Origin of the sequence: Chryseobacterium sp. FH2, from assembly GCF_001045455.1 — a bacterium.
Classification (GTDB): Bacteria; Bacteroidota; Bacteroidia; order Flavobacteriales; family Weeksellaceae; genus Chryseobacterium.
In genome coordinates this window covers 346,029-403,699 of sequence record NZ_LFNE01000002.1, presented here as the reverse complement: position 1 = coordinate 403,699, position 57,671 = coordinate 346,029, and the positions used below count along the sequence as shown (strand labels likewise).

The 57,671-nt window shown below is 34.5% G+C and carries 48 protein-coding genes (2 of these 48 cut by a window edge); 28 read left to right on the top strand and 20 right to left on the bottom strand.

The genetic code is table 11. From position 1 onward, the window contains the following. From ACM39_RS04700 to dnaE, 3 genes are all read right to left on the bottom strand, one after another. Positions 1 to 471, bottom strand: the start of a protein-coding gene (locus ACM39_RS04700; protein WP_082140522.1) for a T9SS type A sorting domain-containing protein. The gene continues 2,226 nt to the left of window position 1, outside the view; 471 of the gene's 2,697 nt are visible here — the first part of the coding sequence; its start codon is at positions 469 to 471; its stop codon lies beyond the left edge, outside the window. A gap of 321 nt (positions 472 to 792) precedes the next feature. Continuing rightward, positions 793 to 2,718, bottom strand: coding sequence for a T9SS type A sorting domain-containing protein (locus ACM39_RS04695; protein ID WP_082140521.1), 1,926 nt, complete (start codon positions 2,716 to 2,718; stop codon positions 793 to 795). Between the two features lie 171 nt (positions 2,719 to 2,889). Then, entirely contained in the window at positions 2,890 to 7,557 is a 4,668-nt protein-coding gene (dnaE, locus tag ACM39_RS04690; protein WP_048509855.1) for a DNA polymerase III subunit alpha, read from the bottom strand. Between the two features lie 224 nt (positions 7,558 to 7,781). Here dnaE and ACM39_RS04685 point away from each other — a divergent pair, with 224 nt between their 5' ends. Both ACM39_RS04685 and ACM39_RS04680 read left to right on the top strand, forming a co-directional pair. After that, the gene (locus tag ACM39_RS04685) at positions 7,782 to 9,854 is read left to right on the top strand and encodes a thiamine pyrophosphate-dependent enzyme (RefSeq protein WP_048509854.1); all 2,073 of its coding nucleotides are present in this window, start codon (positions 7,782 to 7,784) and stop codon (positions 9,852 to 9,854) included. A gap of 222 nt (positions 9,855 to 10,076) precedes the next feature. Further along, positions 10,077 to 11,102, top strand: a complete 1,026-nt coding sequence (locus ACM39_RS04680) for a bestrophin family protein (protein WP_048509853.1) — start codon at positions 10,077 to 10,079, stop codon at positions 11,100 to 11,102. Between the two features lie 3 nt (positions 11,103 to 11,105). Here the strand turns inward: ACM39_RS04680 and ACM39_RS04675 are convergent, their stop codons facing one another. Further along, a complete protein-coding gene (locus ACM39_RS04675) occupies positions 11,106 to 11,564 on the bottom strand; it encodes an Lrp/AsnC family transcriptional regulator (RefSeq protein WP_048509852.1) in 459 nt (152 codons plus the stop codon). A 145-nt stretch (positions 11,565 to 11,709) separates the two neighbouring features. Between ACM39_RS04675 and ACM39_RS04670 the strand changes: the two genes are divergently transcribed. Next, entirely contained in the window at positions 11,710 to 12,936 is a 1,227-nt protein-coding gene (locus tag ACM39_RS04670; RefSeq protein ID WP_048509851.1) for an aminotransferase class I/II-fold pyridoxal phosphate-dependent enzyme, read from the top strand. A gap of 44 nt (positions 12,937 to 12,980) precedes the next feature. On the opposite strand, the gene ACM39_RS04665 is transcribed toward ACM39_RS04670, so the two are convergent. Continuing rightward, positions 12,981 to 13,985: a glycosyltransferase gene (locus ACM39_RS04665; protein ID WP_048509850.1), complete on the bottom strand. Its 1,005-nt coding sequence runs from the start codon at positions 13,983 to 13,985 to the stop codon at positions 12,981 to 12,983. A gap of 203 nt (positions 13,986 to 14,188) precedes the next feature. Between ACM39_RS04665 and ACM39_RS04660 the strand changes: the two genes are divergently transcribed. Next, positions 14,189 to 15,196 carry an SDR family NAD(P)-dependent oxidoreductase gene (locus tag ACM39_RS04660; protein WP_048509849.1) on the top strand — a complete coding sequence of 336 codons (1,008 nt, stop codon included), beginning with the start codon at positions 14,189 to 14,191 and terminating at the stop codon, positions 15,194 to 15,196. Between the two features lie 41 nt (positions 15,197 to 15,237). Beyond that, a complete protein-coding gene (locus ACM39_RS04655) occupies positions 15,238 to 16,053 on the top strand; it encodes a helix-turn-helix domain-containing protein (RefSeq protein ID WP_048509848.1) in 816 nt (271 codons plus the stop codon). 31 nt (positions 16,054 to 16,084) lie between these two features. Here the strand turns inward: ACM39_RS04655 and ACM39_RS04650 are convergent, their stop codons facing one another. Further along, entirely contained in the window at positions 16,085 to 17,248 is a 1,164-nt protein-coding gene (locus tag ACM39_RS04650; protein WP_048509847.1) for a class I SAM-dependent RNA methyltransferase, read from the bottom strand. 135 nt (positions 17,249 to 17,383) lie between these two features. Between ACM39_RS04650 and ACM39_RS04645 the strand changes: the two genes are divergently transcribed. Both ACM39_RS04645 and ACM39_RS04640 read left to right on the top strand, forming a co-directional pair. Beyond that, the gene (locus ACM39_RS04645) at positions 17,384 to 18,109 is read left to right on the top strand and encodes an SAM-dependent methyltransferase (RefSeq protein ID WP_048509846.1); all 726 of its coding nucleotides are present in this window, start codon (positions 17,384 to 17,386) and stop codon (positions 18,107 to 18,109) included. After that, on the top strand, positions 18,109 to 18,834 hold the full coding sequence (locus tag ACM39_RS04640; RefSeq protein ID WP_048509950.1) for a ZIP family metal transporter: 726 nt from the start codon (positions 18,109 to 18,111) through the stop codon (positions 18,832 to 18,834). The genes ACM39_RS04645 and ACM39_RS04640 overlap by 1 nt, the downstream gene beginning before the upstream one ends. A gap of 78 nt (positions 18,835 to 18,912) precedes the next feature. On the opposite strand, the gene ACM39_RS04635 is transcribed toward ACM39_RS04640, so the two are convergent. Next, positions 18,913 to 20,286: an OmpP1/FadL family transporter gene (locus ACM39_RS04635; protein ID WP_082140528.1), complete on the bottom strand. Its 1,374-nt coding sequence runs from the start codon at positions 20,284 to 20,286 to the stop codon at positions 18,913 to 18,915. A gap of 59 nt (positions 20,287 to 20,345) precedes the next feature. Then, complete coding sequence (locus tag ACM39_RS04630) at positions 20,346 to 21,374, bottom strand: prolyl-tRNA synthetase (RefSeq protein WP_082140520.1); 1,029 nt, start codon at positions 21,372 to 21,374, stop codon at positions 20,346 to 20,348. A 144-nt stretch (positions 21,375 to 21,518) separates the two neighbouring features. On the opposite strand from ACM39_RS04630, the gene proS reads away from it, so the two are divergent. From proS to dnaJ, 5 genes are all read left to right on the top strand, one after another. Then, entirely contained in the window at positions 21,519 to 22,994 is a 1,476-nt protein-coding gene (gene proS, locus ACM39_RS04625; RefSeq protein WP_048509948.1) for a proline--tRNA ligase, read from the top strand. A 128-nt stretch (positions 22,995 to 23,122) separates the two neighbouring features. Next, positions 23,123 to 24,421, top strand: a complete 1,299-nt coding sequence (locus tag ACM39_RS04620; RefSeq protein ID WP_048509844.1) for an OmpA family protein — start codon at positions 23,123 to 23,125, stop codon at positions 24,419 to 24,421. A gap of 113 nt (positions 24,422 to 24,534) precedes the next feature. After that, positions 24,535 to 25,869 (top strand): Nramp family divalent metal transporter, encoded by a 1,335-nt coding sequence (locus tag ACM39_RS04615; protein ID WP_048509843.1) that lies wholly within the window; start codon positions 24,535 to 24,537, stop codon positions 25,867 to 25,869. Positions 25,870 to 26,169: 300 nt separating this feature from the next. Then, positions 26,170 to 26,709 carry a nucleotide exchange factor GrpE gene (locus ACM39_RS04610; RefSeq protein ID WP_410470239.1) on the top strand — a complete coding sequence of 180 codons (540 nt, stop codon included), beginning with the start codon at positions 26,170 to 26,172 and terminating at the stop codon, positions 26,707 to 26,709. A gap of 78 nt (positions 26,710 to 26,787) precedes the next feature. Beyond that, positions 26,788 to 27,903: a molecular chaperone DnaJ gene (dnaJ, locus tag ACM39_RS04605; RefSeq protein ID WP_048509841.1), complete on the top strand. Its 1,116-nt coding sequence runs from the start codon at positions 26,788 to 26,790 to the stop codon at positions 27,901 to 27,903. A 128-nt stretch (positions 27,904 to 28,031) separates the two neighbouring features. Here dnaJ and ACM39_RS04600 read toward each other — a convergent pair whose 3' ends face one another. Further along, positions 28,032 to 28,949 carry an acyltransferase family protein gene (locus ACM39_RS04600; RefSeq protein ID WP_082140519.1) on the bottom strand — a complete coding sequence of 306 codons (918 nt, stop codon included), beginning with the start codon at positions 28,947 to 28,949 and terminating at the stop codon, positions 28,032 to 28,034. A gap of 78 nt (positions 28,950 to 29,027) precedes the next feature. Continuing rightward, positions 29,028 to 29,927: a DUF808 domain-containing protein gene (locus ACM39_RS04595; protein ID WP_048509839.1), complete on the bottom strand. Its 900-nt coding sequence runs from the start codon at positions 29,925 to 29,927 to the stop codon at positions 29,028 to 29,030. 168 nt (positions 29,928 to 30,095) lie between these two features. Here ACM39_RS04595 and ACM39_RS04590 point away from each other — a divergent pair, with 168 nt between their 5' ends. Continuing rightward, positions 30,096 to 30,965 carry an alpha/beta hydrolase gene (locus tag ACM39_RS04590; protein ID WP_048509838.1) on the top strand — a complete coding sequence of 290 codons (870 nt, stop codon included), beginning with the start codon at positions 30,096 to 30,098 and terminating at the stop codon, positions 30,963 to 30,965. Positions 30,966 to 31,038: 73 nt separating this feature from the next. Here the strand turns inward: ACM39_RS04590 and ACM39_RS04585 are convergent, their stop codons facing one another. From ACM39_RS04585 to ACM39_RS04575, 3 genes are all read right to left on the bottom strand, one after another. Further along, a complete protein-coding gene (locus ACM39_RS04585) occupies positions 31,039 to 31,749 on the bottom strand; it encodes a DedA family protein (protein ID WP_048509837.1) in 711 nt (236 codons plus the stop codon). Positions 31,750 to 31,834: 85 nt separating this feature from the next. Beyond that, complete coding sequence (prfB, locus tag ACM39_RS04580) at positions 31,835 to 32,947, bottom strand: peptide chain release factor 2 (protein ID WP_048509836.1); 1,113 nt, start codon at positions 32,945 to 32,947, stop codon at positions 31,835 to 31,837. A gap of 126 nt (positions 32,948 to 33,073) precedes the next feature. Next, positions 33,074 to 34,435, bottom strand: coding sequence for an ATP-binding protein (locus ACM39_RS04575; protein WP_048509835.1), 1,362 nt, complete (start codon positions 34,433 to 34,435; stop codon positions 33,074 to 33,076). Between the two features lie 115 nt (positions 34,436 to 34,550). On the opposite strand from ACM39_RS04575, the gene ACM39_RS04570 reads away from it, so the two are divergent. The 3 genes from ACM39_RS04570 to ACM39_RS04560 all read left to right on the top strand — a co-directional run bounded on the left by ACM39_RS04570 (position 34,551) and on the right by ACM39_RS04560 (position 37,061). Beyond that, complete coding sequence (locus tag ACM39_RS04570) at positions 34,551 to 35,453, top strand: ABC transporter ATP-binding protein (RefSeq protein WP_048509834.1); 903 nt, start codon at positions 34,551 to 34,553, stop codon at positions 35,451 to 35,453. Positions 35,454 to 35,455: 2 nt separating this feature from the next. Beyond that, entirely contained in the window at positions 35,456 to 36,301 is an 846-nt protein-coding gene (locus ACM39_RS04565; RefSeq protein ID WP_048509833.1) for an ABC transporter permease, read from the top strand. A 211-nt stretch (positions 36,302 to 36,512) separates the two neighbouring features. After that, positions 36,513 to 37,061: a murein L,D-transpeptidase catalytic domain-containing protein gene (locus ACM39_RS04560; RefSeq protein WP_048509832.1), complete on the top strand. Its 549-nt coding sequence runs from the start codon at positions 36,513 to 36,515 to the stop codon at positions 37,059 to 37,061. A gap of 31 nt (positions 37,062 to 37,092) precedes the next feature. Here ACM39_RS04560 and msrB read toward each other — a convergent pair whose 3' ends face one another. The 4 genes from msrB to ACM39_RS04540 form a co-directional block, all read right to left on the bottom strand. Beyond that, positions 37,093 to 38,184, bottom strand: a complete 1,092-nt coding sequence (msrB, locus tag ACM39_RS04555; protein ID WP_048509947.1) for a peptide-methionine (R)-S-oxide reductase MsrB — start codon at positions 38,182 to 38,184, stop codon at positions 37,093 to 37,095. 10 nt (positions 38,185 to 38,194) lie between these two features. Continuing rightward, on the bottom strand, positions 38,195 to 38,653 hold the full coding sequence (locus ACM39_RS04550; RefSeq protein WP_048509831.1) for a DUF417 family protein: 459 nt from the start codon (positions 38,651 to 38,653) through the stop codon (positions 38,195 to 38,197). 80 nt (positions 38,654 to 38,733) lie between these two features. Then, on the bottom strand, positions 38,734 to 39,006 hold the full coding sequence (locus ACM39_RS04545) for a hypothetical protein (RefSeq protein ID WP_048509830.1): 273 nt from the start codon (positions 39,004 to 39,006) through the stop codon (positions 38,734 to 38,736). Positions 39,007 to 39,015: 9 nt separating this feature from the next. Beyond that, positions 39,016 to 39,570 carry a sigma-70 family RNA polymerase sigma factor gene (locus tag ACM39_RS04540; RefSeq protein ID WP_048509829.1) on the bottom strand — a complete coding sequence of 185 codons (555 nt, stop codon included), beginning with the start codon at positions 39,568 to 39,570 and terminating at the stop codon, positions 39,016 to 39,018. Positions 39,571 to 39,940: 370 nt separating this feature from the next. On the opposite strand from ACM39_RS04540, the gene alaS reads away from it, so the two are divergent. From alaS to ACM39_RS04515, 5 genes are all read left to right on the top strand, one after another. Further along, the gene (alaS, locus tag ACM39_RS04535) at positions 39,941 to 42,544 is read left to right on the top strand and encodes an alanine--tRNA ligase (RefSeq protein ID WP_048509828.1); all 2,604 of its coding nucleotides are present in this window, start codon (positions 39,941 to 39,943) and stop codon (positions 42,542 to 42,544) included. 153 nt (positions 42,545 to 42,697) lie between these two features. Next, the gene (locus ACM39_RS04530; protein ID WP_048509827.1) at positions 42,698 to 44,893 is read left to right on the top strand and encodes a hypothetical protein; all 2,196 of its coding nucleotides are present in this window, start codon (positions 42,698 to 42,700) and stop codon (positions 44,891 to 44,893) included. Positions 44,894 to 44,895: 2 nt separating this feature from the next. Next, the gene (locus ACM39_RS04525) at positions 44,896 to 45,132 is read left to right on the top strand and encodes a hypothetical protein (RefSeq protein WP_048509826.1); all 237 of its coding nucleotides are present in this window, start codon (positions 44,896 to 44,898) and stop codon (positions 45,130 to 45,132) included. A 310-nt stretch (positions 45,133 to 45,442) separates the two neighbouring features. After that, entirely contained in the window at positions 45,443 to 45,625 is a 183-nt protein-coding gene (locus ACM39_RS04520) for a hypothetical protein (protein ID WP_131701408.1), read from the top strand. 47 nt (positions 45,626 to 45,672) lie between these two features. Further along, positions 45,673 to 46,431, top strand: coding sequence for a GLPGLI family protein (locus ACM39_RS04515; protein WP_048509824.1), 759 nt, complete (start codon positions 45,673 to 45,675; stop codon positions 46,429 to 46,431). Positions 46,432 to 46,784: 353 nt separating this feature from the next. Here ACM39_RS04515 and folP read toward each other — a convergent pair whose 3' ends face one another. After that, positions 46,785 to 47,663 (bottom strand): dihydropteroate synthase, encoded by an 879-nt coding sequence (gene folP, locus ACM39_RS04510; RefSeq protein ID WP_048509823.1) that lies wholly within the window; start codon positions 47,661 to 47,663, stop codon positions 46,785 to 46,787. A 141-nt stretch (positions 47,664 to 47,804) separates the two neighbouring features. On the opposite strand from folP, the gene ACM39_RS04505 reads away from it, so the two are divergent. The 5 genes from ACM39_RS04505 to tpiA all read left to right on the top strand — a co-directional run bounded on the left by ACM39_RS04505 (position 47,805) and on the right by tpiA (position 52,861). Beyond that, the gene (locus ACM39_RS04505; protein WP_048509822.1) at positions 47,805 to 48,371 is read left to right on the top strand and encodes a DUF1599 domain-containing protein; all 567 of its coding nucleotides are present in this window, start codon (positions 47,805 to 47,807) and stop codon (positions 48,369 to 48,371) included. 1 nt (position 48,372) lies between these two features. Further along, complete coding sequence (locus ACM39_RS04500; protein WP_048509821.1) at positions 48,373 to 49,485, top strand: BT_3928 family protein; 1,113 nt, start codon at positions 48,373 to 48,375, stop codon at positions 49,483 to 49,485. Between the two features lie 50 nt (positions 49,486 to 49,535). Continuing rightward, complete coding sequence (locus ACM39_RS04495) at positions 49,536 to 49,886, top strand: TerB family tellurite resistance protein (RefSeq protein ID WP_048509820.1); 351 nt, start codon at positions 49,536 to 49,538, stop codon at positions 49,884 to 49,886. A gap of 18 nt (positions 49,887 to 49,904) precedes the next feature. Beyond that, the gene (locus ACM39_RS04490) at positions 49,905 to 52,031 is read left to right on the top strand and encodes a S9 family peptidase (RefSeq protein ID WP_048509819.1); all 2,127 of its coding nucleotides are present in this window, start codon (positions 49,905 to 49,907) and stop codon (positions 52,029 to 52,031) included. Between the two features lie 71 nt (positions 52,032 to 52,102). Further along, complete coding sequence (gene tpiA / locus ACM39_RS04485) at positions 52,103 to 52,861, top strand: triose-phosphate isomerase (protein WP_048509818.1); 759 nt, start codon at positions 52,103 to 52,105, stop codon at positions 52,859 to 52,861. Positions 52,862 to 53,228: 367 nt separating this feature from the next. Here tpiA and clpP read toward each other — a convergent pair whose 3' ends face one another. Together clpP and dnaG are read right to left on the bottom strand one after the other, a co-directional pair. Next, complete coding sequence (gene clpP / locus ACM39_RS04480) at positions 53,229 to 53,915, bottom strand: ATP-dependent Clp endopeptidase proteolytic subunit ClpP (protein WP_048509817.1); 687 nt, start codon at positions 53,913 to 53,915, stop codon at positions 53,229 to 53,231. Positions 53,916 to 54,031: 116 nt separating this feature from the next. After that, positions 54,032 to 56,014, bottom strand: a complete 1,983-nt coding sequence (gene dnaG, locus ACM39_RS04475) for a DNA primase (RefSeq protein ID WP_048509816.1) — start codon at positions 56,012 to 56,014, stop codon at positions 54,032 to 54,034. 124 nt (positions 56,015 to 56,138) lie between these two features. Between dnaG and tsaE the strand changes: the two genes are divergently transcribed. Further along, on the top strand, positions 56,139 to 56,546 hold the full coding sequence (tsaE, locus tag ACM39_RS04470) for a tRNA (adenosine(37)-N6)-threonylcarbamoyltransferase complex ATPase subunit type 1 TsaE (protein ID WP_048509815.1): 408 nt from the start codon (positions 56,139 to 56,141) through the stop codon (positions 56,544 to 56,546). A 68-nt stretch (positions 56,547 to 56,614) separates the two neighbouring features. Then, positions 56,615 to 57,671, top strand: the 5' portion of a protein-coding gene (locus ACM39_RS04465) for an alanine dehydrogenase (RefSeq protein ID WP_048509814.1). The gene runs 137 nt beyond the window's last position; 1,057 of the gene's 1,194 nt are visible here — the first part of the coding sequence; the start codon lies at positions 56,615 to 56,617; its stop codon lies beyond the right edge, outside the window.

The window sequence follows — 57,671 nt, the reverse complement described above, 5'->3', positions numbered from 1 at the left end:
ATATTCGATTCCGTCCGGATCTACCGTATCATAACCATCTTTATTTTCATCAATAGCTACGACTAAATTATCAACATTATTGTAGGCAAATGGTGTGGTAAATACAACCTCTACAACACCATTGTTATTTGTAACCGCTCCAGAAAACACCTGAGTCATCGAAGAGGCAGGTACCCAAGAGGTCGTTGTTGCAAAAGAATCTGTAGATACATGGCCTAAATAAACCACAATTTCATTTGAGTTTAATAAAGTTCTATTACTTCCTAAATAAAATTTTAATCCCGTAATATTACCGGCATTGGTATTCAGCTCGGATTTTTTAATAATCTGCTGAGTATAAGAAAATTTGTAATAGTCACTCCAAGGTGCGGGTACAGTAGTTGGGGAAGTAGAAGTTCCACTTCCTAATTGCAATTGTGCGGAGGCTCCTATACCAAGAGCCAGCATGCACGCCAGTAGAAATTTTTTCATAAAATAACAAAATTTAAAATTCAGGAGATAAAAGTAATAATTTATTACATATAATTTATATTTTTTTTATTTTTTTTATAAATAAAATAACAATTTAACTATTTTTCTAAAATAATCTTTAATATTTAAGTTCTTTATACCAATATTATTTCTTGCTTTCAGGCATTAAACAGATAAAATTCATTCAAAAGCTCTATTCAGCATTAAATAAACCCTGCAAAAGATTAAATTTCAAAAAAACCATTTAATTATAGCCTTAATCACAACACATAAAAAAAAGCGACCATAACGGTCGCTTCATTTTAAAATTTCACTTAAATATTATTTCTTAATTGCTTTAATAACTTGTTTAGAACCATCTTTCATTTCTAAGGAAACTAAATACATTCCCTGTTTCAAATCTCCTAAATGAAGAGTTGAAGAAGGTTTGTCAATAGTTCTCACCACTCTTCCTGAAATATCAAGTACAGAAATAGACTTCACATTAGAAATATCTGAAATATTTAAATCATCAGCAAATGGGTTTGGATAAGCTTTAAGATTATCTTTTTTAACAGAAGCTGTTTCAGAAGTTGCTAAAGCACTTTCAGTAATATTAATATCATCAATGCTTAGATAAAACCTGTTTACTGCAGAATAACAATTGAATCCAAAATAATAAACACCACTGGTTGGAGGAGTAAAATTAATTGACTCTGTAATTGGTGTACTATTAGTAACGTTCGGATAATCTGCTAAAATAGTAGTCATGGCAGAAGATGAAGCTGATGTACCGTAACCAACTTTTAATTTTTCAACAAATGTAGTTCCTGTTCCTCCGTATTTATAAGTAATGGTATACTGGGTACCTGCTACAAGATTAATACCTTGGGTATAGAACCATGCATTTGCCGCATTTGTTGAATTCCATTTATAGGTTAGTGCCTTAGTAGTAAATCCATATCCATTATTATTTGTTGTCACCCAATCATTACCTGTTCCTGCATTTTCATTACTTGTACAAGAAGGTAAACCCGGAACTATAGCACTCTCAAAATCTTGGCTATATGGCACATTGGCAACTGTTGTACAAATTGTAGAAAAATTCCTTTCACTACATGATGATGAAGCTGTTGTGCTATTATATGAATTTAAAGTATAATAATAAACTGTTGATGCACTTAATGGAGTGGTTAAAGTATAACTTGTAACGTTTCCTAAATCCTGATTATTTAATACGTCCGTACCACCTGCAGTAGTACCTATTGAAAGTTTATATCCTGTTGCATCTGGTACTGCCGCCCATTGGAAAGTCGGAGTTAAAGAAACTCCCGCTTGCCCTTGCGAAGGTGTACTAACTGAAGGACAAGGAATATTCAATGTAGTGAAAGAACGTTCTGAACATCCTGATGAGCTTCCCGAAGTATTATAGGCAGTCAATTTATAATAATATTGAGTTCCGTACTGCAAGTTTGGAGTAATTGAATATGTAGTTACATTTCCCAAATCAACATTATTCATAATATCTGTACCTCCTGACGTAGTACCTACAGAAAGTCTGTAACCAGTAGCACCAGATACTGCTGACCAAGTTATACTAGGAGCTATAGCTACTCCAGTGGCATTAGTAGCCGGCGCAGACACATTCGGGCAGGCAGGTAAAGTACTAGGAGTTAACCCTACAATTGTCACTGAAGAGTTATATCCGTTTCTATCACCAGCTGTGGGAGGACTTGCAGGATCCGGATTAACAGTATCACTTCTATAATAAATAGATCTGTTAGATGAAGTAGTATATACATAAAAAGCTTCACCACTTCCATTAGAATCATAACCTGAAGCGTTTTCTTCAGCTGCTATTACCAGATTATCTGTATTATTATATGCGAATGGTGTAGTTAAAGTAATTTCTACAACCCCCGAATTATTGGTAACAGCCCCTGAGTAAACCTGAGTAAGATCACCCAAAGGAATCCAATCGGTATTGGAACTAAAAGAAGTCTTTGTAGTATGTCCTAAATAAATTACCCAATCCGAAGAATTAGTAAGGGTTGCCGATGCACCCAAATAAAATTTTAATCCGGTAATATTTCCAGCGGCATCTGCATTAATCTCAGATTTAGGAAAAATTTGTTGCACATAAGAATAACCATAATAAGTACTAATAGGCGCTATACCTTTTGTTGTACTACCTACACCCAAATTAATTTGGGCATTCATAACCGTAGCCAATAACACTGTTAGGCACGTAAGTAAAAGTTTCTTCATAAATAAAAATTTAAAATTCGGATCTAATTTAGCAAATTATTAAATATACCGCATATAAAATTTATTTTTTTTAAAAATCAAATAATTATTTACCTTCTTTTACATTAATTAAAAAACAAAAAAAGCAGCAAATTTTGCTGCTTTTTATATATTATGCAATTATGTTTAAATTTAATTCAAATAAAATTCATATTTTTTTAACAATTGAATATCTTTAATTAATTCTCCGCTGAGGTTTACGGAATGTTTCATAGATTGTACTTCTATATGAGAATCATCTTCAATATTCTTTATAAAAAACTTTAACTTCTGATTTCCCTGATTTCTCTCAAGCACACTTCTGAAAAACGTTAAATCCTCCGCCCGCACATCCATCACGTCCATCACCAGAGAAATACTTTTTGCAAACCTTTCAAAAGCCTCCTGAAGCTCAATCACATCATTTACATTCACAAAAACCCGTCCATCTTTTACCTGAGCAAATTTAATCTTAAAAATAACAAACCTCTGAACTTCAAGTTTTTCCTTCAGTCTCATATAATCCCTATCTCCTAACCTGAAAGAATACGACCCTGAATAGTCCTCCAATGTCACAAAAGCAACCTTTTCTCCACTTCGGAATCCGTCCTGAACCCTATATTCCGTGATAAGGCCTGCTACTGTATACTCTTTTCCAGCTCCTCCGTTCTCTCTTTCTTTTTGAAGAGTTTTCCAGTCTTTTTTCTTCTCTTCAAACAATTCTTCCTGTTTATTAGAAAAAGCCTGCTCTTTATAAGCATCTACCTCATCAAGATTTAAGAATAAAAAGTTACCTTTTGGCTCTGCTTTTTTCTTTACCTCTTCAATGATTTCTTCCTCCCCTGCTAAAATTTCATCAGAAACAATTTCTGTCAAATCAGCAATCTCGTCCTGAGACTCCTGTTCGAGAATCGGAACTTCATCTATAACCGCTTTACCATCTTCCTCCTTTTCCAAAACCTGCTGTTTTGAAAGCTGCCCCTGCATAAACTGGAATTGATATTTAAATTCATCAAGCGGGTGGGCAGAAAGATAGAAACCAATAATTTCTTTTTCTTTGTTCAATTTATGCATATTTGGCCATTCCGGACAAGGAAGTAACTTGGGCTGTTCAATTTGCACTTCCTCAGCAAAATCTGCAAAAAGAGAATGCTCCATTTCATTTTTACTTTCCTGGAAGCTTTGTCCGTATCTGATCAACCTTTCGAGGTTTGTTCTTCCAGCCATATCAATATCAAAGTACTGGCCTCTGTGATAAGAATCCAATTCATCGAAAGCTCCTGCCAGCACTAGACTTTCCGCCACTCTTTTATTCATTTGGGAAGGTAAAATTCTTTCAAAAAAATCATAAATATTTTTGAACCTTCCATTTGCTTTTTCTCTTGTAATCGCTTCACTCGGCCCCTCCCCGATTCCTTTAATTGCTCCTAAACCAAAACGGATCTGACCTTTTTCGTTTACAGAGAATTTATATTGAGATTCGTTCACATCCGGACCTAAAACATCAACTCCGATACTTTTACAATCTTCCATAAACATGGTAATTGAATCTGTATTGTTAATGTTATTACTCATTACGCTTGCCATATATTCAGCAGGATAATTGGCTTTCAGATACGCAGTCTGATAAGCAATTAATGCATAACAAGTCGAGTGAGATTTATTAAAGGCATATTCTGCAAAGGCCTTCCAGTCATTCCATATTTTATTTAATCTATCTTCATCAAGATTGTTTTTCTTACCGCCTTCAATGAATTTAGGGTACATTTTATTAAGAACATCGATCTGTTTTTTACCCATCGCTTTTCTCAATGTATCGGCTTCACCTTTTGTAAAATTCGCCAATTTCTGTGATAAAAGCATTACCTGCTCCTGATAAACGGTAATCCCGTAGGTTTCTTTTAAATATTCTTCAGTTTCAGGTAAATCGTAGACAATTTCTTCAATTCCGTGTTTTCTGTTGATAAAGTTTGGAATATATTTAATAGGACCCGGGCGATAAAGAGCATTCATGGCAATAAGATCGGCAAAAACCGTCGGTTTTAGCTCTCTCATATACTTTTGCATTCCCGGACTTTCATATTGAAAAATACCGACTGTTCTTCCTTCTTTAAATAACTGATATGTTTTCGTATCATCCAATGGAATTAGATCCGGATCAATATCAATATTATGTCTTTGCTTAATTAATTTTAAAGCATCTTTAATAATTGTCAGCGTACGAAGACCAAGGAAATCCATTTTAAGAAGCCCTGCACTTTCCGCTACCGAGTTATCAAACTGCGATACTAAAATATCGGCATCTTTTGCAGCAATAGTCACCGGAACCAGATTACTCACATCTTCAGGCGTTATAATAACTCCACAAGCGTGAATCCCTGTATTTCTGATGCACCCTTCCATTTTTTTAGCACTTGCCAATACACTGTGGCGATGATCGTCAGGGCTATCAAGAACATATCTCATCTCATCAACAAGCATCTGTTCTTCAGGCTTTAATTTATCATACTTTGCCAGAGCCTTCGCAATATTCATCCCCGGTGTGGAAGGAATAAGCTTAGCAATATTATTGGTATCAGGAATCGGAACATCTAAAACCCGCCCTGCATCTTTTATCGCTGATTTTCCACCAAGAACCGAATAAGTAATGATTTGTGCGACCTGGCTTTGTCCATATTTTTCAATTACCCATTTGATAATTTTGTCTCGACCTTCATCATCAAAGTCAATATCAATATCAGGCATGGAAACCCTTTCAGGATTCAGGAATCTCTCAAAAAGGAGATCATATTTAATAGGGTCAACATTAGTAATTCCGATAGTATAGGCTACTGCGGAACCCGCCGCAGAACCACGCCCAGGCCCAACCCAAACACCCATTTTCCGGGCTTCATTACAGAAATCCTGCACAATCAGGAAATAACCGGGATATCCTGTATTCGCAATTACATCCAGTTCGAAATCAAGGCGTTCTTTAATTTCATCTGTAATTCCGGCATCCCCATACCTTTTTTTCGCTCCTTCATACGTCAGATGAGTCAGATATGCCATTTCCCCACGCTTTCCTCCGTCTATCTCATCTTCAGCATGAATAAATTCCTCAGGAATATCAAACTTAGGAAGGAGTACATCTCTTTTTAAAGTATAAGGTTTAAATTTTGCCGTAAATTCTTCGTACGCTTCAAAAGCATCAGGATACGCTAAAAACGTTTCTTTTATTTCATCAGAATTTTTAATATAATATTCCCCTGTCGCAAGGCCTCTTCTTTTACCAAACCCCTTCCCTACGGGAGTTGCCAGCTTTTCCCCATCTTTAATACAGCTTACAATATCCTGAATGTTAGAATCATCCTTATTGGTATAATAGGTTTCGTTCTGAGCTAAAATTTTGACATTATATTTATCTGCAAAATGCAATAAAACATCATTTAAATGCTCTTCTTCAGGAAGTTGATGATTTTGAAGCTGAACATAAAAATCATCCTTAAAAGTATCTTTCCACCATCTGAAAAGCTCTTCCCCTTTTTGTTCCCCCGTATTGAGGATCGCATCAGGTATATCTCCGTTTATTCCAGACGTTAAGGCAATAAGCCCTTCTTTATATTCAGCAATCAATTCTCGGCTAATTCTCGGAACTCCAAAATAAAAACCTTTCAAAAATCCTATACTCGAAAGTTTCGCTAAATTTTTATATCCATTAAAATCTTTCGCCAAAAGAACAACCTGCGTTCTTCTATCGGGATCATCTTTGGTAAACTGCTTCTGTTCATAACGGTCAGAAATATAAAATTCACAACCTACAACGGGAATTAAAGGTTCAGAAACAGGTTCAGTTTCATTAAATTCTGTTCCGTTTTCTTCTGCTTCCTGTTTTTTTGCTAAATATTCTTTATATTTTTTCGCTCGATCTCCATTTGCACCTTCAACCGCAGAAACGAATTTGAAAGTTCCCATCATATTTCCCAAATCTACCATTCCGACAGCCGGGAAATTATCATCGGAGGCTCTTTTTATCAAATCTGAAATACTGGAAGTGGCCATCAACGTTGAAAAAACACTGTGATTGTTGAAATTGAAATATTTTCCTAAATCAATTTCATCAATACTTCCGAAATCATTTTGCTTTTTCTTATTATTGAAATCCGCAACCTGTCTTCTGATAACAATCCCGAAAGGTTTTATCGGATCAGGATAAAGCGTTTTAAAATAAGTAAGCTGATCTTCTGAAATTTTTAAAACTTCAGCCGGAATCACTCCAATTCTCATCATTTCGAAGAAAACCTGAGCAGTTGCATTGACATCGGCCGCAGCATTGTGTGCCTCATCAAATTTATGCCCATACAATTTTTCGTAAAGTTCTTCCAATTTCGGAGGTTTGAATCTTCCTCCACGACCACCTCCAAGCTGACAAAAATCCGTTCCCAAAATCATGGTATCAGCTCTTGGCTTCTCCTGAAGATTATCGTGTATATTTTTTCGGTAAAATTCTGCTCCAACGATATTATAATCAAACTCAACATTGTGTCCGGAAACGACCCGTACTTTTTCTAAAACTTTTGAAAATTCTTTTAGAATCTCTTCTAAATCACGACCTTCTTCATTCGCAATTTTAGTAGTAATTCCGTGAATTCTCGCGGCATTGAAGGGAATATCATATCCTTCGGGTTTTATAATATAATCCTGATTTTCAATCAATGTCCCGTCATCATCGTGCAACTGCCAGGCAATTTGAACCATTCTTGGCCAGTTGTCTGAGTCTGAAAGCGGAGCGTTAAAATTCTTTGGTAAACCAGTGGTTTCTGTGTCAAAAACTAAATACATGTATTTTTCCTAGCTTTTATTAAAAAAGAGAATGTAAAGTTAATTTAATTTTTTGTCTTTTGAAATTAGTTTTATAAATCATCGTGAGTTACAGTATATATTTTTTGTAACCTATTTTTGTATTCCAATAGTATATTTTAAATAAATCAAGCTGATTATCATCAAATTATCGGCAAACACTAACGAGTGTTAGTATTTTGTTTTTTTATGTATATTTGCTTTCTATGGAAAATACACTTCACGAAAAAGTTTCTCAGGATATTTTACTAAAAGCTTATAACCATATGATGCTAGCCAAAGCTATGGCAGATATCTATGAAGAAAACAGAAATGTTTGTAAATATGTTCATAGTACATCAAGAGGCCACGAAGCAATTCAGCTGGCTACAGCTTATCAGTTGAAAAAAGAGGATTGGGTGTCTCCCTATTACAGAGACGAGAGCATTCTTCTGGGCATTGGTTTTGAACCTTATCAATTGATGCTTCAGCTATTGGCAAAAGCTGACGATCCTTTTTCCGGAGGCAGATCCTATTATTCCCACCCTTCAAGCAGAGACGAAAACAAACCAAAAATTATCCATCAAAGTTCTGCAACAGGAATGCAGACCATTCCTACAACGGGAGTTGCCCAGGGGATAAAATACATTCAGGATTTTGAATTACAACAATTTGAAAACAATCCTGTTGTTGTTTGTAGTCTTGGGGATAATTCCGTAACGGAAGGCGAAGTGAGTGAAGCACTTCAGTTTGCAGCTTTGCATCAGCTTCCAATCATTTTCCTGGTACAGGATAATGAATGGGGAATTTCCGTAACCAAAGAAGAAGCAAGAACCTGTGATGCCTATGATTTTGTTGCCGGATTTTCAGGTCTGGGAAGAATGAGAGTGGACGGAACAGATTTCATTGAAAGCTTTGAGGTGATGAAAAAGGCTGTTGATTTTGTAAGATCAGAGAGAAAGCCTTTAGTTGTTTGTGCTAAAACTGTTCTTATTGGCCATCACACTTCCGGCGTAAGAAGAGAATTTTATAGAGATGAAGAGGATTTAACAAAACACAGAGCAAAAGATCCGGGAGAAATCCTGAGAAAACAATTGCTTGAGACCGGAATAGACGAAGAATTATTAAAACAAATTACAAAAAAAGCGAGGCTGGAAGCAGAAGAAGCTTTTCAAAAAGCTCAAAATGCAGAAGATCCAAAACCTGAAACTGTAACGCAACATGTTTTTGCACCGACTCCAATTACGGAGGAAGCCGGAACCCGCGAACCAGCCGGAGGTGAAAAAATTGTAATGGTAGATGCAGCTATTCACGCAATCCAGGAATTAATGTGGAAGCATCCCGAAGCTTTACTTTACGGCCAAGATGTAGGAGAAAGAATTGGTGGAGTTTTTCGTGAAACAGTGACGTTAGGGAAAAAATTCGGGAGCAAAAGAGTTTTCAACACAGCTATTCAGGAAGCTTATATCATCGGTTCCACAACAGGAATGAGCGCGGTGGGTTTAAAACCTATTGTTGAAGTACAGTTTGCAGACTATATTTATCCGGGAATCAACCAGTTAATCACTGAAATTTCAAAATCAAATTATTTAAGCGGGGGAAAATTCCCTGTTAGCAATATCATCAGAGTTCCGATTGGAGCTTACGGCGGCGGCGGGCCTTACCATAGCGGCAGTGTTGAAAGTATTTTAGCTAATATTAAAGGTATTAAAATTGCTTACCCAAGTAATGCCGCAGACTTTAAAGGCTTAATAAAAGCTGCTTATTATGACCCGAACCCTGTTGTGATGTTGGAGCATAAAGGTTTATATTGGAGCAAGGTTCCGGGAACTGAAGATGCAAAAACAATTGAGCCGGCTGAAGATTATATTTTACCTTTTGGAAAAGGAAAAATCATTATTGAAGCCGATAAACAAGAAACTGAAAAAGGCAGAACTTTATTAATTGTAACTTATGGAATGGGAGTTTACTGGGCGAAAGAAGCTGCTAAAAACTTTAATGGAAGAGTTGAAGTTATCGATTTGAGAACATTAATCCCGCTCGATGAAGAATTGGTTTTTGAAAGAGTAAAAGCCCACGGAAAATGTATTGTTCTCACAGAAGAACAGCTTAACAATTCATTCGCAGAAGCTTTCGCACACCGTATTTCTAGAAACTGCTTCAAATATCTTGATGCTCCGGTGGAAACCATGGGCTCGTTAGATTTACCAGCAGTCCCAATCAATTTAATATTAGAAAAAGAGATGCTTCCAAATGCCGGAAAATTGAGTCGGAAAATTGAAGAATTACTTCATTATTAATACAACCAAACCTCTAAAATTTTAGAGGTTTTTTTATACATTTTATCGTATTTTTCGTAGACTTGTGTTAAGTATAAAAACTAAATTCAGGTAAATTATTATGGTAAAAGGTTATCGTCAGCCTTTCTCGTTTTCTTGATATATTTAAAATTACAATTATTAACATATTTTAGTTGGTATTTATTTTGCTTATCCCTTTTCCTCTAATTCCTTACACAAATCATGATAACAACAAAATACTTCAATTACAGACAGGTTCTTAATTTATCCGGGTTTCATTTAATCTGGATTTCCATATGGTGCACGTTGATTGCTACTCTATTCTACTTTTTCAACTGGGAATGGATGACAATTCCGTGGGTTCCCGTTGCATTGATTGGTACTGCTGAAGCTTTTTTGGTCGGCTTTAAAAATAATCAGGCATACGACAGGCTTTGGGAAGCCCGAAAAATTTGGGGAGGAATTGTGAATTCCAGTCGTTCATTTGTTTCAATGCTGTATGCTTTTGATACAGAAAACGGAAATATTAATAATTTGGAAGATAGAAGAAAAAAAATTGCTTATCGACATATCGCCTGGCTCTACGCCTTTCGTGAGCAGTTATTGATTCCTACAGAATGGGAGCACATCAGTACCGAAGAAGAAAAATTCCATCATATCAATCAAAGACGCAACAGGCTGATTAAAGCCGGATTTCCTGATTACGGAAGGACTCCTATTTTTTTACATAAATATCTTTCTCAGGAGGAATTTGGGTCACAATCAGAATATAAAAACTTTGCCACATATTTGATTTCATTACAGGCAAAGGAAATCAACGAACTAAAAAATACAAAAAACATTACAGATTTCAATCAAACACAGCTTCAGGCTTGTTTAAATGAATTCTACGGTTATCAGGGGCAAGCCGAAAGAATCAAAAAATTTCCTTCTCCAAGACAGTTTGCAAGTACAGCTTTTATTTTTAATATTCTTTTCATCACCTTATTACCTTTAGGTTTGGTGAATGAATTTGCAAAATTAGGCGATTGGGGAATCTGGACCTGTATTCCTTTCTGTATCATTATAGGCTGGATTTATATTATCATGGAATTGGTTGGTGATTATTCCGAAAATCCTTTTGCAGGACTGATGTTTGACGTTCCTATGCTGTCAATTTGCCGAACCATCGAAATAGATGTGCTCCAAATGATTGGTGAAGAAGATCTTCCTGAACCAATTTTATCTAAAAACGGAGTTTTGGTTTAAAATTTAAAGAACTATTGCGGTTGTATTTTTTACCTCAGAAATCATAAATGAACTGTGAGTACTTGCAATATGCTGTAAAGTCGTCAGTTTTGTCAGCATAAAATTTCTGTAATCTGCCATATCTTTCACACAGATTTTGAGAATATAATCATAATCACCGCTTACATGAAAACATTCCGTTACTTCCTGTAAATTCATCACTTCTTTTTCAAATTGAAGGACATATTCTTTTTTATGCTGACTCAGTTTTACATGGCATAGAACCACGAAATCTTTTCCAATTTTATGTTTATTCAAAAGCGCAACATATTTTGAAATTACACCTGTATTTTCAAGCTTTTTTATACGTTCATAAACAGCCGTTACCGATAAACCAAGCTTGTAAGACAATTCTTTAGTCGTTTGTTTAGAATCTTCCTGTAAAAAAAGAAGCAGTTTTTTGTCAATTTCATCAAAGCTCATAGATATTTTTTTGGTAAGAGTTTGCAAAAAACAAATATAATAAACATTTTTTCTATTAAAATGAATATTAATAGATTTATATTCTGATAATTAAGATTTTTATTGTTATAATTATGAAATTAATTCATTTTTAAGCAAAAAAATCATGGAAGATTTCAATGCGGCAAACGAAATTCAGGATTTGCAATATTTTGGCGAATTTGGTGGAGTTAACCCCTCAATTTCAGATAGTTCTACATATACATTTCTTTCTGCAAAGACCATGTTTGATACATTTGAAGGAAATGCAGACGGATGTTATTTATATTCAAGACATTCATCCCCAATGAATCTGTATCTTTCTCAGGCATTAGCCAAAATGGAAAACACAGAAGCAGCCAATGTCACGGCATCAGGAATGGGTGCAATCACTTCTGTTTTAATGCAGATTTGCAAAAGTGGTGACCACATTATTTCGAGCAGAACAATTTACGGCGGAACCTATGCTTTTCTGAAAAATTTCCTTCCTCCATTCAATATTGAAACCAGTTTTCTAGATATTAATAATTTTGAGGCGATTGAAAAAGCCATTAAACCTAACACAAAAGTTATCTATTGTGAAAGTGTCAGCAACCCTCTTTTGGAGGTAGCCGATTTGAAAAAATTATCTGAAATAGGTAAAAAATATAACGTAAAGCTTATCGTCGATAATACATTCTCTCCACTTTCCATTTCTCCGACTTTACTGGGAGCTGATGTCGTGATTCATTCTTTAACGAAATTTATTAACGGAAGCAGTGATACCGTCGGCGGAGTGTATTGTGCGAGTCAGGAATTCATTAACGACACTAAAAATGTAAATACGGGAGCTTGTATGCTTCTAGGTCCTACGATGGACAGTTTCCGTTCCGCAAGCATTTTAAAAAATCTCAGAACACTTCATATAAGAATGAAACAACATAGCCACAATGCAATGTATTTGGCTGAAAGATTCGAAAATGACGGGCTAAAAGTTTCTTATCCGGGATTAAAATCCCACAAAAACCACGAATTAATGAAAAGTATGATGCATGAAGAATACGGATTCGGGGGGTTATTGACATTAGATGCAGAGACTACTGATAAAGCAAACGAATTGATGGAAATGATGCAGAAAGAAAATCTTGGTTACTTAGCCGTAAGTTTAGGATTTTATAAAACATTATTTTCTTGCTCTGGAAGCTCAACATCATCCGAAATTCCGGAAGAAGAACGCTCAGCAATGGGTATTTCCGATGGATTGATCAGATTCTCAATTGGTCTTGATCACGATATCGAACGAACGTATCAAAAGATGAAAGAATGCATGCTGAAAGTAGGTATTCTTAACCATGAAACCATCTCTATATTCTAATTATTGTTATAAAAGCTGCTGAAAATTTCAACAGCTTTTATTTTTTAATCTTTATGAAAATGTTTTGGAAAGGCATCTTCAGGTTTCATTTTGAAAATATTCAACAAAATCCATGATTTTAAAAAACCATATCCATAAGAAAACATCTGAATATAAGTGGAAATCACTGCCATTCCTGCAATACTGATATTTTTAGTAACCAACAAGGCATGCACTAAAACTAAAAAGGTATATAATCCGTAGAAAGCAAGAATAATCCCTCTTCCTATGATGAAATATTCTAAAAACCCCATAATATACCCCAACAAAAATAGGGTGGGAAAAGCAAAGGAAATTTTCACATAATTTGGATGTCTTTGATTAAGAATCGGTCTTGCACAGCCAAATTGATATACTTGTTTTGAGAATTTACCAAAATCAACTCTACGTTTATGATACACTGCTATATTATCAAAAAAAGCTGTTGTATAATTATTTTCCCAAAGTGTCATCGATAAATCCGGATCTTCCCCTATCCTCATTTCTGAAAAACCTCCTACCTTATCGAAAATTTCTTTTTTCACCCCCATATTGAAGCTTCTGGGCTGAAATTTTGAAACCGCTTTTTTGTTTCCTCTAATACCTCCTGTTGTGAAAACCGACGTCATAGAATAGGAAATTGCTTTTTGCATAAGATTGAAGCCTTTATGCGCTTTATCTGCTCCACCAAAGGCATCACAAGGAATTGTAAGAATGTCTTTTTTAATATTTTCAATATAATCTTTCTCTACAATTACATCACTGTCTACGAAGACAAGCCATTCGTTTCCAGCTCTTTTTGCTCCATAATTTCTGGATAAACCAGGTCCCGAATTATCTTTTCGGAAATATGTAATATTTAAAATCGAATCAAAATTACTAATGGTAGGTTTTAAATCTATGAAAGAACCATCATCTACAATTATGATTTCAAACTCTTTGTCAGTCTGTGAATTAAGGGAATTCAGCAGTTCAAAAAGTTCATCTTTTCGATTAAAAATAGCAACGACGATGGAAATTGTAGGCTTCAAATTGAAAATTTATCAAAATTACTTATTCAAATAAGAATGCGCAAATAGTTTAATATAAATTATGAGATTCTAAAATTTTAAATGGATTATGAAAAATATTCACTTTCAATTTTCCGAATTCTAAGCAAAGTAATTTGACATTTTAAACAAAATTAATGAACAAAAGCTAGATTAATTTTGTCTTAGAAATTAAAATAAATAAAATGATACAGAATAATTTACAGCATCCTGTTAATTCAGGGTTTACTGCACAATCAGCAAGTCAAGATGTAATTAAAGGAATAGATCTTACGGGAAAAACAGCAATTGTTACAGGAGGATATGCCGGAATTGGCCTTGAAACCACAAAAACACTCACTTCAGCAGGCGCAAAAGTTATCGTACCCGCAAGAGATATTGAAAAGGCGAAGAAAAATCTTTCGGGAATTGAGAATATAGAAATTGAAAAATTAGATCTGATTGATCCTATATCTATTGATGTCTTTGCAGAAAAATTCATTTCTTCAAACAGAACTTTGGATTTACTCATTAATAACGCAGGAATAATGTGGGTTCCGTTGAAAAGAGACGGCAGAGGAATTGAATCACAATTGGCAACCAATTATTTAGGGCAATTTCATCTCACCGCAAGATTATGGCAGGCTCTAAAAAAAGCAAATACGACAAGAGTCATTAATGTCTCTTCATACGGGCATCAGATGTCACCTTTTAATTTTGAAGACCCAAATTTCGAACATAGAGAATACAAAACACTCCTAGGATACGGGCAGTCAAAAACCGCAAGCAATCTCTTTGCCGTAGCATTAAATGAAAGAGCAAAAAACTTTAATATAAGAGCTTATTCACTTCATCCGGGCTCTGTATACGGCACCGATTTAGGCAGAGAAGAACCTATCGATTTGTATATCCAAATGGGAACCCACGATAAAAACGGAAAAATAAAGCCTGACGTTGAAGCAAAATTGAAAACTATTCCGCAAGGTGCAGCCACGACAATTTGGTGTGCTACAAGCCCGCTTCTGGAAACTATTGGCGGAGTATATTGTGAAAACTGCGATATTGCAGAAATTGACAACGGACAAATAGAACATAGATTTGACGAACCCTCAACTATCAGAGGTGTACAACCTTATTCTATTGACAGAGAAAATGCAGATCGGCTATGGAAACTAAGCGAAGAAATGATCGGCTTAAAATTCAATATAGGGTAAATTGTTTTGATTAAATTTATCTTAAATAATTAAGAAAAAAAATGGATTTTCAGATTAAGTATATTACTCCGGACATTAAACTTTCCACTTATGACGATAAACTGTTTAAAACTGAAACGGTTTTTGAGTTCCACATGCTGGTTTGGTTTATATCGGGTGAAACAAAGATTATTCAGGCAGACAAATCATATTTGTTCAAATCCGGTGATATTTTTCTGATTCCGAGAAATCATTTAGCAACAATCATTAATTATCCAAAAGACGGGCTTCCTCATAAAGCAGTCGTAATGCACCTCAATAAAGATCGATTAAAAGAGTTTTATTCAAAAATCGAAGTTGAAAATAAAATTATCCGTGAAGAATCTATAATTTATAGTTTTAATAAACATCCCTTACTGGAAAGTTGTATTGCATCTCTGATTCCTTATTTTGACTTGAAAGAATCTCTTCCCGAAAATATTGCATCATTAAAAATCTCTGAAGCGATAAGTATTTTAAGAGAAATTGATAAAAACATAGACATGGTTCTTGCTGAATTTGAGGAACCTGGAAAAATTAATCTGGCAAATTTTATGGAAAAGAATTATATGTTTAATATGCCTTTGGAAAGATTCGGATACTTAACAGGAAGAAGTTTATCAACCTTTAATCGGGATTTCAGGAAAATTTTTCAAACCACACCTCAACGATGGCTTACCCAAAAACGACTAGAGCTCGCATATTATCATTTGTCAGAAAAGAATAAAAAACCTTCTGATATCTTTATGGAAGTCGGTTTTGAAGATCTTTCCCACTTTTCCTATGCTTTTAAAAAACAATATGGGTTTGCCCCCTCTTTGGTGAGGCAGATTTATTAAAAATCAAAGCCTTCCGATGGAAGGCTTTATACTACTTATCTTCAAGTTTATGAATTTTTTTCGTTCCCTCATACATTTCGTATTGAAGGAATCTCGTTTCCAGCTTTCCATTGAAAAGTTTAATTTTTCTTGACGGGCGAAGGCCAATCTTTTTCACCGCTTCCAAATCGGAGGAAATCAGCCAAGCCAGAGTATTCGGATAATGCGTTTTGAAGGTGTCCCCTATTTTTTTATAAAAATCATCATCATTAATAGAAATTCTCTCATCATACGGCGGATTAAAGACCATCAATAACGGAAAAAGTTCTTTTTTAGAATCGAAGAAGTTTTGCTTTCTCACTTCAATTATATCTTCCATTTCAGCCGATTCGATATTCATTCTTGCCGCATTCAGCATTCTTGCATCGATATCGTAGCCAACAATTTTTCCTGTAAATTCTCTTACTCTATTGATTCTGAATTCTTTAATTTTAGTAAATAAATCTGCATCATAATTATTCCAGTTTTGAAAAGCAAATCTCTTTCTGAAAATCTGAGCCGGAAGATCCAACGCAATCATTGCAGCTTCAATTAAAAGCGTTCCCGAACCACACATTGGGTCAAGAAAATTACCTTTTCCATCCCAACCTGCCAATTGCAGCATTCCGCTTGCTAAAACCTCATTGATGGGAGCTTCTCCCTGCTCTTTTCTATACCCCCTTTTAAACAAAGGATCGCCTGAAGAATCCAGGGAAATAGTCACCAATTCCCTGTCAATGTGAAGGTGAAATTTGATGTCCGGGCTTTTAGGCTCTACATTCGGGCGTCTTTTGAATTTATCCTGAAAATAGTCTACAATCGCATCCTTCATTTTCAATGTCACAAACTGGGAATGCTTGAATGTTTCCGAATTTACCGTCGCATCAATCGCAAATGACTGATCAACATCCATAAACTTCTCCCACTCCATTTTAAAGAGTTTGTCATAAAACTGATGCTGATTAAAAGCTTTAAACTCATGAATCGGAACTAAAATTTTTAAGGCTGTTCTTGCAGAATAATTAATTTTATAAAGGAATCCTAAATCACCCTCACAGTTTACTGCCCGGTTTTTAACTTCCACTTTTCTCCCGCCCAATTTTTTGATTTCTTCTGCTAAAATCTGCTCCAGTCCGAAGAATGTTTTTATCTGAATTTCTAAATTTCCTATATCCATATATAATAATTAAAAGCATAAGTGATTAATTATTAAAAGATTAGATGTCGATTTTTTCCAACAATCGAATCTTTCAATCTTTCAATGTTTAAAATACTTTGCCTTTTACCGCACAAATTTAGTTATTTTTGCATTATGGAATGGTTTGAATCTTGGTTTGATACACCTTATTATCATTTGCTTTATAGTAACAGGGACTATACAGAAGCGGAAAACTTCATCACAAAACTTACTGCAGACCTTGAGCTGCCACCAAACTCTAAAATAATTGACCTTGCTTGCGGAAAAGGAAGACATTCTGTTTTTTTAAACAAATTAGGATATGACGTTTTGGGATTAGACCTCTCCAGACAAAGTATAGAATTTGATAAACAGTTTGAAAATCAAACATTGCTTTTCGATGTTCATGACATGAGAAACCCAATTGATGCAGATCCTATGGATGCTGTTTTCAATCTGTTTACCAGCTTTGGATATTTTGATAATGAAAATGATGATAAAAAAGTTTTTCAATCTGTCTATAATGCTTTAAAACCGGGAGGTTTTTTTGTTCTGGATTATCTGAATGAAGAGTTTGTAAGAAAAAATATCGTACCGGAATCTACCATTACACGTGGTAATATTGAGTTTAAAATTTTAAAGAAAATTGAAGGCAGGCACATCATCAAAGACATTCGTTTTGAAGCAGATGGAAAGCCTTTTCATTTCTTTGAAAAGGTAAAACTTCACACTTTGGAGGCTATTAACTCCTATGCAACCTCATGCGGTTTTGAAAGAATAAAAATATGGGGAGATTATCAATTGAATGAATTTAATAAAGAAACTTCCCTTCGTTGCATTAATTTATTTAAGAAAAAATGATAACAGTACTTTTACTGATTTTAAGTGTCATTGCAGGAGTATTTCTTGGAAAACATTTCGGTAAAAAAGAGAAATTGGCGAAAAATTTATTGATTTTAAGTGCCGGATTTTTAATTACCATATGTTTAAACGAAGTTTTTCCGCAGGTTTATACCTCAGAAGCAGGCAGCAGCCTTGGAATTTTTGTGATTGCAGGTGTCTTACTGCAAATGATTCTGGAAGCCTTAACTAAAGGTTTCGAACACGGACATTTTCATCATCACAGTGAACATAATATTCTTCCCGTTGCTTTAATGGTAGGACTTTTCGTTCATGCTTTTATTGAAGGAATACCTTTGGCAAATGAAGAACATGAATTATCACCCTATCTTTTAGGCATTGTTTTTCACAATCTTCCTATTTCGTTCATTTTGGGAGCATTTTTATTTAACAGGAAAGGAGAATCTAAGGGTTCATCTTATCCATCGTTATTAATTGTTGCTTTATTTGCATTAGCATCACCAATGGGAATGCTGTTAGGAAATTATTTTAACCCTGATTTACAGCCTTATTTCTTGGCAATTGTAGGAGGAATTTTCCTGCATATCTCTTCTGTAATTATTTTTGAAAGCAATAAAAACCATAATATCGATTGGGTGAAAATAGGATTGGTTATTTTAGGGGTTTCTTTAGCTTTAATCATGCATCTTTTTCATCACCATCCTCACGCAGGACATTCACATTAATTAAAATCAAAAAATATAAAGGCTCCGAATTTAAAAATTCGGAGCCTCAATTTAATCACTCATTACACAATCTGGAAATTAGAATTTCCATCCCAATGTAAGAAAGAAGTTATTTCTAATGCTTTTTACATCTGAAACAATGTAAGAATCACTTTCAATTACATTTCCTGATGAATAATAGGCAGAATTAATTCCATTCGCTGTGTCTACTATACCATACATAAAAGGATTGGTATACTTAGATGATACATTTTGATAAGTTGCATCTACATAGAACGAACCGAAATCATACCCAAGGCCAAAAGACAAAGCATTTCTGTCACTTAGAATAAGATTGTTAAAAGATTTATCCGATGCAGTACCATCACTATTAAACTGACTTACCGTCAAAGCATCGATTGGGCTTGAAGCATAAGAATAACCTCCTCTCAATCTCAGTTGTTTCAGTCTGTATTCTGCTCCAACTCTTACTTCAGATAAGTTTTTATAATTATCTTTAAAGAAATTATTAATTTCTACATCTGCACCGCTATATTCTTTATACTTAGGTCTTGTAAGCCCCAAAGTATAGTCAACATCTAATGAGAAGTTTTTATTTGGAACAAAAGCTGCACTTACACTTGCTTTAAGCGGTGAAGTGAATCTTCTGTTCTCAACTGCTGAATCGTCACCGTAGATAGGATCATCATAAAAGTTGTAACCTCTGTCGATTTCCCAGAATGTAGGTGTTTCAATAGATGCTCCTAATCTGAACATTGGGCCAACTTTACCAATTACTCCTAATGAAGCCGAGAAACCATTTGCTCTTTCAGAGAAAGGAGTTTCATTTTTATCAAAAATCTCACTGTAATTACTTGTTCTAGAATTAAACTGAGCACTATCCCACTGGTCAATATTAGCATTTAAAAAGTTTAAACCTAAACCAAAATAAACACTGTTGTTATAGTTGGCTCCAACTCCGAAACTTGTTTTAGATAAATAACCTGTTCTGCTGTAAGCATGTCCTCCAAAAGAAGCATCAAGATCTGTATTTATAATATTGCTGTTTCCAGGAGTTTCAATATAATTATCTAATGATTGATTAGAAAAATTAACTCCAACATTGATAAACTTCCAAGCACTTTCAGACATCAGTTGAAATGTCATTACTGCTCCAACATTTCCTAAATCTCCCTGAGTTTTATTATATGAAACTGATGATCCCGCTAATGAGCTTGTATTTTTATAGTTTGAGATAGACAATGTTCCCGAGACTTCACCGGCAATAGCCACTCCTAAACCAGCAGGGTTTGTAAGTAAAGAATTTGCATCACCTCCTAAAGCTCCGTTTGCTCCTCCCATTGCATTAAATCTGGAAGAACCCACCATCGGAGTGCTTGAATACGCATCAATAGAATTCCTGATTATAGATACATCCTGAGCCTGTGCAAAAAATGCAGCAGAAATACTCATTAATACTAAAGATTTTTTTAACATTATTATTTAATAGTTATTACGTTTGAGAATATAGATTATCTTCTGAAGCCACCGCCTCCACCGCCGGATCTCATTCCGCCGCCTGAAGAACCACCGCTCCTGAAACCGCCGCCACCTCCATTGAAGCCGCCGCTACTTCTGAATCCGCCACTATCATTACTTCTAAACCCGCCATTGTCATATCTAGGCTGAGATTGTTGTGGCTGTTGTTGATAATTGTTTGGTCTACGGAATCCGCCAGAAGATTGGTTTCTAGTTCCATTCATATTTCCATTTCCTTGTCTGAAACCACCGTTTTGTCTGTATCCTCCATTAGTTCCGGAATTTCTGAATCCTCCGCTAGTAGTTCCATTATTATTTCTAAAACCTGAACCGCTATTTCTGATGATTGAGTTTTTATTGCTATTACCAAAGCCTCCGTTATAAGTGTTTCCGTTCATACCACTTCTTCTATAGATTGGCCTGTTGTAATATCCATTACCCCAGTATCCGCCTCCATACCATCCGCCATAATAAGGATATCCGTAACCACCCCAGAATGGGTCATACCAACCACCCCAATAAGGTGAGTATCCCCAGCCCATTCCCCAAGAGCCACCCCAGCCCCATGAAAGACCAAGACCCCAGCCCCAGCCTCTGTTCATACCCCAATAAGGGCTATACCAACCTCCCCAACCCCATGGAGAACCCCATCCCCAAGAGTTATCGTAATAGTTGGTTTGAGAACCTGCAAATGCTCCCCAGTCAGAGTCTGTAGCTGTTCCGTTCCAGTTATAGTCATTCCAGGAATCATATCTGTTTTCTCTGGAATTCGCTTCAGCATTCTGGATTAGATTAGAATCATTTTGATAATAATCATAATACTCTCCTACTCTGTTTCCGCCATCATTGATGATCACTCCTTCAGGCAGGGTATCTTTATTAGGGTCGTAATATACCCCATCTCTCTCGCTGTACCCACCCATCTGAGCACCACAAGAAACCAAAAGCAATCCGCTTGATATTGCCAAAATCCCTTTAGATTTTAACATCCCAAACAAATTTTTATGTATATTTCTTTTCATGATAACGTAAAGATTTTTAATTTAAATTATATTTGCATCCTGTACCAAAAATGTACCAAAAACACTCGTAAAAAATCTATCAAAAATAGATTTTTATTTTTAGATAACAATAATAGCGAAAAGTTAAAAAAATTAAAAAAAATAATGGCAAAATTAACCTCAAGAAGCGAAGATTACAGCAAATGGTATAATGAGTTGGTTGTTAAAGCTGACTTAGCTGAAAACTCAGGAGTAAGAGGATGCATGGTTATCAAACCATACGGCTATGCAATCTGGGAGAAAATGCGTGACGAAATGGATAAAAAATTCAAAGAAACTGGTCACGTGAATGCTTATTTCCCGCTTTTTGTGCCCAAGAGCTTGTTTGAAGCTGAGGAAAAAAATGCAGAAGGTTTTGCTAAAGAATGTGCGGTTGTAACACACTATAGATTAAAAACAGATCCAGACAACCCTTCAAAACTTATTGTAGATCCTGAAGCAAAATTGGAGGAAGAATTAATTGTACGCCCTACATCAGAAGCAATTATCTGGAATACTTATAAAAACTGGATTCAGTCTTATAGAGATCTACCAATATTAATTAACCAATGGGCAAACGTGGTTCGTTGGGAAATGAGAACACGTCTTTTCTTAAGAACAGCAGAATTCTTATGGCAGGAAGGCCACACTGCTCATGCCACGAAAGATGAAGCGGTAGAAGAAGCAGAAAAAATGAATAAAGTATATGCAGATTTTGCAGAAAACTTTATGGCAATGCCTGTCATTCAAGGATTAAAAACTCCTTCTGAAAGATTTGCAGGAGCCGATGAAACGTATTGTATCGAAGCATTAATGCAGGATGGAAAAGCGCTACAGGCAGGGACTTCTCACTTCCTGGGGCAGAATTTCGCAAAAGCATTTGACGTAAAATTCACCAATAAAGAAGGAAAAATAGAGCACGCCTGGGCGACATCTTGGGGGACGTCTACTCGTTTGATGGGTGCATTAATTATGACCCACTCTGATGATTTAGGATTGGTATTGCCTCCTACTCTGGCTCCGATTCAGGTGGTGATAGTACCTATTTTTAAAGGTGAAGAACAATTAAACCAGATCAGCGAAGTCGCTCTAGATATTCAGGAGAAATTAAAAGCTAAAGGTATTTCAGTAAAATTCGACGACGATACCCAAAATAAACCGGGCTGGAAATTTGCAGAATATGAATTGAAAGGAGTCCCTGTAAGAATAGCAATGGGACCAAGAGATTTGGAGAACAAATCTGTAGAAATTGCAAGAAGAGACAATTTAACGAAAGAAACTCATTCTATTGAAGGTTTAGATTCTTATATCGATGAATTATTGAAAACAATTCAGAAAGATATGTATCAAAAAGCGTTTAACTTTAGAAAGGAAAATCGTACAAAGGTTGACACTTATGAAGAATTTAAAAAAGTTTTAGAAGAAAAAGGAGGTTTCATCTATGCTCATTGGGATGGAACTGCCGAAGAAGAAGAACAAATCAAGAATGAAACAAAGGCAACTATCAGATGTATTCCTTTAGATGATGATATCGAAGAAGGGGTATCTCTAATTTCAGGAAAACCTTCAAAAAGACGGGTTTTATTTGCAAAAGCTTATTAAAATCCACCTCAATAAATTAACAGATCTTTAAAAATTCACGTAATTTTTAAAGATTTTTTTTTAAAAATGATATTTGGACTATTTTTTGTTTAATTTTATGTCAACATTAATCTTAAAATAAATTTATTATGTCATTAAATGTTATTGATTTAATTAAAGGACAGTTAGGTCCCGCATTGGTAACTCAGGCTGCGTCTCAGCTTGGAGAAAGTGAGTCAGGTATTTCAAAAGCAATAGGAGGGCTACTGCCTGCTGTTGTGGGAGGATTAGCAAACAATTCGGATAATCCCGGAGTTTTGGATGCTATTACCAATGCCTCGTCTAGTGGAATTTTAGGGAACTTATTAGGAGGTTCTTCTAATAACTCTATTATTTCTACTCTTTTGTCCTCAATTTTTGGTGACAAACTTGGTGGATTAGTAAATACGATAGCTACGTTTGCCGGAATTAGTAATAATTCATCAAGCTCCTTACTAAACTTAGTTACAGGAGCTACAATAGGAACTATCGGAAAGTATGCCGCTGATAATAATTTAGACAAATCAGGAATTTCAAGTCTGTTAAGTGATCAGAAAGGAATTATTTCTACTTTATTACCTGCAGGATTGTCTTTAGCTTCATTAAATTTTGGAGATTGGGCTAAAGGATACAAGTTTGACAATGATAATGATACAATAAAGAAAACGGTTCAGGAAGAACCAAAAATCGAAGTTACGAGAAGTACAACTCCTACAGGAACTTTCCCTGACAGGGATACTAATAAGGGTGGCAGTTCTATCTGGAAATGGCTTCTTCCGCTTCTATTATTGCTTGCAGCAGGATATTTCCTTTGGAAGCAATGTGAGAAAAATAAAAATACGACAACACCAGCTTCAACCACTGATTCTACAACAGTTTCAAGTGATACAGCAGCAGTTGTCAGTGACACGGGAGCAACAGCAACAACGTCTAAAGTGGATGAAAATATCGACTTAAACGGAACAGCTCTTAAAGGTTACAGAGGAGGAATGGAAGATCAGATGATTACTTTCCTAAAATCCGGTGATTACAAGAATGCTGCAGATGACAGTGCTTTGAAAGATAAATGGTATGATTTTGACCATGTAAACTTCAAAATTGGAAGTGCAAGTGAATTAGAAGCAGGATCTGAAGGTCAGTTACAAAATTTAGTGGCTATTTTAAAAGCTTATCCGGATGCAAAAATCAAAATCGGTGGATATACTGATAAAACAGGAGATGAAGCTAAAAACATAAAGCTTTCCGGTGACAGAGCTAATTTCATTAAAGGCTGGCTGGATAAACAAGGAGTTGGTTCTCAAGTGTTGGGAGCAGAAGGATATGGAAGTAAATTTGCTACTGTAGATGCTAAGGCTACTAATGAAGAAAGGGCAGTTGACAGAAAAATGTCTGTAAGATTCGCTAAATAAGTCTTAGAACAAATAAAAATTTATTCCCGAAAATTACTTTTCGGGATTTTTTTTGTTTCATCATGTTATATTTACATTTATTTAATTAAATTTGTTAGTCATTTCTAACATTTATGAATTTTAATTTAAAAAGCGCTTGGCGTAAAGATAAAACGTCACATTCTTTATCAGAGGTTTATTCATCAATAAAAGTTCCTAAAAACGGAAGTTTTTGGAGAAAATATCTTGCCTTTGCCGGGCCGGGCCTGATGATTGCAGTAGGATATATGGACCCGGGAAACTGGGCAACAGATATTGCCGGAGGTGCTCAGTTTGGGTACACTTTACTTTCAGTTATTTTAATTTCAAATATTTTCGCGATGGTTTTGCAGCATTTGTCCGTAAAGCTGGGTGTGGTAGCTGAAAGAGATTTGGCTCAGGCCTGTAGAGATCATTTTAGCCCTACTACTAATTTTATTCTTTGGATTTTTTGTGAAATCGCCATCGCCGCCTGTGATCTCGCTGAAGTTATCGGATCAGCGATTGCATTAAACCTGCTTTTTCACATTCCTTTGACTTGGGGAATTGTAATAACTACAGTAGATGTCTTAGTTATTCTTTTATTACAGGCAAAAGGCTTCAGATGGATCGAGAGTATCGTTGGAGGTTTAATTTTCATTATTCTGGCTTGTTTCATTTATGAAATAGTTATTTCTCAACCTGCTTTTAATGAAATTTTAGGAGGGCTGGTTCCTCAAAAAGAAATCATTCAAAATCCGGCAATGCTTTATATTGCTATCGGAATTTTAGGTGCAACAGTAATGCCTCACAATTTGTACTTACACAGCAGCATTGTACAGACCCGGGACTATACTCGCGACAGAGAAGGTAAAAAAGAAGCGATAAAATTTGCAACTTTAGATAGCACTGTCTCTTTGATGCTTGCTTTTTTCATTAATGGAGCTATTTTAATTCTCGCAGCGGCAACTTTCCACACAACAGGAAACAAACATGTCGCAGACATTCATGATGCATACAAAATGCTGACTCCAATTTTAGGAGCCTCTATGGCAAGTATTGCTTTTGCCGTCGCATTACTGGCATCAGGTCAAAACTCAACGCTGACGGGAACTTTAGCCGGGCAAATCGTAATGGAAGGTTTTTTGAATATCAAACTAAAACCTTGGCTGAGACGTTTAATTACCCGACTGATTGCTGTAATTCCGGCTTTGATTGTCGCTATACTATATGGAGAAAAAGGAACCACAGAACTGTTGGTTTTAAGTCAGGTTATTTTATCTATGCAGTTGAGTTTTGCGGTTGTTCCATTAGTTATGTTTACGAGTGACAAGGCAAAAATGGGCGAATTTGTAAATAAACCTTTCATGAAAGTTTGTGTTTGGATTATCTCGTTCATTATTATTATTTTAAATCTTTATCTTTTATATCAGACGTTTTTTGGAGAATAATTTTAAAGCTTATCTCAGTACGTTTTTGTACAATGGCAAATAGAGGCAAAAATTTCCTTTTTTGTGTAGAAGAGGGCAATTTTTTCAACAGGATCCCTTCATAGCCCCGATAGAAACCGTTACCCTGCAGCAGGACCGGCAGAAAAGCTACTTACTGCACGAGGAGTATGAGTGAATAGCGGGAATAGCTTCTAAAAAATTGAAGATTGGTAGTTTAGTTATTTAATAAATTCCTGCCTAAATGTCTCACTTTTTTCTTTGGCAGACTCTTTGTCAAACAATAATGAAAATAAATATTGAATTATGGAAAATCAGGATATTAACGAAGAAAGCATCAATAATCAGGAAGATACAAATATTCAGAACGAAGAAATGTCTGAGGAAAATGTGACAGCTACACCGTCTGCAGAGGAACTTTTGGCAGAAGAAAAAGACCGTTACATCAGATTGTACGCTGAGTTCGAAAACTATAAAAAAAGAACTTCAAAAGAAAAAATGGAGTTTTTCCAATATGCGAATCAGGACATGATGGTTTCTATGCTTGGAGTTTTGGATGATTTTGAAAGAGCCATTAAAGAAATCGCTAAAAACGGGAATCCTGCCGATCTGCAAGGCGTTGAATTAATCTACAATAAATTCAAAAATAAACTGACGGAAAAAGGTTTGAAACCAATGGAAGTAAAAACCGGAGACAGTTTTAATGTAGATTTCCATGAGGCTATTACTCAAATTCCTGCCCCTTCAGAAGACTTAAAAGGTAAAATTGTAGATGTAATCGAAACCGGATATACTTTAGGTGATAAAGTAATCCGTTTTGCTAAAGTAGTTACTGGTAATTAATATTAATAAATGATAAATGCTATAAGCAATACGCTTTAGGCAATAAGCTTCATTTATCAATAATCAATTATAAAAGACATGTCAAAAAGAGATTATTACGAGGTTCTAGAGATCAGTAAATCTGCATCAACCGAAGAAATAAAAAAAGCATACCGTAAAATGGCTATCAAATATCATCCTGATAAAAATCCGGGTGATAAGGAAGCTGAAGAAAGATTCAAAGAAGCAGCAGAAGCTTACGAAGTATTAAGTGACGATCAAAAACGTGCAAGATATGATCAGTACGGCCATGCAGGAGTTGGTGGAAACGGCGGCTTCGGTGGCGGTTTTGGCGGCGGAATGAATATGGAAGATATTTTCAGCCAGTTTGGAGATATTTTCGGCGGCGGTGGTTTCGGAGGATTCGGCGGTGGTGGTGGCCGGCAGCAAGTGAAAGGTTCTAATTTAAGAATCAGAATCAAGCTGAACCTTGATGAAATGGTAAACGGAACGCAAAAAACTATCAAAGTAAAGAAAATGAAGATGGCGGAAGGTGCCACTTCAAAAACCTGTCCTACTTGTAACGGCTCCGGTGTTCAGGTAAAAATTATGAACACCATGTTTGGTCAAATGCAGACTCAAACAACTTGCGGAACTTGCCAGGGAATCGGAAAAGTTGCAGATAAAATTCCAGCCGGGGCTAATGCTCAAGGTCTTATCAAGGATGAAGAGGAAATCACAATCAACATTCCTGCAGGAGCAAGAGACGGGATCCAGCTGAATGTGAGAGGAAAAGGTAATGACGCCCCTTTTGGGGGAATTCCTGGAGATTTGTTGGTAATTGTAGAGGAAGAAGTTGACAAAGTAATCAAGAGAGAAGGAGATAATCTTCATCAGGAATTATATGTTTCTTTTGCTGAAGCAGCTTTGGGAACTAAAAAAGAAGTTCCGACTGTTGGCGGAAAAGTAAAAATCACCGTTGACCCGGGAACCCAGTCCGGAAAGATCCTGAGATTAGCAGGAAAAGGTCTTCCAAGTATCGACAGCTACGGAAAAGGAGATATGTTTATCCATATCAATGTCTGGACCCCGCAAAGGCTTACAAAAGACCAAAAAGATTTCTTCGAAAAGCAAATGGCTAGCGGAGAAATGGTTGCAGAGCCATCCGGAAAGGAAAAAACTTTCTTCGAAAAAGTAAAAGATTTATTCAATTAAATATATTTAAAAGGATTCTTACGGGAATCCTTTTTTTTATTAATAATACTCTTCTGTTTTACGTTTTATCCCTAAAAAATTTTCTTCACCTGATTTTATTATTCCGGTAAAAAATAAAACTATAATCTTTAAAGTAAATATTTTACTTTTTTATTAATTAAAACTAAAATTAAACTTACAGCCAGTAAGACAACGGTAAAAATTATATCTTGATACTTTATATCAGAATCATAGATCCAGCTTATTAATAACGGATGAATCAGATAAATTGCAGTAGAAATACTCGCCAGAATTTTAGAATCTGTTTTTACAGGAATATTCTTACAATACAAGAATAAAACGGGACAGGCAATTAACAAAGAAAATAATAAATCAATACTTTCTTTTTTGTTTAAATTAAACACCTGGTAATTAAGAAAGGCCTCGAAAATAATTAAGAAAATGCTTGCAATTACAAATAAAACTGATGGTTTTTGTTTTACATCAAGTTTATGTTTTTTTATTAAAAATCCCATTCCCAAAAAAGGAAAGCATACAAATAAAAAGTTTCTGTAGGTCGGGTACAAATTCAATGTGGAATCAATCTCCCCTTTAAAATAATGAGAGTTTCCCAAAAATTGCAGAAGATAACCGCAACAGAATAAAATTAAAATAATACCAATTAATATTTTTGAAGAAATTTTTCTTAATGAAAATAAAATAATTCCCGAGAAAAAAGTCCCAATCAAATACCACAAATGATGATAACCAAAGAAAATATTTAATATATAACTGTCTTTTTCTTTCCATAAAGGAATGTAAACAGCAGACCAAATTGTGTACAGCAAAAATATTCTTATCAACCACTTTTTCAATTTTTGGATATCATTGATGTAATAAAAATAATATCCCGAAATAATTAAAAAGACAGGAACTCCTACTCTGAAAAGTCCATTTACCAAAATATAACTTAAAGACGGATACCAATCTCTCAACACATGCATATGTAGAAAAACTACAAAAAACGCCAATATAATCTTTAAAATATCAATGGATAAACTTCTCATATCAAAATCAAAAAAAGCTTATGAATACATATTGCTAAAGTATTCATAAGCTTGTATATATTTTCAACTTTATACCAATTATTTACGTGCAGCCAAAGAGTAGACTTTCTTTCCAACGGTGAAAAGTGCTACGGCAAGTAATCCTCCGGTAAGTCCAAGAATAATTTCTTTTACAATAATAAGAATTTCATTTGAAGACCAAGATGGTAAAACATGATGAAGAAATTCTACTCTATGCGCAAAAATACCGCCGGCTACCATGATTAAAGCAATTGTACCGATAACTCCTAAAGCTTTAATAACAACAGGTAAAGCCTTTACCAACAAATGTCCAAGCTTTCCGAAAAACCCTTTGTCATTACTTTTTTTGATCAATTTAAATCCGGCATCATCCATTCTTACAATAAGAGCCACAATTCCGTAGACTCCTACAGTCGCAATAAATGCAACCAAACTCGTTACCAAAATCTGAGTAATGAAAGGATGGCTCTCTTCCAATACAGTTCCCAAAGCAATAATTACAATCTCAATTGATAAAATAAAATCTGTGGTAATTGCCGATTTTACCTTTGCTTTTTCTATTTCTTCGTCACTTTTTCCGTCTTCTATAATTTCTTCAGCCACTTCATGACCTTCTTTGGAACGGTGAAAAAGAAACTCTATAATTTTTTCAACTCCTTCAAAAGCTAAATATAATCCTCCAAGAATCAATACATAATTAATCGCCGGAGCATACAGCCAATTGAGTAAAAATACGATAGGCAGAATGATAAGTTTATTGACAAAAGATCCTTTTGTAATCGCCCACAAGACCGGTATTTCTCTTGAAGAAAGGAAACCTGTGGCTTTTTCAGCATTCACCGCTAAATCATCACCTAAAATTCCTGCTGTTTTCTGAGTTGCTATTTTACTTGTAACTGCTACATCATCCATCAGAGCTGCAATATCATCCAAAATTGCAAAAAAACCAGATGCCATATATTTTAATTTTTTTTTAATGTTTGTTAAGTTCAGCAAAAATAATGTTTTTCCCAGTATTTTTAAGTTGTTTAAAAATAATTATTTTCAGGCCTGAACAGTCTCAGACTGTAATATCTTTTACGTATTACATTGAATATTTTAGATTATTTTAATTAACTTTAATTTATGAAAAAGCTAGTTCTCAGGTATCATTTTTTTGTTTTAGGAGCCATCAGCTTTTTATTAAATTCATGTAATAGTAAATTCCGGGTGTGGGTGGGAACTAATAATCAACAAAAAATCTACAACTTAAAATATGGCGAACATAAAAGACAAAAGATGGATGTATTCCTTCCGTCAAGTTATTCCGAAACATCTCCGATAGTCTTAATTATTCATGGCGGGGCCTGGAAATACGGAAGAAAAGAACATATGATTCTGATTCAGAAAATGCTTTTTGAGAATAATATTCCAAGTATTAATATGAACTACAGGCTGGTTTCAAAATCAAAAGCTATTACCTATCGCGAGCAATTAGAAGACATTAATCAAGCTATCAATAAATTTAATTCTTTAGCTGAAAAAGCCGAACTTCAACCCAATAATTATATCATCCTGGGCGAAAGCGCCGGCGGGCATTTAGCTTTATTATATGGTTATCAAAATCCTGATCAGATAAAGAAAATCATTTCATTGAGCGGTCCTACAGATTTTTATTCCAAGGGGTATTTGCAATCATTTTATTCAAAATATTCTTCACCTACCATTCAAAAAGTTGTTGGAACAAAATTTAACCGTAAAAATATTTCTGAAGAATTCAGAAAGGCAAGCCCGATAGCGAATGTTTCCCATGTTCCGACACTATTATTTCAGGGGAATAAGGACTTTTTAGTAAATCCACACCAGGGTTTAGCATTAGATTCGGCTTTAACAGCTCAAAACATCCCTCATAAATTGGTTTTTATGGAAAACTCAGGGCATGCACCCAGATTTTTTAACAAGAAAAAGAGAGACAGCATCATTTATCCCAATATTCTGGAATGGATTAAAAATTAATGAGTGACTTTAATATGTATAAACAAAAAAATAACCCGCTTTTGAGCAGGTTATTTTTTATAATGTATTTAAATTAATCCTTTTTTTCTTCATCATCGAAGTGATTTTCATATTTAGAAAAATCGTCTTTTTTTCCAAATAAAAATTTAATTACTATGGGAAGAGTCGTTACCAAAACGATAACCAAAATAATTAATTCTAATTTTTTCTTTAAATCAATCCCAAACTGCTCCATAAACAATTTATCTAAATAATGACCCGCAAAAATTAATAAAAATGACCATAAAACAGCCCCGATAATATTATCTCTGAGGAATGCTTTTTTATCCATCTTTACAATTCCGGCAACAATCGGTGTAAAAGTTCTTACCACCGGTAAAAATCTTGCCATAATAATTGCCAATGCTCCATTTTTTTCAAAGAAATCATGAGCCTGATATAGGTATTTTTTCTTGAAAAGCATCGTATCTTTCTTTTTATATAACGCAGGACCGGTTTTAAGTCCAAAATAATATCCTACTTCATTACCAATAATTGCGGCAATTGCTACAGCAGAAGCTAAAAGAGTCGTATCCAAAAAATCATTTCCTGTAGAGCCGAAAGTCTCAGAAATAATTTTTACGGCATAAATTCCCGATACAAAAAGCAAAGAATCTCCTGGAAGGAAAAACCCTATAAATAAACCTGTTTCCGCAAAAACAATAAATAAAATTAACCAAAAACCACCATTATTTATATAAAACTCCGGGTTTAATAAATCTTTCCAATTATTGAAATCTTCCATACAATTTGATAAGTAACAAAAATAAGCTTAATAAACTTCAAAAGGAAATTTATTATTAGATTTTAACTAAATTTAAATATGATTTTTATAAGTTTACATCATCATCAGAAACCGCCGTTCCATCAGCCATTAAGAACGCTTTCAGGAAAGGGGTAAGATTTCCGTTCATCACAGAATCTACGTCTGATGTTTCATAACCGGAGCGTACATCTTTTACCAATTTATAAGGATGCATTACATAGTTTCTAATCTGGCTTCCCCACTCGATTTTCATCTTATTAGCTTCGATTTCGTTACGGGCCTTCATACGTTCCTCCAGTTCCATTTCATAAAGCCTTGAACGAAGCAATTGCATCGCTTTTTCCTTATTCTGAAGCTGCGAACGGGATTCCGAATTTTCAATGATGATGCCTGTCGGTGCATGACGGAGACGAACAGCTGTTTCAACTTTATTTACGTTCTGACCTCCTGCTCCGGAAGACCTCATTGTCTCAAACGAAATATCTGCAGGATTAATATTAATCTCAATCGTATCGTCTACCAACGGGTAAACGTATACCGAAACGAAACTTGTATGACGTTTTGCGTTAGAGTCGAAAGGTGAAATTCTAACCAGTCTGTGAACTCCGTTTTCTCCTTTGAGATAACCAAACGCAAATTCACCATCAATCTCTAAAGTAACGGTTTTTACTCCTGCGACATCACCTTCCTGAAAATTCAGTTCACGGATTTTATAACCTTGTTTTTCAGACCACATAGTATACATCCTCATCAACATTGCCGCCCAATCACAACTTTCTGTACCTCCCGCACCAGCAGTAATTTGTAAGACCGCCGAAAGTTCATCGCCTTCATTGGAAAGCATATTTTTAAACTCAATATCTTCGATTTTATCTACTAATTTCGGAAAAGTTTCATCTAGTTCTTTTTCAGAATCAGGGTCTTCTTTTGCAAAATCTGCCAGCACCTGTAAATCCTCAAATTGAGTTTTAATTTCTTCGTAATCTTCCACCCATTTTTTCTTCGAACGCAATTGTTTTAGAAAAGGCTCGGCAGCTTTAGGATTATCCCAAAATTCAGGGGCAGCAGTCTTCTCATCATCATTGGCAATTTCTATCTTCTTTTTTTCTATTTGAAGATATTTATATAGATCATCAATTCTTGATTGAATTTCTTTTATCTGGTCGTTGTTAATCACGAATCTTTCTTTTTTGCAAAAATAAGGATAAAATTATAAGCTATGAATGATGAGCCATGAATTAACGACAGAAATGATTATAATTTTAAGCAACTTATCATTCACAACTCATAAATATATTAATTATCATCCTTTGTCTTTTTCTTCTTCTTCCCCACTATGATGAAAACCAATAATCCTTTGTGGTTCTTCCACAATTCTGTAAGTATCGAGCTCTTTTTTAAGAGCCTGAACCCTATGTCTGAAGTCATCAAGATTATTGATGATAACATCGCTTAAAAATCTCGCAATTTGATCTAAATACTCTTCGGTGAGTTTACCTTTTGCATCTCTCAGAGCTCCGTTCAATAGTGTCTGATCTATTTTAAGGTTTTCATTTCTTGTTCTTTGATAAAGATTTTTAATTCTCTTTTTCAAACTTTGGGTAAAATCAATCACCATAGTATTACTGAAAACTTTCATTTGAGAAGAAACCTCGTGCCAGAAAGGAACCTTATCAGCCTTGTTATTTTGCAGAATTTTATACAGCAAGGAATCTTTTTCAAGATTTTTTGTCATAGCATACAGGATAATCTCGGAACGTTCAGTAGCATTCGGCGGAAAAACAGGGATCATTACATCAAATCTTCCGGGAGCCATAATTTCTTCATCAATTTCTGAAACTGAGTTCGCAGAACCTACCATCAGCAAGTCTTCCTGCTCAAATTTACCTATATAATGAAGAATAATTTCCTGGGTTTCAAGATTACAAGATGCTACATCAGTTTCAGCCTTTCTTTCCATCATTATTTCGTCAAAATCTTCAAGGAAAAGCAGGACTTTGTCGTCCGTCATCATCGTTACCAGAAAATCATTAAAATTGGTTTTGTTTCCATCCACAAAAGAAGTTCCTAAATAGTGTTTTTTAACTTCTTTAAACTGATAGCCAATAATTTCCGCAATTTTATTCGCCCAAAAAATTTTACCGCTTCCCGGAGGTCCGTATAAAATAATTCCTGCTGGCTTATGGATTCCCCAGTCTTTGATCTGCTGTGGATTTAAAAACGGTTCCAAAACTTCCGAGATATAGAAAAACAAGTCTCTGTAACCGATAAAATCTCTATGCTGAAGACTTGTTTTATGACCAAAATAATCATAGACAAACTGATAGTTCCCTCCTAATTTGTTATCAATTCCGTAACTGGAAATAGACGAACGGAAAAGCCCGTTATCAAAAATATTAGGATTAAACTCTTTTATTGCCTGTTCTACTTTTTCTTTAGGCCTATTAATTTTATCCGCGATTTGTTCTAACGTTTTAGTCTTATCCAGATCCTTTTCGTAAAGCTGTAAAAAATCTAAATTTTCACGGGCAAACTTTTCAAAATCTTCCTTTACCTCGAAATTGGTACTTACACATTCAGCAAGCTCAATATCAAAATCCTGTATAAATTGTTTAATTGCTTCTGCTGAAACATTCAGTTCTTTTGCTAATTCAATTAACTTCATAATTCCCTGTTAGTTCTATCAAATTTAATATTTAATCTCGAAAATTATATTGATTTATGATAATTCTGTAACATTTTATTATTTATATAGACTACTACTATGTAAAACAAATTACATGGAAAAAATTTTATCAGTAAAGAATCTGACAAAAAAATTCAAAAGAGTTGTGGTAAACAATATTTCTTTTGATGTGGAAAAAGGTAATGTTTACGGACTTCTCGGACCAAACGGAAGCGGAAAATCTACTACTTTCGGGATGCTGCTTTCAACGATTAATCCTACAAGTGGCGAATGGTACTGGTTTGGAAAGAAAGGTACGGATTCCAGTACATTAAAAAAAATTGGGGCTATTATCGAACAGCCAAATTTTTATCCTTATTTAAGCGCTGAAACCAATCTGAAAATTGTCGCTGAAATTAAGGAAGCACCTCAGCAGAGAATTGATGAAGTTTTAACAACTGTTGGGTTGATTGAAAGGAAGAAAGATATTTTCAAAACCTTTTCTTTAGGAATGAAACAGCGTTTGGCGATTGCATCTGCAATGCTCAACAATCCTGAAGTACTAATTTTGGATGAACCCACAAACGGACTTGATCCCGAAGGAATTATCCAGATCAGGGAAATCATCAGCAATATTGCAAAACAAGGCATTACCATCATCATTGCAAGCCACCTCCTGGATGAAATTGAAAAAATATGCAGCCATGTGATTATACTGAAAGAAGGAAATTCCATTTACAGCGGAAGAGTGGACGAGATGACAGCAAACAATGGTTATTTTGAACTAAAAGCAGATAATAACACATTGCTTTTAAGTGCATTGGAGGAACTTCACTGGTTTAATTCCGTTAAACAACAAGGTGAAATCATCAAAGCTCAAATCCGTGATGATGCTTCGGTTTCGGCTTCAGCTTTAAATCAAAAACTGGCTGAAAAAGGTATTTTCTTATCTCATCTGACAAAGAAAAAACTGTCTCTGGAAACTCAATTTCTTGAACTTGTAAAAAACACAAAATAACCATGATAAAATTATTAAAACTAGAATATTACAAAAACCTGAATTACAGACCATTCAAGGTTTTCACAGTTCTTTATTTTGCGATTTTAATTGCCTTACTTTTCATTGGTTTGGTTGATATTAATATCTTGGGAAATCCTATTAATCTGAAAGAACAGGGAATTTATAATTTCCCTGAAATCTGGAATTTTACAACATGGATTGTCGCTTTACTTAAAATTTTCTTGGGACTAATCATTGTTTTTTCGATTTGTCAGGAGTTCAGCAATAGAATGTTTAAACAAAATACTATCGACGGCTTAAGCAGAAAAGAATTTATTACTTCAAAACTTTTAACGATCTCCGTTTTTACCATTGTTTCTACATTGATTGTATTTGTAATCACCTTGTTTTTAGGATATAATTATTCCACTGTAACAGATCCCTCAAAAGTTTTTGAAGAGATTTTCTTTATCGGCAATTATTTTGTGAAACTATTTACGTTTTTTTGTTTTTTGATGTTTTTATCAATTCTGTTAAGAAAATCAATGTTTGTTTTCCTGGGATTCTTTGTATATTGGGTTATTGAAGGAATTTTGGTAGCCTTAGAGGTTTTTCAAAAAGTGAATAATACACAAGAGCTTGAAAGAATGAAAATATTAAAAGAACATTTTTTCGTTACTCACCTTTTACCTCTTGAAAGCATGTCAAGCCTCATTCCCAACCCAATGATGAGACTGAAAATGGCAAAAATGATGGGCTTAAAATATGAGTTCACTTATCCTGCCGAAAGTATGATTGCATGTTTAGTCTGGTGTGGAATTTTCATTTTCGGTTCTTATTGGATTTTGAGAAAAAGAGATTGGTAGGTTCCAATTAAAAAAATTGGAAATATAAAAATAATGTAAAGTGGTTTTTTGAGCCACTTTTTGTTTTATATTTAAACTTCAAATTAGAAACAACAAATGATTCAGCTTTCAATTTCTAAAATTATCAAAACACCTTTTTTCATTTTAACTTTCTTGTGTTTATCTTGCTCAGATAAAAAAGAAAATATTTTTAAGGCTTTAACTTCTTCGGATAAGAAAAAAACCCTCTTTAAATATTGATAAAACAAATAAAAAAGCGGAAGAAGCATTATCTTTTTGTAAACAAAAAAAATTCAATACAGATTTTTGTATTTTGATTGATATGAGCTTACATTCCGGTGTAAACAGATTTTTTATTTATGATTTTAATAAAAAGAAAATTATTCAGAAATATCTTGTAGGCCATGGCTGCGGAAACAACATCTGGAGCTGGGCTCAATCCAGAGATAATCCCAGCTTTAGTAATGAAGACGGAAGCCATCTTTCATCTCTTGGAAAATATAAAATAGGTGAGCGAGGCGTTAGCGAATGGGGAATTAAAGTAAAATATTTAATGCACGGACTGGAAGATACAAATAATAATGCTTTAAAAAGAGCCATCGTTTTTCACTCCTGGGAAAAAATGGACGACAATGAAATTTTTCCGAAAGGCTCTCCCGAGGGTTGGGGTTGCCCGACTGTTTCAAACAATGCATTAAGTGAAATTGATCCTATATTGAAAGGTTCACCAAAACCTGTACTCATGTGGATTTACAACTAAAAAAGGCTGCCTCTCGACAACCTTTTTTCAATTACTTTTTATCCAGCAGGGAAATATATTCGCCATAACCTTTTTTTTCCATTTCCGCTTTCGGAATAAACTTCAAGGAAGCACTGTTGATACAATAACGAAGTCCGCCTTTATCCACCGGCCCGTCATTGAAAACATGTCCTAAATGTGCATCTCCCGTTTTACTTCTTACTTCGACTCTTGTCATTCCGGCTGATTTGTCTAATTTTTCGTCAATCAGTTTTTTGGTAATCGGTTTTGAAAAGCTTGGCCATCCACAACCTGATTCAAACTTATCTGTTGAGATAAATAAGGGTTCTCCGGTTGTAATATCCACATAAATTCCTTCGCGGGTTTCATCCCAATATTCATTTTTGAAAGGCATTTCAGTCGCATTTTCCTGCGTAACTCTATATTGTTCTGAAGTTAATTTTTCTTTTAAAACTTTTTTATCCTGCTTCTGATATTTTGCTTTCGGAAGCGGGTTTGCATTTTTTGCCATTTCAAAAAGCCCCGGCTCGATGTGGCAGTATCCTCCCGGATTTTTATCCAAATAATCCTGGTGATAATCTTCTGCTTTATAGAAATTTTTCAAAGGAATTGTTTCTACGACAACTGGTTTATTATAATTTTTAGATAATTTTTCAACTTCGGCTTTTATGATTGCTTCTGTATCTTTATCTGTTGAATAAATTCCTGTACGGTATTGATCTCCCCTGTCATTTCCTTGTTTATTGACGCTCGTTGGGTCAATTGTTTTAAAATATAAATCAATTAAAAATTTCAAATCTACCTGTTCCGGATCATATTTCACTTTTACCGTTTCCGCAAAACCTGTGGTATGGCTTATAACTTCTTCATAAGTAGGATTAGTTTTATTTCCGTTAGCGTATCCCACTTCTGTTCCCACAACTCCACGAATTTGCTGAAAAAAGTGTTCAGTCCCCCAAAAACATCCGCCTGCAAAATAAACTTCTTTTACATTTTTATTGTCCATAATTGTCTCATTTTCTTTTTTATTTTCTGTAGATTTCTTTTTTAATGAATCTCCACAGCTGGTTGCAAAAACTGCTATTCCCAAGACTACACTGAGTAACATTAATATATTTTTCATTTTTATCTTTTTATTTATATTCATTTTTCCCATTTAAAAGCATTAAACCAAATCCTAAAAACAATAAGTCTTTCAGAATAAAAAAATCTGTCACCGGAATACTGTCTACCACCTTCCAGATTCCCGGAGTTGTCAATAAATAACTCAAAGTGGTAAGGAAAATGACAATCATTCCAATAGCTGCATACCTTCCTAGAAATGCAAATTTCACACTAAACAGCAAAAGTAAAGCAATGATAATTTCTATCACTCCGATAGCATTTGACACTGCTTGAACGCTTACAAAATTATATACGAAAAAAGTAAGAAAATGGTTTTCGATTAAAGGTCTGATAGCATTTGCTTCAGTTGGTGTGAATTTGAAAATTCCGATCCAAAGTAAAATAAGTGATGCTCCGAAAAGCGAAACAAAATAGCCGATCTTGCCCGCTTGGTTTTCCTGATTAACTGGTAATGTAGTTCCATTCATTTTTGTAAGATTTTGAATTATTACTTTATTATTTTCAAAAGTATAGTCGGAACCATTTCAAAATCCTGACACAATTTTTATTAAATATCTAAATTTTTAAACATTTTTTCTTTAAAGTTCTGAATTTCAGAATCATTAATTTCATTTTTTTCTTCCTGAGAGAGTTTTCTTTTTAAGATATCATCCAAAATCTCTAGTTTTTGTTTGTAGGCTCTGCACCATTTGCAGATTTTTAAATGCAGAGAAAGTTTCCGGTTCTCTTTTGGAGAAATGTTTTCTGCATTGCGTTTTTCCATGAGTAAAGTAGCTTCGCTGCATGGTAAAAAGATAATATGTATTAGTTTTTTTAGCATCTTTTTCAATTATGATTTTGCAAACCAATTAAATTCCAGGCACTCTCGCAACTGTATTCGACTCCTTTGCAGAATCTTCCAAAGATTAGTCGTAGAAATATTCAATTCCTGACTCACTTCCCATGCCTTTTTTTCTTCAAGATAATACATTTTCATCGGAATCTTCCATCTGGAAGGTAAATCTTCCATACAATTTTCCAATGTTTTATTAAAATCATTATCATCTAGAAGTTCAGTTTCTTTGTTGGAAGCGTTCCAATCATTGAGGATATCATCATTTTTCCACGAACCGGTTTCATCAAAAAAATGGTCTAACCTTATTTGTGGTTCAGATTTATATTTTTTGCGATAAAAATCAGCAACTTTTCTATTTAAAATAGTCATCATCCAAGTCAGCGGCTGACTTTTCCCTTCAAAATTATCATACGACGAAAAAGCAGAAATAAAAACCTCCTGAACAATATCTTCCGCCTCCACCTTATCTGAAAGCAGATAAACCGCCCTTCTCAGTAATGATTCCGAGTACTGTTCTATCCAGTTTTTGATTGTTTCATTTTTTGTCATATTCCACTTTTATCTTTTCAGATAATCACGAATATAATAAGTTAAAAGGAAAAGTACAAAGTTTTGTTTTACCATAATCTGCAAACACTGGATTAAATTGTAACACATTGAAGAAGCGACTGTAACACTAGCCCTGATTGCAGCATTTGTTTGAGCTCATTTTTTGATTTTCGGGCTGCGGCGGCAAAGCCGCCGCAGCCCGAAAATCAAAAAATAGCGAGTGCGGAAAGCGGGAAATAGCTCTTAAAAATGTTTAAATTATTAAAACAAATCTTTCCAAAAGTATTAAATATTTAAAACTAAATCAGCTAAAAACATTAAATTTGCATCTTATCAAAAATTTGTAAAAAGCAAAGCAATATATATCATTATGACATCACAAGAGATTCGTCAGAAATTTTTAGATTATTTTAAAAGTAAAGACCACCTTATCGTTCCTTCTGCGCCTATCGTGCTGAAAGACGATCCCACCTTAATGTTTTCCAACTCAGGAATGACGCAGTTCAAAGATTTTTTCTTAGGTTACAAAACACCTGCTGCCCCAAGAATTGCCGATACACAAAAATGCCTGAGGGTTTCGGGAAAGCATAACGATTTGGATGATGTAGGTAGAGATACTTACCATCACACCATGTTTGAAATGTTGGGGAACTGGTCTTTTGGTGATTATTTCAAAAAAAATGCTATTGCTTTTGCCTGGGAATTATTAACGGAAGTTTATGGAATTCCGAAAGAAAACCTGTATGTAACGATTTTTGAAGGAGATGCTTCCGAAAATTTAGATAGAGATCAGGATGCTTATGATTATTGGAAAGCTGTAATTTCTGAAGACAGAATTATCAACGGAAACAAAAAAGATAATTTCTGGGAAATGGGGGCAAGCGGGCCTTGTGGACCTTGTTCCGAAATCCATGTGGATTTAAGAAGTGAAGAAGAAAAAGCTAAAGTCTCCGGACTTGAATTGGTGAACAATGATCACCCTCAAGTGGTGGAAATTTGGAATCTCGTTTTCATGCAATATAACCGTAAGGCGGATGGAAGCTTAGAAAACCTTCCGGCAAAACATATTGACACCGGAATGGGCTTTGAGCGTCTTTGTATGGCACTTCAAGGAAAATCTTCCAATTATGATACTGATGTTTTCACTCCGCTAATTGCTAAAGTTGAAGAACTTTCAGGAAAAAAATACACCGGAATTTTAGAAGAAGAAAAAGACATCGCAATCCGTGTTGTGGTAGACCATATCAGAGCGGTTTCTTTTGCGATTGCAGACGGGCAATTGCCTTCAAACGGGGGAGCTGGCTATGTAATCAGAAGAATTTTGAGAAGAGGAATTTCTTATTCTTACAGATTCCTGGACATGAAAGAACCTTTCCTCTATAAATTGGTTGCTGTCCTTCAGGAACAAATGGGTAAATTCTTCCCGGAATTGGAAAAACAAGGAAAATTAGTTTCAGAAGTTATTAGAAGTGAAGAAGAATCTTTCTTAAGAACGATTGAAAACGGATTAATCAGAGTTGAAAAGTTGATTCAGCAGACGATTGCTGCTCAGTCTAAAGTATTACCAACTGAAGAAGTATTCGAATTATACGATACTTACGGCTTTCCCGATGATTTGACAAGAATTATCGCTGAAGAAAAAGGGCTAACCATCGACGAAAAAGGATTTGAAGTTGCTCTAAATGAGCAAAAACAACGTTCAAAAGCTGATTCTGCACAGAAAGTATACGACTGGGTAACGTTAGAAGAAAGAGAGGAAAATTTTGTAGGTTACGACCAAATCGAAACTGAAACATATATTACAAGATACAGAAAAGTCGAAAATAAAGACGGTGAATTTTATCAGGTTGTGTTGAGCAACTCCCCTTTCTATCCTGAAGGTGGTGGACAGGTTGGCGATAAAGGTGTTCTTGAAAATGCAACTGAAAGTTTTGAAGTATTAGAAACAAAAAAGGAAAACGGATTAGTTGTTTCTTTAATCAATGGTCTTCCAAAAGATGCGGGTGCGGTTTTCTATGCTAAGGTAAATGCAACCGACAGAAAAAATTCTCAGGCTAATCACTCTGTAACCCACCTTTTACATGAAGCTTTGAGAGATGTTTTAGGAACTCACGTTGAGCAGAAAGGTTCTTACGTTGGGCCTGATTATCTTCGTTTTGACTTCTCGCATTTCAATAAAATGACTGAGGAAGAATTGGCTTTGATTGAAGAGAAGGTGAACGCAAAAATCAAAGAAAGCATTGCGCTACAGGAATTCAGAAATATCCCAATCAAAGAAGCAATTGACAAAGGGGCAATGGCTTTATTTGGTGAAAAATATGGTGACAGTGTAAGAATGATCCAATTCGGAAGTTCAAAAGAACTTTGTGGGGGAACACACGTAAAAAACACCAGTGAAATCGGTCATTTTAAAATCAATTCCGAAAGTTCTGCAGCTGCGGGAATCAGAAGAATAGAAGCAATTTCGGGTGATAAATCCGAAGAATATTTTAAAAATTTAGAAAAACAAATCATCGAACTTTCCCAGTTATTAAAATCTAAAGACGTTGTAAAATCTACCGAGAAATTGATCGAGGAAAATGCATCATTGAAATCTGAAGTTGACGCTTTGAAAAAAGAAAAGGCTAAAGGAGAAATCAGTGAGTGGAAAAACTCTTACGAGCAAAAAGGCGACAAACAGCTTTTAGTAAAGAAAACTTCTTTGGATGCAGGTTCTGTAAAAGATTTGGTGTTCCAGCTGAAGAAAGAAATTCCTACTTCTGTAACGGTTATTCTTTCTGATGCAGACGGAAAGCCGATGATTACAGTTGGAGTTTCTGATGATTTAGCTTCAAGTTATCAGGCTGGAGCTATCGTAAAAGATTTAGCAAAAGAAATCCAAGGTGGTGGAGGAGGAAATCCTGGTTTTGCTACAGCCGGAGGAAAAAATCTTGATGGGTTGGAAAATGCTTATCAAAAAGCATTGTCCCTTTAATCAACATTAAATTCATATATAAAAAACTCCCGGTAATTCAGGGAGTTTTTCCTTTATATTGAAAGATAATTCCAATTACAAATCATATTAATATCAATGAACAAAACTTTCCCGGGAGAATAAATATTATTACTTTTGACATAGTTTTTTCACATGAAAGGGTTTTTACTGATTATATTTTTCTGCGCGTTTGTTTTTGGTTTTTCACAATCAAAAGTTACAAACATTGAAGCTGTTGTCATTGAAGATAAAAGCGACCCGAGAGCATTAGAAATTTTAAAGAGAGTCAATCAGTCATTCAAAGAAAATTCACCTAAAAGTTTAAGCTCATATGCTTACAAATCTTATGAAAAAATTTCATTAGACATTGATGAAGACAGTATTTCTCAGTTTAATAAATTTTTTAACGATGCGAGTATTTTAAAAAAGAAAAGAGAAAAAGATTCACTAAATAACGTTTCAGCCAAAAAAATATTCGCAAACAGTAAACTCTTCTTGTGGGAAAGAGCTCAGGAGTTTTTGTATTCTCAAAAATACGGTGAAAAAATTAATATTCTAGACAATAGAATCTCCGGTCTGCGACAACCTATTTACGAAATGATTGCTCTTCAACAGAGCAACAGAGATAAGCTCCCAAATCAGTTAAAACAGGAAAACCGAGGTCTTTACAGATTTTTCCTTACTGATACGATTACACTTGACGGAAGAAAAAATTTCGTCATCCGTTTCCGTGAGGTTAATTTTAAAAAGCCTGATAAAAAAAGAAAGTATAACGGAGTAATTTATGTTGATACCGAAACCTACGGTGTAAAAAAGATTGAAAATTTCAGTAAAACTAAAAACGACGGAATTATTACCAGTACGTGGACTTATTTCAACGATAAATGGTTTTTAGCCCAAGAAACCGTAAAAATGAAGATGAGTAATATGGCCATGCAGGAAGATGATAAAGAGCATCCGGAGCAGAAAAAAAACAGGACCAGTTTTGGGACTTATGCTTTTCTTACTTCCAGATATTTTGATTTCATCTCGCCTATTGAAGAAAATAAAAGTGATTTTAAAGGCTATACTTTTTCCGTAAAAAGTGCCGATGGAAAAAGTTTGAATTTATATCGTACAGATCCTTTAACGGACCGGGAAAGAAACACTTACAAAACAATTGACAGCCTCGGAAGGAAATATAATATTGACAGTAAAGCTCAGATTTTATCCGGATTGCTGAACGGACAAATCAGGGTCGGAAGTTTGGATTTTGCCATCGATGAAGTGGTAAACTATAACTTATATGAGGGATTCAGAGTAGGTTTAAAAGCTAAACTTAATGAAAATTTCAATCCTTATTTTTCTCCCGATTATTATTTTGCTTACGGCTTCAAGGATGATCAATGGAAATACGGAATCGGGCTTGATATGAAGACAACTTTGGAAAAAAATTCATATTTCAGGGCTGAATATTATAATGATGTGACTGCTTCCGGTGAGTTTTACAGAAAACTCTGGAGCTTTAAAATGCGTACAATGAATTATGGAAATAATATCAATAACGATAGGTATTTTCACTTCAGAGGAGCATCCTTATCTTATAACAATGATATTAGCAATGCTTTAACTTTAATTTTTGCAACGAGAAGAAATCTTGAGGAAGCCATGTTTGATTATTCATTCAGAAACAGAGGTGCATCTTTTGATAATTTCAGTACGTTATTTACTCTAAAATATTCTCCGAATTCTACCAATATTATGACTCCACAGGGAAAATCATTGCTTGACCAGAAATTTCCGGAAATTTACCTCAATTACGAACAGAGCTATAAAACCTTGGGTGGAGATTTTAATTATTCACGTTTTGATTTACTTTTCCTGCACAATTTCAAAACAATGTTGGGGAATACCGGTCTCAGATTGTATGGCGGAATCGTTTTGGGTGAAGCTCCGATTTGGAAAAACTTTACAATGAATGGCTTAGCATCTTCAAGAAAAGATTTTAATTTTAATCTCACTTCCTATCTTGGCTTTGCAACATTGGAAGGGGGAAAATATTATAATGATAAATTTGTAGCTTATTATGTTACTCATAAGCTTCCTTTATATTTTAAAAGTTTCGGGCAAAATGTTTCAAGTTTTGACTTTGTTTTAAGAGGAACGATCGGAAATATGAAACATCCGGAATATCATGATTTCAGATTCAGAAAGCTTGACCATTTGTATCAGGAAGTAGGTTTGGAATGGAATAATTTCCTTTCAAGCTACTTTAATTTAGGATTATTTTATAGAGTAGGGTATTATACAACTCCGAATTTTAAGCAAAATTTTGCGATTCAGTTTAAATTAAAATTATTAGATTTTTAACCATGCAGAAAATAGAAATAAAAGCAGAACAGTTTTTTGAATTATTAAAATTAAAAGATACTCCGATGTGGGAAATTTTCTCACAAATGATTGACGGAAACGAAAAAGAACTCATCTTTTTAGATAATGAAAATAAAATACTTTTCAACTATTTTTTGCCTTCAACACAGGAAAAGTTAGAAGACGACAGAAAAGAATTTTCAAAACAGTTTACCGATAAATTGAATAACCTGAATTAAAATAAAGTTGAGTTTTTACTCAGCTTTTTTATTAGATTTTCAACGAAATGTAAATATTTGTCCCTCCCGGGTCTCCTAAAAAAGTTGAAAATTTTCGTTAAAATATTATTCTCCATTTAAATTTTTACCATTAAAAGCAAAATATATTAAACTTTTGATTTACAACACCTTACTACAGCTACATGTTGTGAAAATTCAACAAAATTTGTATAATTTTCTATACTATAATTTTTTGGTTAGCGTTGTATGTTTGTAAAAGTTTAATCAATTAAATTTTTTACAAATGAAAAAGAAAATTTTATTTTGTGCTATGATGGGAATTTCAGTTATGGCTTTTGCTACAACCCTTCAGGCAGCATGGACGTCGACTTGTGGAGTTAGGCACATTACTACATTTACCGGCAACTGGAGTCAGTCTGATATGGCTCTTTGGATTGCCGAAACAAATGCGGATGAATGTGGTAATTATCCTTCAAGTGTAACTTTTAATTAAAAATTACAAAGGCTGCTCAAACGGCAGCCTTAATATTTGAATATTATATGAAAAGAATATTATTTTTAGGATTTGTTTTAGTGAATATCCTCATTTTTGGGCAAAAAATCTCTTTTATCCCATCTATAAGAGCTTACTACGACTCTACTTTAAATTTGGGAGAAAAATTCAAAAAGGATCAAAAATTCGTATTAATAGGTAATTCTCAGGATTATTATTTTGCTGCTAATCAAAACTACCTTAATGATTCCGGACAATACGAAATGCAAGGAGTTGATGTAGGAGCAATAAGTGATTATTTTAAAGAAAGAATAATTGAAAAGGACGGCATTACCAATACTTTTTTAACAGTCACTTCCAGCAAGATACGGTATCAGGAAAAGATTGATTTGAAATGGGTTCTTTATGGAGACATTAAAATAATAAACGGGGTAAGATGCCAAATGGCAACAACCAATAAATTTGGAAGAAGATGGGTTGCTTATTTTTCTAAAGAATATCCCCAATCTCTAGGTCCTTATAAATTTACTGGTTTACCCGGACTAATCTTTGAATTATATGATACAAGAGGTGACTATCATTTTACAATAACAAAAGTTGAAAAGTTTAAAGAAGAATTTGATTTCAACTTAAACGCTTTTAAGAATTATCCAAAAAATAAATATTTACAGGCATCATTTAATGTTCAATTCACTTCAGCTGCAATCCCATCTTTACAAGGGGAAATGAGAAAACAGTTTGATGATATGATGAAAAGAAAACAAAAGAGATATAACAACCCTTTGGAATTAAAACCATTTGAATAAAAATCCTCACAAAAAAATTGTGAGGATCAATATTTAACAAATAAAATTTTATCTAATTTTGTTTCAGGCTTTTAATAAGTTCCTGAATTTGTTCACTTAATTTTTCTGCAGTGTCTTTATCCGAAAGATTAATAATGATGCCATTTTGGTTACCTGAAGAATTGTCATTATTAATAGAGATAATACTACTGCTTGAACTTTCAAAAAGTTCTTCAATCTTTACTCCAAAAATATCTGCAAGCTTAGGAATATGCCCTGATTTTACTTCGTAATTTTTTAAGATTCGTTCCTACGCTCATATCTTTGTTTTAGACAAATTTATATATTTGTTTTTGAAAGTTAACAAAAATCATTCAAATTTTCGAAAGGCTCGTTCTTAAAAATTCATCAACTGTCTTCTTCGTTTCTGCAACATCATGAACCCGTAAAATTTTTGCACCTTGCTGTAAAACCTTTATATGAAGTTTCTGCGTTTCGTCGTTAATATCCAATGGGGATTTCCCTAGAGGCTTGTAAATGAATGATTTTCTTGAAATCCCGATTAATAAAGGAAATTTCTCAAAACCGATATATTGAACCTCACCAATCATCTTCATTTGATCTTCAACTGTTTTTCCAAAACCAAAACCCGGATCTAAAATAATATCGGTTATCCCTTTTTCCAGCAGTTCGTTTGTTTTTTCAGAAAAATATTGATTAACCGAAAGTGTGATATCTTCAAATTTTATTTTATCATGCATCACTTCATAAGAAGGATTTACATGCATTAAGATATAAGGAAGTTTTGTTTCCGCGACTGTATGATACATTTTATCATCATATTGGCCTCCGGAAATATCATTAACAATATCAATGCCTTCATTAAAACCAAACTTTACGGTTTCCGAATAAAAAGTATCTAAAGAAATTAAAGTTTCCGGAAATTCTTTCTTGATTAAAGAAATCATGTTCCCGATTCTTCTGACTTCTTCTTCACTGCTTAAAAATTCGGCATTTGGGCGCGTAGATTGCGGGCCTATATCAATGATTTCAGCACCATCATTAATAAGATTTTCAGTGTGCTGCAATGCAGATTTTTCATTATTAAACAGTCCTCCGTCAGAAAAAGAATCCGGTGTAAGATTCAGGATTCCCATGATTTTCGGAGTGTTTAATTCAACTAATCTTCCATTACAATTGATTGAGTGAAAAGGTTTGAGAATTTGAGGGTTGGATGATTTATTATTAAACATTATTGGAATTATAAGTTGAAATATATTTTACAAAAGTAAAACAAAAAACCTACAAATCTCCCACTCTAAACTCTCAAACTCTCCTATTTACAACTCTTGTCAAACACAAAATTTCGTATATTTGAAAGATTAAGAGAATTTATGTTGAAAACATCAGTACAGTTCGAAAAAGTTATAGGTGAGTGCCGTGATTTGTTTAGCAAAAAACTGAAAGATTACGGTGCAGCTTGGAGGGTTTTAAGGCCAAGTTCAATTACGGATCAGATTTACATTAAAGTCAACAGAATCCGTACGTTGCAAATGACTGATAAAAAAATGGTGGATGAAAGCGAAGAAAGTGAGTTCATTGCTATTGTCAACTATTCTATCATCGCACTTATTCAGCTTGAGAAAGGCCTTTCCAATGATTTTAACGAAAATACAGAAGAGATTTTAAACCTTTACGACAAATATTCCAACGAAGCCAAAGCTTTAATGGAAAGGAAAAACCACGATTACGGTGAAGCCTGGAGAGATATGAGAATTTCTTCTATTACAGATTTGATTTATCAAAAAGTTCTAAGAACAAAACAAATTGAAGATAATCAAGGTGTTACCATTGTTTCCGAAGGTTTAGATGCCAACTATTTTGATATGCTGAATTATTCTGTTTTCTGCCTTATAAAATTTTCCGAAAAAGAAAACAATTTCGAACCCAAAACTATTTAATATGATCAAAGGTTTATTACGTTTTGTTATTGCCGTTATTTTTATCCTTTCAGGATTTGTAAAAGCTGTGGATTTGGTTGGTTTTTCCTTCAAAATGGAAGAATACTTCTCTCCCACTGTTTTCAATATGCCTTTTTTTGAAAAATTTGCTTTGCTTTTTTCGGTAATTGTAGTAATACTGGAGCTTTTGCTTGGTTTCATGCTTTTATTAAAATTAAAACTAAAATTCACTCTTTCCGCATTGATTGCACTTTGTATATTCTTTGGATTTCTTACGTTTTATTCCGCGTATTTTAATGTGGTTACGGATTGCGGATGTTTTGGGGATGCTATTAAATTTACACCCTGGCAAAGTTTCATCAAAGATGTCGTGCTTTTGGCAGGGCTGATTTTATTATTTATCCTTTACAGAAAAGAATTTAAGAAGAAAGATAATTACAGTTTCAGTGAGAAAACGGAATCTTCAAATAAATTCAAATATATTCTTTTGGGAATATTTTCAGCAGCAATGATTTACATTATGGTTCACGGAATTATTCAGGAACCGATTATCGATTTCCGTGATTATAAAATCGGGACAGATTTGAAAGCTGAAAAAGAAAAAATCGCTAAAAATCCGTCAGAATACAAAACTTTTTATTCCCTGAAAAATCAGAAAACAGGAGAAGTTTTAAAGGTAAATCAGGACGATTATATCAAAGAAACAAAATATTGGGAAGAAGGCTCGCCTTGGAAAATCGAGGAAGGAAAAAACGAATCTGTTCTGGTAAAAGAAGGGTATAAATCTGAAATTGTGAAATTTAAAATCGAGGATCCTTCCGGAATGGAACTTACAGATGAAATTATCAAAGCTCCAAAAGCAATTTTAGTTTTTTCTTATCACCCAAAAGATGTTTCTCCCGAATTGATTCAAAAAGTTGAAAACAAGATTAAATCTCAGAAAGATGCTCTCGTTTATGGAGTTTCAACTGACCCGAATACTTTTAAAACAATCAAAAATGTAATGATGGACGGAACTGCCATCAAAACTATTGCAAGGAGTAACCCGTTTGTTTTAATTCTAAAAAATGGAATTATCGTAAACAAACAGCCTGCAAAAGATTTCATCAATTAGAAATCAGCTCAATTTTAAAACACTACACTTTAAATTATAAACTTATTTTAATGCAAAAATCAAATAAATCCATCGCCGGTTATCACTTATTAATGATTCTTTCATCCGTAGACGGAGAGTTTTCACCGGAAGAAGGAATGCTTATTCAACAATATTTGGCAGATGAGTTCCCTTTCAGAATGAATCTTGATAACGAATTGGAAACGCTGGCTCTACTGCAGCCTGAAGAATGGAAAGATCATTTTGAATTTCATGCTCGCTGTTTTCATGATGACTCTACGGAAGACGAACGAGTAAAATTTTCTCAATTTGCTAAGAGCTTAATAAAAGCTGACAATGTAGTCACTGATGAAGAACATACTTTCTACAAGCTTTTAAAGAATCTCTGGAAACTGGATTAAGCTAAATACAATATAACCATGAAAAAATTTTATTTGTCACTACTAATAATGAGTACAGCTACATTTCAGTCTCAAAAGTTCCCTGATCTTAAAGCTCCGATTGCTGAAAAACAGGAACATATCAGAGATATACATGGCGATAAAGTGAATGATCCATATTACTGGATGATTGATTATTTCAAAAAAGGAAAAGATTCTGCCAAAGTTGTTGATTACCTAAAGGCAGAAAACAACTATTGGGAAGGTATGATGAAAGACACGGAACCTTTCAGAGAAAGGCTTTTCCAAGAAATGAAAGCCAGAATTAAAGAAAAAGATGAATCTGTCCCTGTTTTCAAAAATGGATATTATTATTATTCGCGAACTGAAACAGGGAAACAGTATTTTAAATATTGCAGAAAAAAAGGAAGCCTTACCGCGCCGGAGGAAATTCTTCTGGATGTTGACCAATTGGCTGAAGGACATCCTTATTATTCGGCTTCGGGTTTCAGCATAAGTCCGGACAATACGAAGTTGGTTTATGGTGTAGATGATGTTTCCAGAAGACAGTATAAATTAGTTTTAAAAGATTTATCTACAGGAAAAACCACGGATTTAGGTATCAAAAATACAACAGGATCTGCAACCTGGGCAAATGACAACAAAACCATTTTCTATACAGGAAAAAATCCAGAAACACTTTTAACAGAGAAAATTTTCAGACATACTTTAGGAACTGATCCTGCTAAAGATGTCATGGTATACGAAGAAAAAGATAAATCAAACTATATCGGGGTCGGAAAATCAAAGAACGAAAAATTCATCATGATTTATTCAGGAGCGACCACTTCTTCTGAAACAAGATACCTGAAAGCCGATGAACCTAACGGAACATTTAAAGTTTTCCAGCCGAGAATGAAAGATGTTTTGTATGACATAACTCCTCTTGAAGATAAATTTTTAATTACGACCAATAAAAATGCCTTAAACTTTAAAGTAATGGAGGCTCCTTTGGATAAAACAGGAGTTGAAAACTGGAAAGATTTTATTCCGCACAGAAAAGATGTGTTGATGGAAGGAATCAGTGAGTTTAAAAACTACCTTGTTTTCAGTGAAAGACAAAATGGGCTATCTCAATTGGTGATTTACGATAGAAAAACAGGTAAAAAAGAATTTCTGAAATTTGATGAACCGGCCTATACTGTTTATCCATCAGGAAATCCTGAATATAACACAGATAATTTTAGATTTGGTTATACTTCCATGATTACACCAAGTTCTCAGTTTGAACAGGATCTGAAAACCGGAAAAAGAACTTTATTAAAACAACAGGAAGTTTTGGGAGGCTATAATAAAGAAAATTATGTCACGGAAAGACTCTTTGCCACAGCAAAAGACGGAACTGAGATCCCGATCTCCATTGTTTATAAGAAAGGATATAAAAAAGACGGAAACAGCCCGCTTCTACTCTACGCTTACGGTTCTTACGGAAGCTCTATGGATGCCAGTTTCAGCAGTACAAGATTGAGTCTTTTAGACCGAGGTTTTGCATTTGCTATTGCTCACATCCGTGGAGGTCAGGAGATGGGAAGACAGTGGTATGAAGACGGTAAAATGATGAAAAAGAAGAATACTTTCACAGATTTTATCGATGCCGGAGAATATTTGGTGAAAGAAAAATATACTTCACCGAAACATCTTTATGCACAAGGCGGAAGCGCAGGAGGTCTTTTAATGGGAGCAGTTGTGAATATGAGCCCCAATTTATGGAACGGAGCAATTGCACAGGTTCCTTTTGTAGATGTTGTCAACACAATGCTGGATGAAAATATTCCATTGACAACCAATGAGTATGATGAATGGGGAAATCCGAATAATAAAGATGCTTATCTTTATATGAAATCTTATTCTCCCTACGAAAATATTGAGAAGAAAAATTATCCGAATATTTTGGCAACAACAGGGTTACATGATTCTCAGGTACAATATTTTGAACCCGCAAAATGGGTGGCAAAATTGAGAGATATGAAGACTGATAAAAATGTAATATTATTAAAAACGGACATGGATTATGGTCACGGTGGTGCTTCAGGAAGATTTGATTACCTGAAAGATACAGCTTTGGTGTATACGTTTATGTTTAAATTAGAAGGAATTAATAAATAAAAATATCACGCAGATTTTGCAGATTTCAAATGACCGAAAATTAAAAGTAATTTATATAATCAGATAAAACTATGAGAAGAAAAATAGTTGCAGGAAACTGGAAAATGAACAAAAATGTAATTGATGCTCAGCAATTAATGATTCAATTACTAAGCTATAAAAACAATAATGCGACAAACTGCGAAGTTTGGATTGCTCCTCCGTCTTTATACCTGATGATGGCGAAAGATATCTTTGAAAAAGACGAAATCGGTGTATTTTCACAGGATATGAGCGAACACGAAAGTGGAGCTTATACAGGAGAACTTTCTGCGGATATGTTGGAATCAATTGATGTAACAGGCTCATTAATTGGGCACTCTGAAAGAAGGCAATATCATGGTGAAACAGATTCTCACTGCAACAGAAAAATCAAATTAGCTTTAGATAAAGGTTTAATTCCTATTTACTGTAATGGTGAAACTCTCGAACAAAGAAAAGCAGGGCAGCATTTTGAAGTCGTAAAAAATCAAACTGAAGTAGCCCTTTTCACGCTTTCTGCTGAAGAAATCAAGAAAGTGGTAATTGCTTACGAACCGGTTTGGGCAATCGGGACTGGGGAAACCGCTACTCCGGAACAGGCTCAGGAAATCCACGCTCATATCAGAAGTATTATCGCAGCAAAATATGGTCAGGAAGTAGCGGATGAAGTTTCTATCCTGTATGGAGGTTCTGTAAAGCCGGACAATGCAAAAGAAATTTTTTCTCAACCTGATATTGACGGCGGACTGATTGGCGGAGCTGCATTGAAACTGGAAGATTTCTCTAAAATCATTGAAGGTTTTAACTAATTTAGTTCAAAATAATTTTCATAAACGGACTAAAGCCTCGTTCCTATTAATAAATGAAAGCGGCGACATCTACGATGTCGCCGCTTCTTTACAAAATCTAATTATTGAATATTAACTATATACATCATCCTTTTATATCGTCTGCTACACCAAATCACTATCATTGAAATAATCCAATTACATAAAACTCTCCAGGTAATAGAATCTTTTCATATTTACTTTTATTGGCAGCGAAAGTAGGTATTGATTGTAAACTGATCTTGAATAGAATAATAAATGTGTTTTAAATTTTTATAATTTAATTAAAAAACAAAAAAACGCACCAAAATCAATTGATGCGCTTTTATTATTTTTCTTAAAAGGAAAATTAATTCTTTTCCTTTGATCGCTGTAAAACTTCATCTACCATTCCAAAATCTTTAGCTTCAGTAGATGTCATCCAGTAATCTCTGTCAGAGGCTTTTTCTACCCATTCATAAGTTTGTCCTGAATGTTCAGAAATAATGTCATAAAGCTCTTTTTTAAGCTTCAACATCTCTCTCAGGTTGATTTCCATATCAGAAGCAACTCCTTGCGCTCCTCCTGAAGGCTGGTGAATCATTACTCTTGAGTGTTTAAGTGCAGAGCGCTTGCCTTTCTCACCTGCAACAAGCAATACAGCACCCATTGAAGCTGCAATACCTGTACAGATGGTAGCTACATCAGGTTTAATGATCTGCATGGTGTCATAAATTCCCAAACCTGCATAAACGCTTCCACCAGGAGAGTTGATATAAATTTGAATATCTTTTGAAGGATCTGCACTTTCTAAGAATAAAAGCTGTGCAGTCACAATATTGGCAACCTGATCATCGATTCCTGTACCCAGGAAAATAATCCTGTCCATCATCAAACGAGAGAAAACATCCATCTGAGCTACGTTTAATCTTCTTTCTTCCATGATGTACGGTGTAAGATTCGTTGGACCATACATTCCCATATACTGATCGGTTACCAAACCGCTGTTCCCTAAATGTTTTACAGAGAAATCTCTGAATTCTTTTTTAATGTCCATATTTCTATTGGTATTATTTTAATTTTTCTAAAGTTTAAATTACAACTTTTATTCCTAAAATTTTATAGGACTTTTTGTCACAGAAGATAATTAATTATTATCAGTTTGTCTGCAAACTATCTCTTTCTGTCGACATAAATTCCTTTAATAGGTGAATATTCAATAATATCGCTCAGCCTCATCGAAGCTTGTTTTAATAAAGTAATTTTCTGTATCAACTCATAATACTTTACTTCATCTGTACTACTGTATTTATCAAGTTCGCGTGCTGTTTCTTTTATTAAATAATCAATATATCTGTATTTGTGCAGTAAAACATCACCTTTTACCTGCTCCGCCACTTTATCTCCATAATTTGGTGGATTTATATTTCTGGAAGCCCAATTCTCCAGTTCATCTAAAGGGATCAATGCATCAACAACTTTTGTTGTAATTGCTTCATCCATAAAAGTTACAAAAAAATTTCCGCTTCTCAGCTCGTCATTCTGAATTCCCTCTTTTACCTGATTAATGATAATTTCATTTTCCTTTACCAAAAACTCGTAATTTTCTTCATTAAAATGATGCAGAATTTCTTCAATTACAGTGATTTGGTATTCGGTATTCTTGTCATCTGTTCTCTTTAAAACAATATCCCCGAACATAAGCATGTGATCGATAAGTTTATTTTCCATAAACAGCACTTCGTATAAAAATGGATCTCCTTTTTCGTTATCCAGCGGAACAATCTCCATTTTCACAGGAGGACTTTCCTTCTGCTGCTGAATATGCTGGGTTTTATTTTGAGTTATCTGTTTCTGAACATCAAGCTCATTAAACAAACTCTGCTCTGATAATCCAAATTTATTTGAAACTTCCTTAAGATAAACCTCTCGTTTTAAAGCATTCTGAACATAACCTACAGATTTTACGATATCTCTGATGGCTTCTGCTTTTTTAATCGGGTCATTACCCACTTCTTTAAGAAGAATTTCAGCCTTAAAATCAATAAAATCCATCGCTTCATTTTCGATGAATTTTTCCACATATTCCTGTGGATGTTTTCTGGCAAAAGAGTCCGGGTCGTCACCATCCGGAAACAACATGACACGAATGTTCATGCCTTCTGTCAATAACATATCAATACTTCGGAAACTGGCTTTAATACCTGCATTATCACCATCAAAAAGAATGGTTACATTTTCTGTAAGTCTTTTAATAAGCTTGATTTGCTCAGTCGTTAAGGAAGTTCCGGAACTCGCCACAACGTTTTCAATTCCAGACATGTGAAGTGAAATCACATCCATGTATCCTTCTACCAAAAGGCAGATATTTTTTCTCGAAATTGCCTGTTTGCTTTGATTTAAACCATAAAGAACATTGGATTTATGATAAATTTCCGTTTCAGGCGAATTAAGATATTTGGCTGTTTTGATATTATTTTTTAAAATTCTGGCCCCAAATCCTAAAACCCTTCCTGAAAAACTGTGGATCGGGAAAATTACCCTTTCTCGGAAACGATCAATACCGTTAGGAGCATTTTCAGGGAAAATTGACAGTCCTGATTTTTCTAAAATTTCTTTTGAATATCCTTTTTGAATCGCAAATTCCGTAAAAGCATTTTTCTTTTCAGGAGAATATCCAAGCTGGAATTTTTTAATAATATCATCTCTTAATTCACGCTCTTTAAAATATGATAAACCAATAGACTTCCCTTCTTCAGCCTCCCAAAGAAAATTTTGAAAAAAATCATTGGCTACCTCATGAATTTTATATAATAAATCCTTTTCAGACTGTGCATTTTTTGCTTCTTCGGAAAATTCACGCTGATCTTCTTCTACTTCGATTCCGTATTTTTTCGCAGCATGCCGGAGCGCTTCCGGATAGGTAAAATTCTCAATTTCCATTAAAAAAGAAATCGCCGTTCCTCCTTTTCCCGTAGAGAAATCTTTCCAAATCTGTTTGCTTGGTGACACTACAAAACTGGGAGATTTTTCATCATGAAACGGACTGAGACCTTTAAAATTAGACCCTGCTCTCTTCAGCTGCACATATTCGCCCACAATCTCTTCTACACGGATAGTGGAAAATATTTTATCAATGGTCTGTTTAGAAATCATGCTGTAAAAATAGCTAAAATTATAGATAAGTCGGATATCAGAAGTCAGATGCAGATAGATAAATATGCTAAAATTTTGACTTAGAAATCACTTTCATTATATATTTTTGCAAGAAATTACTCTTATGCAGTTTAATATAAAAAATATCGAAGACTGGCAGGAAGTAGTTACCCAAATTACTCCTGAATTAAAACATAATATTCTCCTTTTAAAAGGAAATTTAGGTGCCGGGAAAACTACTTTCACTCAATTTTTACTTAAAAACCTGGGAAGCGAAGATGAAGTTAACTCCCCTACCTATTCAATTGTAAATGAATATAATACACCAAATGGGAAAGTTTATCATTTTGATTTATACCGTTTAAAAAATATTGAAGAAGTGTATGATATTGGAATAGAAGAGTATTTAGACAATGCTTTTCTTTGTATCATTGAATGGCCGGAAGTATATGAAGACGAACTTTATGGATTTGACTACCACACGATGAGCATCATTAATACGGGAGAAAATCGGGAAATTTTATTCGACTAAATATTATGTATCTTTGCTATAGAATTCAATTGTAAAATAATTATCTGTAAGACATAATTTAATTAAGGATGAGTACTACTAATATTTTTACTCCTTTTACTGAAGAGGAACTGATGCCGAAGGAAGAGAAGTTGGAGGTTATCAAAAAAGGCAAACAATTCAGTATAGGAATTCCAAAAGAAACCTGTCTCAATGAAAGAAGAACCTGTATCACACCAGATGCAGTACAGGTTTTGGTAGAGCATGGGCATGAAATCATTATTGAATCAGGAGCAGGGCAAGGTTCATTTTTTACAGATTTACAATATTCTGAATCAGGAGCGAAGATTACAAACGATCCGAAAGAAGCATTCGGGCAAGATTTAATTCTTAAAGTAAATCCTCCTACAGAAGAGGAAATTGACTATATGAAACCGAATACGTATTTGGTTTCGGCACTTCAGATTAATTTAAGAGATAAAGATTACTTTTTAAAACTGGCAGAGAAAAAAGTCAATGCCATTGCTTTCGAATTTATCGTTGATGAATATAAGCAACTTGCTTTAGTAAGATTAATTGGTGAAATTGCAGGAACAGTTTCTGTTTTATATGCTTCCGAGTTACTTGCTTTATCAAACGGTTTAATGCTTGGAGGAATCACGGGAGTAAGGCCTGCAGAAGTAGTCATTTTGGGCGCAGGAATCGTTGGGGAATTTGCTACAAAAGCAGCCATCGGCTTAGGAGCAAGTGTAAGGGTTTTTGACAATTCACTTTCAAAATTGAGAAGACTTCATACGCTTGTTGACAGCAGGGTTCCTACCTCAATCATAGATCCTAAAGAATTAAGCAAAGCTTTGAGACGTGCCGACGTTGTTATCGGAGCACTTCCAAGACTGAATATGACACCGATTGTAACCGAAGAAATGGTTGCAAAAATGAAAAAAGGCAGTGTAATCATCGATATCACCATCGATAACGGAAAAGTAATCGAAACTTCTGAATTGACGACTATGGAAGATCCTTATATCATCAAACATGGCGTAATCCATTGCGGACTTCCGAATCTTACCTCAAGAATGCCGAGAACAACGACAAAAGCTATCTCTAATTTCTTTCTTTCCTATATTTTAAATTACGACGAAGAGG

What these genes read in the sequence shown, in the direction of transcription:
- ACM39_RS04695 (WP_082140521.1), bottom strand. Translation starts at nt 2,718, where the DNA reads ATGAAGAAACTTTTACTTACGTGCCTAACAGTGTTATTGGCTACGGTT.
- dnaE (WP_048509855.1), bottom strand. Translation starts at nt 7,557, where the DNA reads ATGTATTTAGTTTTTGACACAGAAACCACTGGTTTACCAAAGAATTTT.
- ACM39_RS04685 (WP_048509854.1), top strand. Translation starts at nt 7,782, where the DNA reads ATGGAAAATACACTTCACGAAAAAGTTTCTCAGGATATTTTACTAAAA.
- ACM39_RS04680 (WP_048509853.1), top strand. Translation starts at nt 10,077, where the DNA reads ATGATAACAACAAAATACTTCAATTACAGACAGGTTCTTAATTTATCC.
- ACM39_RS04675 (WP_048509852.1), bottom strand. Translation starts at nt 11,564, where the DNA reads ATGAGCTTTGATGAAATTGACAAAAAACTGCTTCTTTTTTTACAGGAA.
- ACM39_RS04670 (WP_048509851.1), top strand. Translation starts at nt 11,710, where the DNA reads ATGGAAGATTTCAATGCGGCAAACGAAATTCAGGATTTGCAATATTTT.
- ACM39_RS04660 (WP_048509849.1), top strand. Translation starts at nt 14,189, where the DNA reads ATGATACAGAATAATTTACAGCATCCTGTTAATTCAGGGTTTACTGCA.
- ACM39_RS04655 (WP_048509848.1), top strand. Translation starts at nt 15,238, where the DNA reads ATGGATTTTCAGATTAAGTATATTACTCCGGACATTAAACTTTCCACT.
- ACM39_RS04650 (WP_048509847.1), bottom strand. Translation starts at nt 17,248, where the DNA reads ATGGATATAGGAAATTTAGAAATTCAGATAAAAACATTCTTCGGACTG.
- ACM39_RS04645 (WP_048509846.1), top strand. Translation starts at nt 17,384, where the DNA reads ATGGAATGGTTTGAATCTTGGTTTGATACACCTTATTATCATTTGCTT.
- ACM39_RS04635 (WP_082140528.1), bottom strand. Translation starts at nt 20,286, where the DNA reads ATGAGTATTTCTGCTGCATTTTTTGCACAGGCTCAGGATGTATCTATA.
- ACM39_RS04630 (WP_082140520.1), bottom strand. Translation starts at nt 21,374, where the DNA reads ATGAAAAGAAATATACATAAAAATTTGTTTGGGATGTTAAAATCTAAA.
- proS (WP_048509948.1), top strand. Translation starts at nt 21,519, where the DNA reads ATGGCAAAATTAACCTCAAGAAGCGAAGATTACAGCAAATGGTATAAT.
- ACM39_RS04620 (WP_048509844.1), top strand. Translation starts at nt 23,123, where the DNA reads ATGTCATTAAATGTTATTGATTTAATTAAAGGACAGTTAGGTCCCGCA.
- ACM39_RS04615 (WP_048509843.1), top strand. Translation starts at nt 24,535, where the DNA reads ATGAATTTTAATTTAAAAAGCGCTTGGCGTAAAGATAAAACGTCACAT.
- dnaJ (WP_048509841.1), top strand. Translation starts at nt 26,788, where the DNA reads ATGTCAAAAAGAGATTATTACGAGGTTCTAGAGATCAGTAAATCTGCA.
- ACM39_RS04600 (WP_082140519.1), bottom strand. Translation starts at nt 28,949, where the DNA reads ATGAGAAGTTTATCCATTGATATTTTAAAGATTATATTGGCGTTTTTT.
- ACM39_RS04595 (WP_048509839.1), bottom strand. Translation starts at nt 29,927, where the DNA reads ATGGCATCTGGTTTTTTTGCAATTTTGGATGATATTGCAGCTCTGATG.
- ACM39_RS04590 (WP_048509838.1), top strand. Translation starts at nt 30,096, where the DNA reads ATGAAAAAGCTAGTTCTCAGGTATCATTTTTTTGTTTTAGGAGCCATC.
- ACM39_RS04585 (WP_048509837.1), bottom strand. Translation starts at nt 31,749, where the DNA reads ATGGAAGATTTCAATAATTGGAAAGATTTATTAAACCCGGAGTTTTAT.
- ACM39_RS04575 (WP_048509835.1), bottom strand. Translation starts at nt 34,435, where the DNA reads ATGAAGTTAATTGAATTAGCAAAAGAACTGAATGTTTCAGCAGAAGCA.
- ACM39_RS04570 (WP_048509834.1), top strand. Translation starts at nt 34,551, where the DNA reads ATGGAAAAAATTTTATCAGTAAAGAATCTGACAAAAAAATTCAAAAGA.
- ACM39_RS04565 (WP_048509833.1), top strand. Translation starts at nt 35,456, where the DNA reads ATGATAAAATTATTAAAACTAGAATATTACAAAAACCTGAATTACAGA.
- msrB (WP_048509947.1), bottom strand. Translation starts at nt 38,184, where the DNA reads ATGAAAAATATATTAATGTTACTCAGTGTAGTCTTGGGAATAGCAGTT.
- ACM39_RS04550 (WP_048509831.1), bottom strand. Translation starts at nt 38,653, where the DNA reads ATGAATGGAACTACATTACCAGTTAATCAGGAAAACCAAGCGGGCAAG.
- ACM39_RS04545 (WP_048509830.1), bottom strand. Translation starts at nt 39,006, where the DNA reads ATGCTAAAAAAACTAATACATATTATCTTTTTACCATGCAGCGAAGCT.
- ACM39_RS04540 (WP_048509829.1), bottom strand. Translation starts at nt 39,570, where the DNA reads ATGACAAAAAATGAAACAATCAAAAACTGGATAGAACAGTACTCGGAA.
- alaS (WP_048509828.1), top strand. Translation starts at nt 39,941, where the DNA reads ATGACATCACAAGAGATTCGTCAGAAATTTTTAGATTATTTTAAAAGT.
- ACM39_RS04530 (WP_048509827.1), top strand. Translation starts at nt 42,698, where the DNA reads ATGAAAGGGTTTTTACTGATTATATTTTTCTGCGCGTTTGTTTTTGGT.
- ACM39_RS04525 (WP_048509826.1), top strand. Translation starts at nt 44,896, where the DNA reads ATGCAGAAAATAGAAATAAAAGCAGAACAGTTTTTTGAATTATTAAAA.
- ACM39_RS04520 (WP_131701408.1), top strand. Translation starts at nt 45,443, where the DNA reads ATGATGGGAATTTCAGTTATGGCTTTTGCTACAACCCTTCAGGCAGCA.
- ACM39_RS04515 (WP_048509824.1), top strand. Translation starts at nt 45,673, where the DNA reads ATGAAAAGAATATTATTTTTAGGATTTGTTTTAGTGAATATCCTCATT.
- folP (WP_048509823.1), bottom strand. Translation starts at nt 47,663, where the DNA reads ATGTTTAATAATAAATCATCCAACCCTCAAATTCTCAAACCTTTTCAC.
- ACM39_RS04505 (WP_048509822.1), top strand. Translation starts at nt 47,805, where the DNA reads ATGTTGAAAACATCAGTACAGTTCGAAAAAGTTATAGGTGAGTGCCGT.
- ACM39_RS04500 (WP_048509821.1), top strand. Translation starts at nt 48,373, where the DNA reads ATGATCAAAGGTTTATTACGTTTTGTTATTGCCGTTATTTTTATCCTT.
- ACM39_RS04495 (WP_048509820.1), top strand. Translation starts at nt 49,536, where the DNA reads ATGCAAAAATCAAATAAATCCATCGCCGGTTATCACTTATTAATGATT.
- ACM39_RS04490 (WP_048509819.1), top strand. Translation starts at nt 49,905, where the DNA reads ATGAAAAAATTTTATTTGTCACTACTAATAATGAGTACAGCTACATTT.
- tpiA (WP_048509818.1), top strand. Translation starts at nt 52,103, where the DNA reads ATGAGAAGAAAAATAGTTGCAGGAAACTGGAAAATGAACAAAAATGTA.
- clpP (WP_048509817.1), bottom strand. Translation starts at nt 53,915, where the DNA reads ATGGACATTAAAAAAGAATTCAGAGATTTCTCTGTAAAACATTTAGGG.
- dnaG (WP_048509816.1), bottom strand. Translation starts at nt 56,014, where the DNA reads ATGATTTCTAAACAGACCATTGATAAAATATTTTCCACTATCCGTGTA.
- tsaE (WP_048509815.1), top strand. Translation starts at nt 56,139, where the DNA reads ATGCAGTTTAATATAAAAAATATCGAAGACTGGCAGGAAGTAGTTACC.